This is a genomic window from Streptomyces lanatus (assembly GCF_014655715.1).
GTDB lineage: Bacteria > Actinomycetota > Actinomycetes > Streptomycetales > Streptomycetaceae > Streptomyces > Streptomyces lanatus.
The window spans coordinates 114,623-170,635 of sequence record NZ_BNBM01000022.1 but is presented as its reverse complement, the minus strand read 5'-3'; the positions used below and the strand labels follow the sequence as shown (position 1 = coordinate 170,635).

The window sequence follows — 56,013 nt, the reverse complement described above, 5'->3', positions numbered from 1 at the left end:
GCGGGAGATCGCGCAGCTGCTCGGCGGTGAGATCCACGCGCAGAGCGAACCGGGACGCGGCTCGACGTTCACGCTGTATTTGCCGCTGCATCCCAGCGAACTGCCTCCGCACGGCTACCAGCAGCAGTTGCCGGCCCTCGACGCGGGCGACCTGGTGGCCTCCGCGGCCGATCTGGCGGAGCTGACGGAGATGGCCGAGGGCGCGATCGAGACGCCGGCCGAGGTGCGCTCGTACCGGGAGACCCAGAACGGCGCCGCCGCGCTCTTCAGGCGCCGCCGCCGGGCCGCTGGCGAGCTGGAGCAGCGTCCGGCGCAGCCTGAGCAGTGGTCGCCGGCGGCCGAGCCGGCAGCGGCACCGCAGTCACGCCGGGGCATCCGGTTCGGCGGCGAGAAGGTGCTGATCGTCGACGACGACATCCGTAACGTCTTCGCGCTGACCAGTGTCCTGGAGCAGCACGGTCTGTCGGTGCTGTACGCCGAGAACGGCCGTGAGGGCATCGAGGTCCTGGAGCAGCACGACGACGTGGCGGTCGTCCTGATGGACATCATGATGCCGGAGATGGACGGTTACGCGACGACGACGGCGATCCGCAGGATGCCGCAGTTCGCCGGGCTCCCGATCATCGCGCTGACCGCCAAGGCGATGAAGGGCGACCGGGAGAAGGCGATCGAGTCGGGTGCTTCCGATTACGTGACGAAGCCGGTCGATCCCGATCATCTCCTGGCGGTGATGGACCAGTGGATGAGGGAGCAGTGACGGCAGCCGACAGCATGCACACGGAGTCGCTGACTCAGTGTGCTCGAGGCCGTGTAGAACTGCGGGATTCGGGGAACCTTCTGGTCTCCTGCCGCGTTTCTGCTACGTGCACAGTGACATCGCGGTGACAGGGTGTGGCGACAGGCGGGGTGCGGCTACCATGACCGGCACGAGGGCGGGCGGCGTAAGGGAGTCGTCCCCTGGGGCGGAGCCCGGTGCACTGCCGGGGCGAGGAGGGCGGGCCATGGTGCAGGACGACGAGTCCGCCGACGCGGCCGCGGTGGCCACCGCGGCCCATCTCGAACGCAAACTGACGGGGTTGCGGCGCGCCCTGGACGCCCTGGAACCGGGCACCGGGAGCACTTCATCGGTGCCGTCGCAGAACTGACCTCGCGAAGGCTCCGGTTGACGGGCGGCGGCGCCGGATCGTCCTGCGCGTGACGGGTCCATGAACCGGCGTCAGTTCGCCGCCTCCACAGGGGCGACACGAACGGGTGAAGCAGTGAGCACGCGTGTCCACTGTCATCTCCACCGGTAACCTCACACCCATGGCCTCACGTTCCTCCGCAGCCAAGAAGCCGCCCGCGAAGAAGGCGGCCGCTTCGGCGAAGGCTCCGGCGAAGAAGGCCGCCGCCAAGAAAGCCCCCGCGAAGAAGGCGCCGGCCAAGAAGGCCGCGGCGAAGAAAGCCGCGCCGCCGAAGCCCGCGCCCAACCCCACCGGGGGCATCTACCGGCTCGTGCGCGCCGTCTGGCTCGGGCTCGCGCACGCGGTCGGCGCGGTGTTCCGCGGGATAGGGCAGGGCGCGAAGAACCTCGACCCCGCCCACCGCAAGGACGGCGTCGCCCTGTTGCTCCTCGGCCTCGCCCTGATCGTCGCCGCCGGCACCTGGTCCAATCTGCGCGGCCCGGTCGGCGACCTCGTCGAGATCATCGTCACCGGCGCCTTCGGCCGGCTCGACCTGCTCGTGCCGATACTGCTCGCGGTCATCGCCGTACGGTTCATCCGCCACCCCGAGAAGCCCGAGGCCAACGGCCGTATCGTCATCGGCCTGTCCGCGCTCGTCATCGGTGTGCTCGGCCAGGTACACATCGCCGTGGGCGCGCCCGCCCGCAGCGACGGCATGCAGGCGATAAGGGACGCGGGCGGGCTCATCGGCTGGGGCGCGGCGACTCCGCTGACGTACACCATGGGCGTGGTCCTCGCCGTTCCGCTGCTCGTGCTGCTGACGGTCTTCGGCCTGCTGGTCGTCACGGCCACCCCGGTCAACGCCATCCCGCAGCGGCTGCGGCAGCTGGGCATCAAGCTCGGCATCCTGCCCGACCCCGAAGAGGACGACGAGTACAGCGACGACGACGAGCGCTACGACGACCAGTGGCGCGAGGCGCTGCCCGCGGCGCGTGGCCGGAAGCGTGGTCCGGCGCGTGAGGCGTACGACCCCGACGGCGCCGAGCAGGAGGCCCTCTCGCGGCGTCGTGGCCGCCCCAGGCGCTCCGCGGTGCCGCAGCCCGAGATGGACCGTCCGATGGACGCTGTGGACGTCGCGGCGGCCGCCGCTGCCGCGCTCGACGGCGCCGTGATGCACGGGATGCCGCCGTCGCCGATCGTCGCCGACCTCACTCAGGGCGTCAGCGTCGGAGACCGCGCGGAGACCACTCCGGTGCCGACGCCGGTCCCGGCGGCGCGCCCCAAGCAGGAGAAGCTGCCCAAGTCCGAGCCGGCGGACCCGGCCAAGTCGGGGGTGCCGGACCTCACCAAGGCCGCGCCCGACGAGATGCGCGACCTGCCCCCGCGCGCCGAACAGCTCCAGCTGTCCGGCGACATCACCTACTCGCTGCCGTCGCTCGACCTCCTGGAGCGCGGCGGTCCCGGCAAGTCGCGCAGCGCCGCCAACGACGCCGTCGTGGAGTCGCTCACCACCGTCTTCACCGAGTTCAAGGTCGACGCCCGCGTCACCGGCTTCACGCGCGGGCCGACGGTCACGCGCTACGAGGTGGAGCTCGGGCCCGCCGTGAAGGTCGAGCGGATCACCGCGCTGACGAAGAACATCGCGTACGCCGTCGCCAGCCCGGACGTGCGGATCATCAGCCCGATCCCCGGCAAGTCGGCGGTCGGCATCGAGATCCCGAACACCGACCGCGAGATGGTCAACCTCGGTGACGTGCTGCGCCTGGCGGCCGCGGCCGAGGACGACCATCCGATGCTGGTCGCGCTCGGCAAGGACGTCGAGGGCGGCTATGTGATGGCCAACATCGCGAAGATGCCGCATGTGCTGGTTGCCGGTGCGACCGGTTCCGGTAAGTCGTCGTGCATTAACTGCTTGATCACTTCGGTGATGATGCGCGCGACCCCCGAGGACGTCCGCATGGTCCTCGTCGACCCCAAGCGCGTCGAGCTGACCGCCTACGAGGGCATCCCGCACCTGATCACGCCGATCATCACCAACCCGAAGCGGGCCGCCGAGGCGCTCCAGTGGGTCGTACGGGAGATGGACCTCCGCTACGACGACCTGGCGGCGTACGGCTACCGGCACATCGACGACTTCAACGAAGCCGTGCGCAACGGCAAGGTGAAGGCGCCGGAGGGCAGTGAGCGCGAGCTTCAGCCGTATCCGTATCTGCTGGTGATCGTCGACGAGCTCGCCGACCTGATGATGGTCGCGCCGCGTGACGTCGAGGACGCGATCGTGCGCATCACGCAGCTCGCGCGTGCGGCCGGCATCCACCTGGTGCTCGCCACGCAGCGGCCCTCCGTGGACGTCGTCACCGGTCTGATCAAGGCGAACGTGCCCTCGCGGCTCGCCTTCGCCACGTCCTCGCTCGCGGACTCGCGCGTCATCCTCGACCAGCCCGGTGCCGAGAAGCTGATCGGCAAGGGCGACGGGCTGTTCCTGCCGATGGGTGCCAACAAGCCGACGCGTATGCAGGGCGCCTTCGTCACCGAGGACGAGGTCGCGGCGGTCGTGCAGCACTGCAAGGACCAGATGGCGCCCGTCTTCCGGGACGACGTCACCGTGGGCACCAAGCAGAAGAAGGAGATCGACGAGGAGATCGGCGACGACCTCGACCTGCTGTGCCAGGCGGCCGAGCTCGTGGTCTCCACCCAGTTCGGATCGACGTCCATGCTCCAGCGCAAGCTGCGGGTCGGGTTCGCCAAGGCGGGGCGGCTGATGGACCTCATGGAGTCCCGCGGGGTCGTGGGGCCGAGCGAGGGGTCCAAGGCTCGTGACGTTCTTGTGAAACCTGATGAGCTGGACGGAGTGCTCGCCGTGATCCGCGGGGAGGCTTAACACGAGTCCGGAAGGGGAAACCGGACGCAGTGGTCGCTTCGCGGGCGGTTGCGGGACGAGCCGATGTCTGATCGTGACTTACCTGTAGGCGATCATTGAGCAACCGTTTCCCTTCGACGTACGTCAAGTTGAGCGAAGCGACAAGCACATACCCCACCATCAGCGTGTCCGGCCATTCTGATGGCGTATAAAGTCCCACCGCCCGGTTGCCCCACCCTTTCGTTACCCCCCTAGACTGAACCTCCAGCACAGGTGGCTTAAACGCTCGAAAGGCGCCCCCGTGTCCATCGGCAACTCCCCTGAAGACGAGCGTCCGTTCGAAGACGTGTCCGAGGAAGCCCGTCCCTCGATCGGCCGTGCCCTGAAGCAGGCGCGGATCGATGCCGGGCTGACCGTCGACGACGTCACCAATGCCACCCGGGTCCGCATCGCCATCGTGCATGCCATCGAGGCCGACAACTTCGCCCCCTGCGGCGGCGACGTCTACGCCCGTGGCCACATCCGGACCCTGGCAAAGGCTGTCCACCTCGATCCGGCCCCGCTGCTCGCGCAGTACGACGCCTCGCACGGCGGTCGACCGGCGCCGACCCCGGCGGCCCCTCTGTTCGAGGCGGAGCGCATCCGTCCCGAGCGACGCGGGCCGAACTGGACCGCGGCCATGGTCGCCGCGATCGTCGCGGTGGTCGGGTTCGTCGGGTTCACCGCGTTCAAGGGCGACGACGGGGGCGGGAAGTCCGCCGTCGCCGAGGGCGGCTCGACGCCGACGGCCGACAAGACCACGCCCACCCCGAAGACCGACAAGCCCAAGGATCCCGAGCCGGAGCCCTCGGACAGCGCCATCGCCGCCGTCCCGCAGGACAAGGTGACCGTCCAGGTCAGCGCCGTCGACGGCAGGAGCTGGGTCGGGGTCAAGGACCACAACGGCCGGATGCTCTTCGACGACCTGCTCAAGCAGGGTGACTCCAAGACCTTCCAGGACAGCGAGAAGATCAACCTCGTCCTCGGTGACGCGGGTGCGATCGACCTCTATGTCAACGGCAAGAAGATCGACGACGACTGGCAGCCGGGCGCCGTGGAGCGTCTCACATACACCAAGGGCGACCCGCAGGCCGGATAAGTCCGGCTGAAGGGTCGAGCATGGACGGGGTTGGCCAAGATCGGCCAACCCCGTCGACGTGGGCTGTCAGTGAGACAAAGTAGTCTTGAGCCCATGCCTGAACGCCGTACCGTCGCACTAGTCACTCTCGGCTGCGCCCGTAATGAGGTGGACTCAGAGGAGCTCGCAGGCCGCTTGGAGGCGGACGGCTGGGACCTCGTGGAGGACGCCGCGGACGCGGATGTCGCCGTCGTCAACACCTGTGGGTTCGTCGACGCCGCCAAGAAGGACTCCGTCGACGCGCTCCTGGAGGCGAACGACCTCAAGGACCATGGGAGAACCCAGGCCGTCGTGGCGGTGGGCTGCATGGCCGAGCGGTACGGCAAGGAGCTCGCCGAGGCCCTTCCCGAGGCCGACGGAGTGCTGGGTTTCGACGACTACGCCGATATCTCCGACCGCCTCCAGACCATCCTGAACGGCGGCATCCACGCAGCGCACACCCCGCGCGACCGGCGCAAGCTGCTGCCGATCAGCCCTGCCGAGCGGCAGGAGTCCGCGGCCGACGTCGCGCTTCCCGGGCACGCCCCCGTCGACCTTCCGGACGGGCTCGCTCCGGCCTCCGGCCCGCGTGCGCCCCTGCGCCGCCGCCTCGACGGCGCCCCGGTCGCCTCGGTGAAGCTCGCCTCCGGCTGCGACCGGCGCTGCTCTTTCTGCGCCATCCCGTCCTTCCGCGGCTCCTTCATCTCGCGCCGGCCCAGCGATGTGCTGAACGAGACGCGGTGGCTGGCCGAACAGGGCGTGAAGGAGATCATGCTGGTCTCCGAGAACAACACCTCCTACGGCAAGGACCTGGGCGACATCCGCCTGCTGGAGTCCCTCCTGCCCGAGCTCGCCGAGGTCGACGGCATCGAGCGCGTCCGCGTCAGCTACCTCCAGCCGGCCGAGATGCGGCCCGGTCTGATCGACGTGCTGACCTCGACGCCGAAGATCGCCCCCTACTTCGACCTCTCCTTCCAGCACTCCGCGCCCGACGTGCTGCGCGCGATGCGCCGCTTCGGTGACACCGACCGCTTCCTGGAGCTGCTCGACACCATCCGCGGCAAGGCCCCGCAGGCGGGCGTCCGCTCCAACTTCATCGTCGGCTTCCCCGGCGAGACCGAGGCCGACCTGGCCGAGCTGGAGCGCTTCCTGAATCATGCGCGGCTGGACGCGATCGGCGTCTTCGGCTACTCCGACGAGGACGGCACCGAGGCCGCGACGTACGACAACAAGCTCGATGAGGACGTCGTCGCCGAGCGGTTGGCACGCGTCTCCCGGCTGGCCGAGGAACTCGTCTCGCAGCGGGCCGAGGAGCGTGTCGGGGAGACCGTGCACGTGCTGGTCGAGGGCGTCGGCGCCGAGGACGCGGCGGACGGCGCGTACGGCCGCGGCGAGCATCAGGCGCCGGAGACGGACGGCCAGGTGCTGCTCACGAGCGGCGAGGGACTGAGCGTCGGTCGTATGGTCGAGGCGAAGGTGGTCGGCACGGAAGGTGTCGACCTGGTGGCCGAGCCCCTGCCGGGCACGCTCGCATGTAGTGAGGAGGCGGACAGATGACCGGAGTTCCGGCGTCCGCCGCGGGTGGCTCCCAGGCGGGTGCGACGGGCAAGACGAGCGCGATGGGTGCGTCCCGGGCCGGTGCGCCCAAGGCGGGCGGACCGAAGGCCGCCGACGCCGAGAACGGCGTACAGGGCGGTGCGAAGTCCCCGCGCGGCGGGAAGATCACGGCCGCCGCCGTCAACCAGGCCAGCGTCTGGAACATCGCCAACCTGCTGACCATGCTCCGGCTGGTCCTCGTGCCCGCGTTCGTGGCGCTGATGCTGGCCGACGGCGGATACGACCCCGCGTGGCGCTCGTTCGCCTGGGCGGCCTTCGCCATCGCCATGATCACGGACCTGTTCGACGGTCATCTGGCGCGCACATACGATCTCGTCACCGACTTCGGGAAGATCGCCGACCCCATCGCCGACAAGGCGATCATGGGGGCGGCGCTGATCTGTCTGTCCGCACTGGGCGATCTGCCGTGGTGGGTGACGATCGTCATCCTCGGCCGGGAACTCGGGATCACGCTCCTGCGTTTCATCGTCATCAGGTACGGCGTCATCCCCGCGAGCCGCGGTGGCAAGCTCAAGACCCTCACGCAGGGCGTGGCCGTCGGGATGTACATCCTGGCGCTCACGGGGTGGCTGGCGACCCTGAGGTTCTGGGTGATGGCTGCGGCGGTCGTCCTGACCGTGGTGACCGGGCTCGACTATGTGAGACAAGCCATTGTGCTGCGCAGGCAGGGAATCGCCGAGCGCAAGGCCGCCCTGGAGGAGACGGAAGCGTGAGTTCCCCGGCCGCCGACGTGGTGCGACTACTCACAGTGAACGGCGAGACGCTCGCTGTCGCCGAGTCGCTGACCGGTGGGCTGGTTGCGGCGGAAATCACAACCGTCCCAGGCGCATCCAAGGCCTTCCGGGGCTCGGTGACGGCCTACGCCACCGAGCTGAAGCACCGGCTGCTCGGCGTCGACGCCACCCTGCTGGAGCAGCACGGAGCGGTGAATCCGCAGGTCGCGGCCCAGATGGCGGCAGGGGTACGGAAGGCGTTGGGGGCCGACTGGGGCATCGCCACGACCGGTGTCGCGGGGCCCGAGACACAGGACGGACACCCTGTGGGGACCGTTTTCGTGGCGGTGGACCGGCCCGTGGGCCCTGGTTCCGGTTCCGCCGGTGGCGGAAAAGTGGAGGCCCTGCGGTTGAACGGCGGCCGCGAGGAAATTCGTATGGAGAGTGTACGGAGCGTACTCGCACTGCTCCTGAAGGAGCTTGCGGGCGAACACACTGGGAATGAGCGGGCACAGGATACGGAACAGAACGGGGGGTTTTGATGTTTGCAGCCCTGAGTGAACACGACATCGCTCCCCGCACGGCCGCGGCGCAAGGCGGTACGGTGGGGCGTGAAGGATGCGGCTACGCGGTCCGAGGAGGGAGCCACCGATGATTCTGCTCCGTCGCCTGCTGGGTGACGTGCTGCGTCGGCAGCGCCAGCGCCAGGGCCGTACTCTGCGCGAAGTCTCCTCGTCCGCCCGAGTCTCACTCGGCTATCTCTCCGAGGTGGAGCGGGGGCAGAAGGAGGCTTCCTCCGAGCTGCTTTCCGCGATTTGCGACGCGCTGGACGTACGGATGTCCGAGCTCATGCGGGAAGTGAGCGACGAGCTCGCCCTCGCCGAGCTGGCCCAGTCTGCTGCGGCCACACCCAGCGAGCCCGTACCCGCATCGGTCCGTCCGATGCTGGGTTCCGTGTCGGTGACCGGCGTGCCACCGGAACGGGTGACCATCAAGGCGCCTTCCGAGGCGGTGGACGTGGTCGCCGCGTGACGGTGACGCCGCTGCGCATGGGATGACCATGCGCTGAGGAGTTGTGTGAGGCCCCGGCCGGGGCTTCTCCAGGGAGACCTGGGGGAGTGCGGTCGGGGTTTCGTGCTGTACGGGCCCGTGCGGCGTGCGTTTGCCGGTGTCCGGCCCGGCGGTCATCGTGGAGGGTGTGACGGCGCGGTGTGAGGGCGCGTGACGCGTGGTGAAGGCGTCGGCCCGCGCCGCTCCGTATGCCGTCGGTGCGCCCTCCCGGCCGGTGAACGGGCGGCCTAGCCTCGGGCTGGAGGTGAGCGGATGGCACGGCCGATAGCGCGCTGGGGGGTGGCTCTAGGGCTGGGGGCGCTGTGGTGGTGGGCCGTGCTGCGGCTGGCGCTGGTGCCGGACGCGGGGGTGCTGGAGGCGGCCGTCGCCGCCGGGGGGTGGGGGCTGAGCCTGTTGCCGGTGCACTGCGTGCCCAAGGCGCGGGCCGCGGGGGCCGTGGATCCGCGGCGGTGGGCGGAGGCCTGGCGGGTGGGTCGGGCGAGTCGGATGACGGGGCCAGGAGTGCCGACTACCAAGGCATCGCCACACCGCCGTTAGGGCGCAGGATCTGTCCCGTGGTGAAGGACGACGCGTCGGATGCCAGGTGCAGCACCGCGTGCGCGATGTCCTCCGGTTCGCCGACCCGGCCCAGCGGGGACATCCGGGCCATCAGCGACTCGGTGTGGGTCTGTGCCGTGGTGTCGTGGCGGTCGGTCATGGGGGTGCGGATCCAGCCCGGGGCGACCGCGTTGACGCGGATGCCGTGCGGGCCCATCTCCGTGGCCAGCGTCTTCGTCAGCTGCACGACGGCCGCCTTGGCCGCGCCGTAGCAGAGCAGGCCGGGGCCTCCCGTGTCGACGGCGCCCGAGGCCATGGTGACGATGCTGCCCCGGATGCGCTGGGCGAGCATGGCGCGGGCCGCCTCCTGGCAGGCGTACAGCACACCCTTGAAGTTGATGTTCAGGACGCGGTCGAGGTCATCGTCGCGGGTCTCCAGGACCGGGCTGCTGTGCATGATCCCGGCGACCGCGGCCATCGCGTCCAGGCGCTCGCAGGAGGCGACGGCCTGACGGAGCTGTTCGCGGTCGGTGACGTCGAGGTGGTGGGTGCGGGCCGTGCCGCCGTTCGCCTTGATCAAGGTCGCCGTTTCGTGCAGGCCCTGTTCGTCGCGGTCGGCGCAGTGCACGGCCGCGCCTGCCTCGGCGAGCAGCACAGCCGACGCACGGCCGATGCCGCTGGCGGCGCCGGTGACGAATGCGGTGCGTCCGGTGAGGTCGTACGCCTTGACGGCCATGAAGGGACCGTACGAGGGTTTCTGACGGGTCGTCAATTGGTCGTACGGGGTCGAGTTCCGTGGTGTGAGGTGGTGCGGGGACTCGTGCCGGGGGCCGGGCCGGCCTGGCAGGTCGGGCACCAGTAGGTGGGGCGTTCGCGGGAGCCGTCGCCCTGGTCGGCGGCGCGGATCGGGGTGGTGCAGCGCAGGCAGGGGCGGCGGGCGCGGCCATATACGAAGAGGTCCTGGCCGCGGCGGCCCGTCGTGCTGCGGACCGGGCGGTCGCGGTTGGCCTCCAGGAGCTTCTTGGCGAGGACGGGCAGCTGTGCGGTGTGTTCGGTGGGGAGCGCGCCGATGGGGAGCCAGGGGGTGACGCGGAGCAGGAAGCAGAGCTCGCTCTTGTAGACATTGCCGATGCCGGCGAGATTGCGCTGATCCAGCAGGGCCTCGCCGAGGGGGCGGGCGGGGTCCGCGAGGAGGTTGGCGAGGGCGTGATCGGGGTCCCAGTCCGGGCCCAGGAGGTCGGGGCCGAGGTGGCCCACGACGGTTTCCTCCGCCGTGGTGCGCAGGAGGTCGAGAACGGGGAGGCGGTAGCCGACGGCAGTCTGGGCCTCGGCAGTGCCCGAGTCGGGAACGGTGGTGAGGACCACGCGGATCTGGTGGGCGGGGCCGCCTGTCCAGCGCTGTTGGCCGGTGAACACCCTCCAGGAGCCCTCCATCCCCAGATGCGAGTGGATCGTCAGGCCGCCTTCGACGCGGGTGAGGAGGTGTTTGCCGCGAGGGGTGACGTCGAGGACGGTGCGGCCCGTGAGGTCGACCGTGGCGTACTTGGGCACCCGGAAGTCGCTACGGGTCAGCGTTCCGCCGGCGAGGGCGGTGTGGAGCCGCTTCGCGGTCTGCCAGACGGTGTCTCCTTCGGGCATGGGTCAAGGGTGGCATTGGGTGCGGTTCGGGGCGGGGCGGGTGTCTGGCGTCACGCTCGTAGGCGTAGGCCTCTGGGGGTCGCGATGAAGCCCGCTCCCTCCAGGAGAGAGCCTATGGGGGACGTCAGGGCCTGGGTGCCGTTCACGCGTTCCACCGTGACCGTGCCGAGGGAGCCCGCTCGGGCGGCTGCGGCGAGGGACTCCGCCGCCGCGTGCAGGCGTGGGTCGTCGGCGGGTTCCGTGTCCGGGGCCGAGGGCCAGGCGAGCAGGGTCTTGCCGCCGCGCTCCATGTAGAGGGTCAGCTCGCCGTCGACGAGTACCACCAGGGAGCCTGCCTTACGGCCGGGCTTGTGGCCGGCGCCGGTGGGGGGCTCGGGCCAGGCAAGGGCGGCGCCGTAGGCGTTGGCGGGGTCGGCGGCTGCGAGGACTACGGCTCGGGTGTCCGGGGTGCGGCGGGCGGCGGGTCCGCCGTTGGGCCAGGTGCGGCCCTGCGGGGTGCGTCGGCCGGACTCGGGGGCGGCGAGGTCGCGGGGCGAGACCCATTCGCTCGGGCCGAGGTGGGCGTCCAGGAAGTCGTGGTCGAGGTCGGGGATGTCGTAGGCGGGGGTGCCGTCGGGGTTGTCGTACGCCGGTGTGTCGGCAGGGGCGGCGTCAGGGTTCCCCAGGGCGTCGGGGGTGCCCGGGCCGGGCAGGTCGTCGCCCCGGTCGCGGGCGTTGGACACCGCGCGGAGACGGTCCACCGCGCCGTCCATCGCGAACTGGGCGGCGCCGAGGCCCTCGACCACATAGCCGCGTCGTGCCTGGCCGCTGTCCTCGAAGGCGGACAGGATGCGGTACATCGCCGAGAAGCCGCCCTCGACACCCTCCGCGGCGACCGCGCCCCGGGTCACCACGCCGTGGCGGTCGAGGAGGGTGCGGGCGAGGGCGTGGGCGCGGACGGTGGGGTCGGGTTCGTGCGCGGGGAGGAGGGACCAGCGGCCGGCGACGGTCGGGGGGCCGGTGCGGGAGGCCGGGCGGGCGGCGGCGGTGAGGGAGCCGTAGCGTCCTCGGGGGACGGTGCGCTTGGCGCGGTGGGCCGTGGAGCCCGCGGTGCGGCCCGAGCCGAGCAGGGAGCGCATGGGAGCCAGCGTGTCGTTCGTGAGGCGGCCCGACCAGGCCAGCTCCCAGAGGGCGTCGGCGAGTTGGGGGTCGGTGGCGTCGGGGTGGGTGGTGGCGCGGATCTGGTCGGCGATCTGGCGGAAGAACAGGCCGTAGCCGCCGGACAGGGCGTCCAGGACCGACTGGTGCAGTGCCGTCAGCTCCAGGGGGTGGGGTTGCTGCAGGAGCAGGGGGGCTGTGTCCGCCATGTAGAGGGACACCCAGCCGTCCTTGCCGGGGAGCGAGCCCGCGCCGGCCCAGACGACCTCGCCGGCCGAGGTGAGCTCGTCGAGCATCGCGGGGGTGTAGTTGGCGACGCGGGAGGGCAGGACGAGTTTTTCGAGGGCGGAGGCGGGCACGGACGCGCCTTGCAACTGCTCGATGGCGCGGACCAGTCCGTCGATGCCGCGCAGGCCGTGGCCCTTGCCGATGTGCTGCCATTGCGGCAGGAACTGCGCGAGCGCGGCCGGTGGCACCGGTTCCAGTTCGTGCCGCAGGGCGGCCAGGGACCGGCGGCGCAGACGGCGCAGGACCGTCGCGTCGCACCACTCCTGGCCGATGCCGGCCGGGTGGAACTCGCCCTGGACGACCCGCCCGCTCGCCGCCAGCCGCTGCAGGGCGCCGTCCGTGATCGCCACGCCAAGGCCGAAGCGGGCCGCCGCCGTCGCCGAGGTGAAGGGGCCGTGGGTGCGGGCGTAGCGGGCGAGGAGGTCGCCGAGCGGCTCCTTGACCGGCTCGGTGAAGGCCTCGGGCACGCCGACGGGCAGCGCTGTGCCGAGTGCGTCGCGCAGCCGGCCAGCGTCCTCGATCGCCGCCCAGTGGTCGGTGCCCGCGATGCGCACCTTGATGGCGCGGCGGGCGGCGGCCAGCTCGCGCGCCCACTGCGGTTCGGCGCCGCGCTCGGTCAGGTCGGCATCGGTGAGCGGGCCCAGGAGGCGGAGGAGGTCCGCGACGCCTTCGGCGTCCTTGACGCGGCGGTCCTCGGTGAGCCACTGGAGCTCGCGCTCCAGCTCGGTCAGCACTTCGGCGTCGAGCAGCTCGCGCAGCTCCGCCTGGCCGAGCAGTTCGGCGAGCAGCCGCGAGTCCAGCGACAGGGCGGCGGCGCGGCGCTCGGCGAGCGGGGAGTCACCCTCGTACAGGAACTGGGCGACGTATCCGAAGAGCAGGGAGCGGGCGAAGGGGGACGGCTCTGGAGTGGTGACCTCGACCAGGCGGACCTTGCGGGACTCCAGGTCGCCCATCAGCTCGACGAGTCCGGGCACGTCGAAGACGTCCTGGAGGCACTCGCGAACCGCCTCCAGGACGATCGGGAACGAGCCGAACTCGCTGGCCACCTGGAGCAGCTGGGCGGCGCGCTGGCGCTGCTGCCACAACGGAGTGCGCTTGCCGGGGTTGCGGCGCGGGAGCAGTAGCGCGCGTGCCGCGCACTCGCGGAAGCGGGACGCGAACAGGGCCGAGCCGCCGACCTGGTCGGTGACCATCTGGTCGACGTCGCCCTTGTCGAAGACGACGTCCGCCGCACCTACGGGAGCCTGGTCCGCGTCGTACTCGGTGCCCGCCTTGCGCGGTTCCTGGTCCAGCAGGTCCAGGCCCATCAGGTCGGCGTCGGGCAGGCGCAGCACGATGCCGTCGTCGGCGTGCATGACCTGGGCGTCCATGCCGTACCGCTCGGAGAGCTTGGCGCCCAGGGCGAGCGCCCAGGGGGCGTGGACCTGCGCGCCGAAGGGGGAGTGCACGACGACGCGCCAGTCGCCGAGCTCGTCTCGGAAGCGCTCCACGACGATCGTGCGGTCGTCGGGGACATGGCCGCAGGCCTCGCGCTGCTCGTCCAGGTACGACAGGACGTTGTCGGCCGCCCAGGCGTCCAGGCCGGCGGTGACCAGGCGCAGCCGGGCGTCGTCCTTGGGCATGGAGCCGACCTCGCGCAGGAACCCGCCCACCGCGCGGCCCAGTTCCAGCGGGCGGCCCAGCTGGTCGCCCTTCCAGAACGGGAGCCGGCCCGGTACGCCCGGTGCCGGGGAGACCAGGACTCGGTCACGGGTGATGTCCTCGATGCGCCAGGAGCTGGTGCCGAGTGTGAAGACGTCGCCGACGCGTGACTCGTAGACCATCTCCTCGTCCAGCTCGCCGACCCGGCCGCCGCCCTTCTTGGGGTCGGAACCGGCGAGGAACACCCCGAAGAGGCCGCGGTCGGGGATGGTGCCGCCCGAGGTGACGGCGAGGCGCTGGGCGCCGGGGCGGCCGGTGATCGTGCCGGCGACTCGGTCCCAGACCACGCGCGGGCGCAGCTCCGCGAAGGCGTCGGACGGGTAGCGGCCGGCGAGCATGTCGAGGACCGCGGTGAAGGCGGACTCGGGGAGCGAGGCGAAGGGGGCCGCCCGGCGGACGGTGGTGAGGAGGTCGTCGAACTGCCAGGTGTCCATCGCCGTCATCGCGACGAGCTGCTGAGCGAGGACGTCGAGGGGGTTGGCGGGGACCCTGAGGGACTCGATGGAGCCGGTGCGCATGCGTTCGGTGACGACCGCCGCCTGGACCAGGTCGCCGCGGTACTTAGGGAAGACCACGCCGGTGGAGACCGCGCCGACCTGATGGCCCGCGCGGCCGACGCGTTGCAGCCCGGAGGCCACGGAGGGGGGTGATTCGACCTGGACGACGAGGTCTACGGCGCCCATGTCGATGCCCAGTTCCAGGCTGGAGGTGGCCACGACCGCGGGGAGACGGCCCGCCTTGAGGTCCTCCTCGACCAGGGCGCGTTGCTCCTTGGAGACCGAGCCGTGGTGGGCGCGGGCGATGACCTGGGGCGCGCCCTGGGCCGCTCCCGAGCCGCCCATGAGCTCCGCCGGGGCGTGGTGTTCGTCCAGGGTTTCGCCGGTGGCGCGCTCGTAGGCGATCTCGTTGAGGCGGTTGCAGAGGCGTTCGGCGAGGCGGCGGGAGTTGGCGAAGACGATGGTGGAGCGGTGGGACTGGACGAGGTCGGTGATGCGCTCCTCGACGTGCGGCCAGATCGAGGGGCGTTCCGCGCCCTCGGAGCCGTCGGCCACCGGGGAGCCGCCCAGCTCGCCGAGGTCCTCTACGGGGACGACGACCGAGAGGTCGAACTCCTTGCCCGACTTCGGCTGGACGATCTCCACCTTGCGCTGGGGGGAGAGATAGCGGGCGATCTCGTCCACCGGGCGGACGGTCGCGGAGAGGCCGATACGGCGGGCCGGCTTCGGGAGGAGCTCGTCGAGGCGCTCCAGAGTGAGGGCGAGGTGGGCGCCGCGCTTGGTGCCCGCGACCGCGTGGACCTCGTCGAGGATCACCGTCTCGATCCCGGTCAGTGCGTCGCGGGTGGCCGACGTCAGCATCAGGAAGAGGGATTCCGGGGTGGTGATGAGGATGTCCGGTGGGCGGGTCGACAGGGCTCGGCGTTCCGCGGCGGGGGTGTCGCCCGAGCGGATGCCGACCTTTACTTCAGGTTCCTGGAGGCCGAGGCGTACGGATTCCTGGCGGATGCCGGTGAGGGGGCTGCGGAGGTTGCGCTCCACGTCGACGGCCAGGGCCTTGAGGGGGGAGACGTACAGGACCCGGCAGCGTTTCCTGGGGTCGGCCGGCGGGGGCGTGGAGGCCAGCTGGTCCAGGGCGGCGAGGAAGGCGGCGAGGGTCTTGCCGGAGCCGGTGGGGGCCACGACCAGCACGTCCGAGCCCTCTTGGATGGCTTGCCACGCGCCTGCCTGGGCTGCGGTGGGCGCGGAGAAGGCGCCTGTGAACCAGCCTCGGGTTGCGGGGGAGAAGCCTGCCAGGGCTCGGTGCGGGTTGCTGACCATGCGTCCATCCTGCACCCGGGCACTGACAATGCCTCCGGTGGTTGGGCGGGGGATGCCTGCGGCGGCCTGTTGCTGTTCGGTGGGGGTTCGCGTAGCGCCTTGTGGTTCGTCGTGGGTCGGGGCCGTGCCGCCGTACGCGGGTGCCGCGTCGTCGTGGCGTTGCGCAGAATGGGGGTATGGCAGGTTCGAACGAGCGGGCGCGGCACTGGCGGTATGCCGAGTTGCCCGGTGTTGATCTGCTGCGGGCGCGGTACATACGGAAGACGTTTGTGCGGCATACCCACGAGAACTTTGTGATCGCCGCCATCGCCGATGGGGTGGAGGTGTTTCACCATCGCGGCGGCGATGTGTATGCGGGGGCCGGGGCGCTTGCGCTCGTCAATCCGGATACGGCGCATACGGGGCGGGCGGGGGTGCCCGAGGGGTGGCGGTACGGCGCCGTTTATCCGTCGCCGGAGGTGGTGGCGGAGATCGCTGCCGAGACCACCTCTGTGAAGGGCACGCCTGGATTCGTCCGGCCTGTGCTCGATGACGCCTATGCGGTGGGGCTGGTGCATCAGGTGCTGCGGGCCGCTGATGAGGGCAATGCGCTGGCTGCCGATACGTTGCTTCGGGTCGCCGTGACTCGGCTGCTGCGGTTGAACGGTGGGGCTCTGCCGCAGCGGGAGGTGCGGACGGCGGGGGCGCGGGTGGCCGTACGCGCGCGTGAGGTGCTGGAAGGGCGGTTGGCGGAGCCGCCGAGTCTTGAGGTGTTGGCTTCCGATCTTGGTACGGGGCCGTTCGCCTTGTTGCGGGCCTTTCGGGATGTGTATGGGATGCCGCCGCATGCCTGGCTGACCGATGCGCGGGTGCGGCGGGCTCGGCGGTTGTTGGATGCGGGGGTCTCGCCGGCCGAGGCGGCCGTTGCTGTGGGGTTCACCGATCAGCCGCATCTGAATCGGCACTTCGCCCGGATCGTGGGTGTGCCGCCGGGGGCCTATCAGCGGGAGCGCAAGAACGTACAAGACCTGCGGTAGTGGGTTGCCTAGCCTCGCGGGCGTGGCAGAACAGAAAGCTCTTGTAGATCTCCCCGCGGCGGGAGGCAAGCCTGATTCCGTTGTCGTCCGGGACGCCCTGGGGGTCGGGGTCGCCGTCGGGCTGTCCGGGTTCGCCTTCGGGGTGACGTCGGCGGGCAGTGGGCTCACGCTCCTGCAGACCTGTGTGCTCAGCCTGCTGGTGTTCACGGGGGCGTCGCAGTTCGCGCTTGTCGGGGCGCTCGCGGCCGGTGGCAGTCCGTTCACCGCGGCTGCGGGGGCCTTTTTCCTGGGGGTGCGCAACGCGTTCTACGGGCTGCGGCTGTCCGAGGTGCTGCGCCTCACGCGCGCGGTGCGGCCGTTCGCCGCGCAATGGGTGATCGATGAGACGGCTGCCGTCGCGCTGGCGCAGCCCACCAGGCGCAGTGCGCGGATCGGGTTCGTGGTGACGGGCCTGAGTCTGTATGTGCTGTGGAATCTGACGACCTTGCTCGGTGCGCTGGGGGCCGAGGCCATCGGTGATACCGGTGCGTGGGGGCTCGATGCCGCCGGGCCCGCTGTGTTTCTCGCGCTGCTCGCGCCCATGTTGAAGTCCGCTGCCGAGCGCGCCGTCGCGGGGCTGGCCGTGGTTCTGGGGCTCGGGCTGCTGCCTGTGCTGCCGGCCGGGGTGCCGGTCCTGGTGGCCGCTCTCGCGGCGCCCGTCGTGCTGTGGGCGCAGGGGCGGGGGAGCGGGCGGTGAATACCTGGATCGCCATCGGCCTCACGGTCGTCGGCTGCTACGCCGTCAAGCTCATAGGGCTGCTCGTGCCCGCGGGGGCGCTGGAGAGGCCTCTCGTACGGCGTCTTGCCGCACTGTTGCCCGTCGCCCTTCTCGCCGCCCTCACGGCCCAGCAGACGTTCGGCGACGGGCAGGCGCTGGTGCTGGACGCTCGGGCCGCCGGGGTGACCGCGGCTGCCCTGGCGCTCGTCCTGCGGGCTCCGTTCCTGCTCGTCGTCGCGGCGGCCGTGGTGGTGACGGCGGGAGTGCGAGCCATGGGAGGGTGAGGCGGCTCAGCCGATGTGGCGGCCGTAGGCCCTCAGGGTGCGCAGCGCCTGGATGGTCACCAGGGGGCGGGCCTCCAAGGGAACGCTCGGTGCCCACTGGCGCCGGTGGATGGGCCAGCCGCCGTCCTGCTGCTGTTCGTCGGCCAGGTGGTCCAGGGAGCGGCCCATCTCGTCGTCCGTGAACCACGCGCGCGCGAGGGAGCGCGGTGTCCGTGCGTAGTCGTGCGGGAAGTGGTGCTCGGCGGGGGCGTAGCCGGGGGACACCGGGTAGGCGTCGAGGTCGTCCGGCGCGAGTGCCGCCAGTCGCTGGTCGCGCACCAGGCGGCCCAGACGGTCGGCGGCCGCCTCCGCGCGCGGGCGGTCGGGAACGGAGTCCAGGAAGGCGACGGCGGCCTCGATCTCGTAGGGATGTGACTTCTCCAGCGATTCCACCGCCTGCCAGCAGAAGTCCGTGGCCCGGAACAGCCACGCGTGCCACACCTCGTTGCGGTGCAGCAGGCCGACCACGGGCCCGGTGGCCAGGAGGGAGCTGGGCGGGTCCTCGACGACCGGGATGAAGGGGGCCGTGGGGTAGTCGCGCTGGCCGCGGTGAGTGGCCGGCAGGGCGCCTTCCGGGGTGGACACCGAGGTCAGATAGCGGCATACGCGGTCCACGCGCTGTCCCCCGCAGCGCTCGATGGCATCCAGGACATGGAGCGCGTGACCCGTGTGCAGCGGCTGGCTGACCGGGCCGCGCAGATCCGGCTCCAGCGCGTGGCCGTACCCGCCGTCCTCGTTGCGGTAGGCGTCCAGCGCGGTCTCCACCGGGTCGGCGGCGCCGTTCAGGAAGTGGAACGCGAAGAGGCGCTGCTCCAGCACGCGCGCGGTGAGCCAGACGAAGTGCTCGGCGCGGAAGAGCGGGGAGTGCGCCGGGGACGACGGGTCGAGTGGAGAAGCTCCTGTTTCGGGCATGCGACAGACCGTAGGGCGGAAAGCGGTCTCGGCAAGCGGTCCCGGCACAGGCCCACACTCAGGGGCGGGATACTGGACGCATGCGGTTGACGGTCTTCTGGCAGCGGATGGCGGAACACTTCGGTCCGGGGTACGCCGACACCTTCGCGCGCGACCATGTGATGACGGAGCTCGGCGGGCGCACGGTGCACCAGGCGCTGGAATCCGGCTGGGAGGCCAAGGACGTATGGCGTGTGGTCTGTGCGGTCATGAACGTTCCGGGGGAGAAGCGCTGATCGGGCACGGAGATCGCAGGACCGCAGCCGTTTGTCAGTGGCGTGGGTGAGACTTGCTCCGTGGCACGCACTGACGAGACCGGGCAGCTGCCCCGGCAAGGATCCCCGTTCGGCACGACGCCGCCCATCCCGCCTCCGGGAGAGAGCGACGCCGGGCCGAGCGCACGCATGCCGCGCTGGCTGCCGCGTGCCATGGTGCTCGCGCTGACGCTGGTCGGTGTGTTCCAGCTGGGCAGCTGGGCTTTCCACCAGCTCACCGGGCTGCTGATCAACATCCTCATCGCGTTCTTCCTGGCCCTCGCCATAGAGCCCGCGGTGAGCTGGATGGCCTCGCGCGGGATGCGCCGGGGGCTGGCCACCGCCCTCGTCTTCTTGGGCGTGATCATCGTGTCCGCCGGGTTCGTGACCTTGCTGGGGTCCATGCTCGCGGGCCAGATCATCAAGATCGTCGAGGATTTCCCGAACTACCTCGACTCCGTCATCAACTGGATCAACGCGCACTTCCACACCGAGCTGCGCCGTGTCGACGTCCAGGAGGGACTGCTCAGGTCCGACTGGCTGCGCAACTACGTGCAGAACAGCGCCACCGGTGTCCTGGACGTGTCCGCGCAGGTCCTCGGCGGACTCTTCCAGCTGCTGACGATCACGCTGTTCTCGTTCTACTTCGCCGCCGACGGCCCCCGACTGCGCCGCGCGCTGTGCTCCGTACTGCCGCCCGCCCGGCAGGCCGAGGTGCTGCGCGCCTGGGAGATCGCCGTCAACAAGACCGGCGGCTATCTGTACTCGCGCGGCCTGATGGCGCTCATCTCCGGCATCGCCCACTACATCCTGCTGGAGAGCCTGGACGTGCCGTACGCGCCCGTGCTCGCCGTGTGGGTCGGTCTGGTGTCGCAGTTCATCCCCACCATCGGCACCTATCTCGCGGGCGCCCTGCCCATGCTGATCGCGTTCACGGTCGACCCCTGGTACGCGCTATGGGTGCTGATCTTCGTCGTGGTCTACCAGCAGTTCGAGAACTATGTGCTGCAGCCCAAGCTGACCGCCAAGACCGTCGACATCCACCCCGCGGTCGCCTTCGGGTCGGTCATCGCAGGCACCGCCCTGCTCGGCGCCGTGGGCGCGCTGATCTCCATCCCGGCGGTCGCCACGCTGCAGGCGTTCCTGGGGGCGTATGTGAAGCGGTACGACGTCACGGACGATCCGCGCGTGCACGGGCATCGGGAGCGGGGAACGGGGCGCAACCTGTTCTCACGCGCGCGTGCGCTGTGGATGGGCAGGCCGGGGCAGAAGCCTCCGACGGGGGCGGAGGGCTCCGAGGGTTCTGCGGGCTCCGGCTGACCGGGGTCGGCTGCGATCGGGGCGGCGGCGGATCGTGAGCGGGTGTGGCTGAGCGCGCTGGGCGTGCGTCGGGTCTGTCGGGTCTATACGTCGTCAGTAGCCCCTGAACTTGGATGGGAGTGGCATGAGCAGCAGTGGATCGCAGAGTGAGGCCCGCGGCTCGCAGCCGGAGCCGGAGCTGGTGGATCTCGAACCGGCGACGACGGCGGTTGTCCGCGGTGTCGTGCCGATCGCCGGGTTGCGCGACTTCTTCGACGCCTCCTTCGGCGCGCTGGCCCGCGTCATCGAGGCGCAGCGGATCACCGTACTGAGTCCCGCTTTCGGGCTCTATCGCGGGACGCCGGGGCAGACCCTGGATCTGGAGGTCGGGTTCGTCACGGAGCGGGCGGTGCGGCCGGAGGAAGGTGTCGTGGTCGGCTCCCTCCCCGGAGGCCGGGTCGCGCGGCTGACGCATTTCGGGTCGTTCGACGGTCTCGGAGCGTCCTGGGACCGGCTCGGCTCCTGGATGCGGGAGCGCGGGCTGTCAGCCGCGGAGGACCGGTGGGAGACGTACGTCACCCAGCCCACACCGGACATGGACCCGCGAGACCTGCGCACCGAGCTCAACTGGCCGGTGACGGGCTGACCGGCCTGCTGTGAGGGGGTGGGCGCCGGGGCCAGGCGCCCTTGCCTTGGCGCCCTGCACGCCGCGGGATCGCCCGGAGCGCGTCCTGACCGGGGTCCGGCTCGACGAGTACACGGTCGTCGCTTACTCGATTGTCCGGCCACATCGCCCGGCCCTACGGTCGAAGCGTCAGCCTCCGCCCTCCGAGAGCGAGCCCGATGACCGTCCCGGCACCCGGAAAGCCCCCGGTGATCACGCACTTCGCCGCTCGCGCCGGCGACCACAACGACCGCGCGATGCAGGGCTCAGGGATGATCGCCGCCGAACTGGCGACCCGCCTCGAGGCAACCCCCGTCGTGGTCGGGGCGCCCGAGCCCGCCCTCGACGTCGACTGGGACGCCGAGCTCGCGGCGGCGCAACCCGCGCTTCGGGCGATGGCCCAGCAGTACGAGCGGGTCTTCCATGACGGTGGGGCTCCGGTCACCGCGCTGAGCCGGTGCGCCGTCGCTCTGGCGACCCTGCCGGTCGTCGCCCGGCATCGCCCCGACGCGGTCGTGGTCTGGTTCGACGCGCACGCCGACCTGAACACCCCGCAGAGCACGCCGAGCGGCTATCTGGGCGGCCTGGCGCTCAGCGGGCCCCTGGGGATGTGGGACACAGGCCTCGGCGAAGGGCTCAGGCCCGAGAACGTGATCCTCTGTGGAGCGCGGGACATCGACCCGCCCGAGCAGGCGCTGATCGACCGCGGTGTGATCACGCTCGTCGGAATGGGCCCCGACATCACTACCAGGCTGCGGGCCGCCATCGCCGGTCGCCCGGTGTACGTGCACATCGACTGCGACGTCCTCGAACCAGGCATCGTGCCGACCGACTACCAGGTGCCGGACGGCCTCACCCTCGACGACCTGCGTTCCCTGGCCGAGACGATGGCCCGGCACGAGGTCGTCGGTGTCGAGCTCGGCGAGTTCGAGGCCGGGGAGAGCCCGGCGGGCGGTCTCGTCGGCCCGGGGCCCCTGCTCGACGCCCTCCAGCCGCTGCTCGATCGGGTCGGCGCCGCTGCCGCGGCGAAGGCATAGACGGTAGACGACCACGCGCTCGACGTCCCGGCATCCGCGCTCGACGTCCCGGCGTCCACGCTCAACGCCCCGACATCCGGGCCCAACACACCGGCGTCCGGACCCACATAGGCAGGACCACCAGCGTGCCGTGCGCGGAACCCGCTGGTGGCGAGTGGTGCGCTTGACACGAAAATCGAACATCCATTCTTATGGGGGTGCCGGCGAGGCGCTCGGCAGGCATTTCGCCACGGTTTCGACGGAGAAGTGCCCGAGTTATCCACAGGCCGGACGGGCGTCGGGGCGCATTGTCAGTGGCAGGCGTTAGCGTCTTTGACGTGAAGCGATCGACTCAAGCAAACCGGGTGGAACCCATGGCAGGAACCGACCGCGAGAAGGCCCTGGACGCCGCTCTCGCACAGATTGAACGGCAATTCGGCAAGGGCGCGGTCATGCGCATGGGCGAGCGGCCGAACGAGCCCATCGAGGTCATCCCCACCGGGTCGACCGCGCTCGACGTCGCCCTCGGTGTCGGCGGCCTGCCGCGCGGCCGTGTGGTGGAGGTGTACGGACCGGAGTCCTCCGGTAAGACCACGCTGACCCTGCACGCGGTGGCCAACGCCCAGAAGGCCGGCGGCCAGGTCGCCTTCGTGGACGCGGAGCACGCCCTCGACCCCGAGTACGCCAAGAAGCTCGGCGTCGACATCGACAACCTGATCCTCTCCCAGCCGGACAACGGCGAGCAGGCTCTGGAGATCGTGGACATGCTGGTCCGCTCCGGCGCCCTCGACCTCATCGTCATCGACTCCGTCGCCGCGCTCGTCCCGCGCGCGGAGATCGAGGGCGAGATGGGCGACAGCCACGTCGGTCTGCAGGCCCGTCTGATGAGCCAGGCGCTGCGGAAGATCACCAGCGCGCTCAACCAGTCCAAGACCACAGCGATCTTCATCAACCAGCTCCGCGAGAAGATCGGCGTGATGTTCGGCTCCCCGGAGACCACGACCGGTGGCCGGGCGCTGAAGTTCTACGCCTCGGTGCGTATCGACATCCGGCGCATCGAGACCCTGAAGGACGGCACGGACGCGGTCGGCAACCGCACCCGCTGCAAGGTCGTCAAGAACAAGGTCGCGCCGCCCTTCAAGCAGGCCGAGTTCGACATCCTCTACGGCCACGGCATCAGCCGCGAGGGCGGCCTGATCGACATGGGCGTGGAGCACGGCTTCGTCCGCAAGGCCGGTGCCTGGTACACGTACGAGGGTGACCAGCTCGGCCAGGGCAAGGAGAACGCGCGCAACTTCCTGAAGGACAACCCCGACCTGGCCAACGAGATCGAGAAGAAGATCAAGGAGAAGCTGGGCGTCGGCGTACGGCCGGAGGAGCCGACCACCGAACCGGGCGCGGACGCCGCGGTCTCCGCCACGTCGGACGACGCCGCGAAGGCTGCGCCCGCACCGGCCGCGGCCAAGGCGGCCAAGACCAAGGCCGCGACTGCCAAGAGCTGATCCATGACACGGCGAACGGACTGGGCCGAGTACGCCACCCACCCGGACACTCCGCAGGAGTGGGGGAGAGGCGGCGACGAGGGTTCCTCCAGGACGGGCGGACTTGCCCATGGAAGGGACTCGGCCCAAGACGGGGACGGGGGGAACGCCGCCGAGGCATGGCCGGAGGACAGCTCGGCATACGGCACCGCTGCCCCCGGCGGCGGCTCGCGTCGCGGCCGTGCCGGGGCTCGGGGCTCGGACGGTTCACGGGGGCGCCGTCGGCGCGGCCGTACGGAGCCGTCCGGTGAGGACGGAGGCTCCTCTTCCTCGTCGAGGGCCGAGGAGAGGACGCCCCCGGGGGACCCGGTGGAGCAGGCGCGGGCGATCTGTCTGCGCCTGCTCACCGGGACCCCTCGCACCCGCAAGCAACTCGCGGACGCGCTGCGTAAACGAGAGATCCCGGACGACGCCGCCGAGGAGGTGCTGTCGAGGTTCGAGGAGGTCGGACTCATCAACGACAGTGCGTTCGCGGATGCCTGGGTGGAGTCCCGGCACCACGGCCGAGGGCTGGCCCGGCGCGCGCTCGCCCAGGAACTGCGCACCAAGGGCGTCGACTCCACGCTGATCGACGCGGCCGTCTCCCAGCTCGACTCCGAGCAGGAAGAGGCGACCGCTCGCGAACTCGTCGACCGCAAACTGCGTTCCACTCGCGGCCTCGACCGTGACAAACGCCTGCGTCGACTGGCGGGGATGCTCGCGCGTAAGGGTTATCCCGAGGGGATGGCTCTGCGGGTGGTCCGACAGGCCTTGGAGGAAGAGGGGGAGGACACGGAGTTTCTGGGGGATGAGGGGTTCTGACGCCGCGCTGCGGCCATGGTCCGGGTGCGGCAGCTCGGACGGACGGTCGTCGGATGACTGCGGGGTTCCGGCCTCGGACACGGTGGACGCGCGGGGGCGCTCATCGCGTTCGAGGCCGGGATCGCCGTAGGAGCCGTAGGCGCTGTCAGGACATTGGGTGGAACGCGGCTCCACCGCCACCCTGCGTGCGCACTCGGACAGCCGTTAGACCTCCTCCGCCCTCGAGGTCACCGGCAATCCCTCCGCCCGCCAAGCCTGGAACCCGCCGATCAGATCGGTGGCCCGGTGCAGCCCCAGCCGTCGTAGCGACTCGGCCGCCAGGCTCGACGCGTATCCCTCGTTGCAGATCACCACGACCCGCAGGCCGTGCCCCGTAGCCTCCGGCGCGCGATGGCTGCCCTGTGGGTCGAGGCGCCACTCCAGTTCGTTGCGCTCGACGACGAGGGCACCGGGGATCAGGCCGTCGCGGTCGCGCAGGGCTGCGTACCGGATGTCGACCAGCAGAACCGCGCCGCCCTGGGCGGCCTCGTACGCCTCCCGGGGCTCGATGCGCTCGTAGCCCGCGCGCACCCGCTCCAGCAACTCGTCGATGCCGACCGGCACCGGCCGCTCGTCCACGCCGCCGTCACCCACTGCCACGCCACCCCCGTCGAGCGGATCCTTGAGCCCACCGCTCACACCACTACCCACACCCACACCGCCGACCGTCAACTCACGCCCGTACCCCGGCCGTTCGCCCGCACCGCGCACCGCAGCTTCGCTCCCCGCCCCGCTCACTGCCAGTTCTCCGGACGCTCCACCTGCTCCAGTCGCAGGATCGGTCCGCTGCGGCTGAAGCGGCGGATCTGTGGGAGGGGCGGGTAGTAGGCGTGAACGGAGATCGCGTGCCGGTCGGCGGCTTCGTTGAGGACCTCGTGCACATGGTGACGGCCGAAGGAGCGGCCCTTGCCGGCGGACAGTCGGCGTGAGCGGTCCACGTCGTCCGTCAGTTCCAGCGTCCGCCAGCCGTCGGCGGGCAGTCGGACGGCGAGCGAGTGCTCCTGGAGCTCACCGGACGCGGTCACGAAAGCCCCCACGGACTCGGCGTGATCGTGCCAGCCGGTGCCCGTCCCTGGCGGCCAGCCGATCAGCCAGGCCTCGCTGCCGCCGGGGCCTTCCAGCCGTACCCAGGTGCGGCCCTCGGGGTCGAGCGGGAGCGAGGCGATCAAGTCGGCGTCGGCGGCCGTACGCCGTACGAAATCGAGAAGGTCCGCCTGCGTGGGAGTGGCGTTCTGTGCGCCGGCCGGCGTGGGAGTCGGCTCGGACGCGGAAACGGCGGCAGGGGAGACAGACACGGGCACCGTCCTGAAGAGAGTTCGCGAAGAGCGCGCGACAGGCCCGGCGAAGGGCGCGGCGCGCGCGGAAGAAGGGGAGATGCGAGTTCAGCAGGACGGGCGACACACGCAGCCCGCATAGCGGACGAGGTCCATATGGACCCTCCGCCACAGGCGCACACAGGTGTCGGTCACGATCCGGAGTACACCATGCCGGTGCGGACCGGTCAACTCACTGTCACTATGCGGACCGCAGAGTGACAGTGAGTGCTGTATTCGGGTGGGATCGGGTTCAAGGGTGAGTGGCTGTCGACCGGGTGCGAGCGACTTCCGACGGCTGGTGGTGTGGACGGGCTCGTGGTGTCAACGCGACCCGGCCGTCGCCCCCGCCTCCTGAGCCGTCGCCTCGACCGGTCCGCCCAGCACCGTCTCGGCCGCCGTGTACAGATCGGCCGGCCGTACCCCGCTCAGCGCCGTCACCAGATGACCGTCGGGCCGTACCAGCAGCACCGAGTGTGCGGCCGCCCCCGGATAGCTCTCGGTGACCAGCAGCTCGGCCGGATACGGCAGCGCCGTCACCGCGGCCGCCAGCCGGGGCATGAGCCCGGCGGTCGCCCAGTGCTTGCGGTCCCACACCCCGGTGCCCGGCGCGATCAGCAGCACCAGCAGCGCGCCGCGCCCGAGCCGGTCCCTGAGCCGGACGAACGAGCCGTCCTCCGCCGTGACCCGCACGTCGATGACCGGCGCACCGCGCGGTGTGTCCACGGGGACCTCGCCGTCAAGGTTCCCGGGCGCGAGCGGCGACTCGGCGTACGACCCCGGCGCACCGATCACTCCCTGCCCCAGGTGGCCGTCCATCAGCAGCGCGTCATGACCCCGGGCGGAGCCGGGGACGTACGCACGCAGCCCTCCGCCCGCGCGCAGCAACGGCAGCGCCTGGTCGGCGGCGCGCAGCCGGGCGGCGACGACCGCGCGCCGCTCGGCCTGGTAGCTGTCGAGCAGCGCCTCGCTCGGCCGGTGGTGCCAGGCCGAGGCCAGCTTCCAGGCGAGGTTGTCGGCGTCCCGCAGCCCCTCGTCGAGCCCATGAGTGCCGAGCGTGCCCAGGCAGTGCGCCGCGTCGCCCGCGAGAAAGACCCGGCCCACGCGCCAGCGGCGCGCCAAACGGTGATGGACCGTGTGAACTCCGGTGTCGAGGAGTTCGTACGGCGGTGTCGGCCCGTCGGACCAGCCGGCGAGCGTGTCGCGGACGTGCCCCACCAGCAGCTCCGGTGTGACCAGGTCCTTGCCCGGCGGCAGCAGCCAGTCGAGGCGCCACACCCCCTCCGGGAGCGGACGTCCGGTGACCTCCCCGCCCGAGGGTCCTGACGTCCGCCACGGCGGCATCCGATGGAGCAACGCGCGACCCTCCCACGGAAGTTCCACGCGCAGCGCGGCCACGGCGTGTCGCTCGACCGCCGTACGGCCAGGGAAGCGGATGTCCATGAGTTTGCGCACGGTGGAGCGTGGGCCGTCGCAGCCGACCACGTAACTTCCTCGCCACCAGGTGCCCTTGGGGCCGCGCGTGTGGACGGTGACGCCCGAGGACTCCTGCTCGATGGCGTCCAGACGGCTGTCCACGGCGACCTTGACGAGCGGTTCGCCGACGAGGGCCGAGCGCAGGGCGCTGGTCAGGACGTGCTGGGCGATGTGCAGGGGGGCCGGATTGGTGAGGTTCTCGGGCGCTTCGTCGGGGTCGTCGAAGGTGACCTCGCGCATCACCTGCTTGCGCCGCATCGACCGCCATCCGGCCCAGTGCCTACCGGCCTCGCCGAGCGGCACACCCGTCAGGCGCGCCACGAGAGCGGTCGTGTCCTCGCGCAGGACGACGGAGCGTGCGAGACGGGGTTCGTCCTTGCCGGGACCCTCGTCGAGGACGACACAGGGCACTTCCTGACGGGCCAGCGCCAGGGCGAGCGTGAGCCCGACGGGCCCCGCTCCGACGATGATCACCGGGTCCACGGCGCGGCGCCCCCTGCCCGCAGCGGTGTCCCCAGGAACGCGAGTGAACAGAAAGTTGGAGCAGGGTGCACGATCACAGAACGTATGCAACCCATTGCCGGTGCTTGCGTCAAGTGACGGAGGGCAGTGGCGATCATGCCACTGCCCTCCGTCAGCTCAAGCGATGTGACTGGTGGTCAGATCGTCCCGCCAGCACCGGTCCCGAAGGAGCCCTGCACGGCCGCCGGGTTCAGCTCCTCCACCTCATCGGCGCTGAGCACCGCACCCGTGCCCTTCTTGCTCCGCCGCAACCTCTGCTCCAGCCAGCTGGCGAAGCTGGTGAGGATGAAGTTGAGGATGATGTAGATGATCGCCACGATGACGAAGCTGGGGATGGGGTTGCCGTAGTTGGCCGCCAGTGTGCCGCGCGCGTTGAGCAGCTCGGTGAACCCGATCATCACGCCGCCCAGCGCGGTGTCCTTCACGATGACCACGAGCTGGCTGACGATGGCCGGCAGCATGGCGGTCACGGCCTGCGGCAGCAGGATGGTCCGCATCGTCTGGTTCTTGCGCAGGCCGATCGCCATCGCGGCCTCGGACTGCCCCTTGGGAAGCGCGAGGATGCCGGCCCGCACGATCTCGGCGAGGACGGACGCGTTGTAGAGCACCAGGCCGGTGACGACCGCGTAGATCGGCCGCTGCTCAGTGGTGACGTTCGTCCAGCGGTCGTAGAACTCGTTGGCGAACAGCATCAGCAGCAGGACCGGAATCGCCCGGAAGAATTCCACGACCCAGGCGGCCGGAAGCCGCACCGAGAGGTGGTCCGAAAGGCGTGAGATGCCGAAGACCGCGCCAAGCGGAAGGGCGATCACCATGGCCAGCGCCGCGGCCTTGAGCGTATTGGCGAGTCCCGGCAGCAGATACGTCGACCAGGCGTTGGACTCCGTGAACGGTTTCCACAGGGCCCACTCAAGCTGGCCCTTGCCATCCATGGCGTCCCAGACGAACCACACGAGCAGGGCGAGCAGGGCGACGAAGACCACCGAGAGGACCACATTGCGCCGTTTGGCGCGAGGGCCCGGGGCGTCGTAGAGAACGGAACTCATCGCTTCACCGCCAGTCGCTTGCTCAGCCAGCCCAGGAAGAGGCCGGTGGGCAGGGTCAGTACCACGAAACCGAAGGCGAAGATCGCGCCGATGAGGAGCGTCTGAGCCTCGTTCTCGATCATTGCCTTCATCAGGTAGGCAGCCTCGGCCACGCCGATCGCCGCCGCAACGGTGGTGTTCTTGGTGAGGGCGATCAGCACGTTGGCCAGCGGGCCGATGACCGAGCGGAAGGCCTGCGGCAGGATGATGAGCCGGAGGGTCTGACTGAAGGTCAGCCCAATGGCACGGGCCGCTTCGGCCTGGCCCATCGGCACGGTGTTGATGCCGGAACGAATCGCCTCGCAGACGAAGGCCGCGGTATAGCCGACGAGACCGAGGATCGCGAGGCGGAAGCCCTGGACCTTGAAGTCGGAGGCGCCCAGCGTCACGCCGAAGACATCGGCGAGACCGAGCGAGGTGAAGATGATGATGACCGTCAGGGGGATGTTCCGGACGATGTTCACATAGGCCGTGCCGAACCCGCGCATGAGCGGGACGGGGCTGACCCGCATCGCGGCCAGAAGGGTGCCCCAGATCAGGGAACCGAGGCCGGAGACGGCGGTCAGTTTCACCGTCATCCAGAAGGCACCCAACAGAGATGGGTCGTTGTAGTCAGAAAGAAAGTCGAACACGATCTCCCGCGCTTCCGGGTGGGTGGCGTATGTGGATAGCGCGACGCGCCGCCGCCCTGATCGCGGTGGACGGCGGCGCGCCGGTCAGGCACTGCGCTACTTGACGATGACGCCGATCTTCGGCGCGGGCTCGTTCTTGTAGTTGGCCGGACCGAAGTTGTCGGCGACCGCCTTGTCCCAGGCCTTCGAGCTGACCATCTTCTCGAGGGCGGCGTTGACCTTGTTCACGGTCTCGGTGTCACCCTTCTTCACACCGATGCCGTAGTTCTCGTTGCTCAGCTTGAGGCCGGCGAGCTTGAACTTGCCCTTGTACTGCGCCTGCGCGGCGTAGCCGGCGAGGATCGAGTCGTCCGTGGTCAGGGCGTCCACGGTGCCGTTCTGCAGCGAGGAGATGCACTCCGAGTAGGTGCTGTTCTCCTTGAGGTTGGCCTTCGGGGCGAAGTCGTCGTGGACGTTCTGCGCCGAGGTGGAGCCGACCACCGAGCACAGGTTCTTGCCGTTCAGGTCGGTCGCCTCGGTGATGTCCGAGTCGGTCTTGACCAGCAGGTCCTGGTGGGCCAGCAGGTACGGGCCGGCGAAGTCGACCTTCTGCTTGCGCTCGTCGGTGATCGAGTACGTCGCCGCGATGAGCTTCACGTCGCCGCGGGCGAGGGCGTTCTCACGGTCGGCGCTCTTCGTCTCGACGAAGTCGATCTGGTCTGCGTCGTAGCCGAGCTCCTTCGCCACATACGTGGCGACGTCGACGTCGAAGCCGGAGAAGGTGCCGTCGGGCTCCTTCAGGCCCAGACCCGGCTGGTCGTACTTGATACCGATCTTGATCTTGTCGCCACCCCCGGAGCCCGACCCGCTGTCACTGTCACCGTCGCCACCACAAGCGGTGGCGGTGATCGAGAGGACGAGGGCGGCGGCCGCCGCGGCGGAGACCTTGCGGAGCTTCATGGTGAACATCCTTTGTGTGGAGAAGAGATGCGTGCCCTCTGGGGGCGGCGGGTGTCGCAGGTCGTCGGATGCGAGACGCAGTCCGTCACGGATGCGGGATCCGTCAGTGGTGCAGGATCTTGGACAGGAAGTCCTTGGCGCGGTCGCTGCGTGGATTGCTGAAGAACTGGTCCGGCACAGCCTCTTCGACGATCTTGCCGTCCGCCATGAAGACCACCCGGTTGGCGGCAGAACGGGCGAAGCCCATCTCATGGGTGACGACGATCATGGTCATGCCGTCGCGGGCGAGCTGCTGCATGACCTCCAGGACCTCGTTGATCATCTCCGGGTCGAGAGCCGATGTCGGCTCGTCGAAGAGCATGACCTTGGGGTCCATGGCCAGCGCCCGGGCGATGGCCACTCGCTGCTGCTGGCCGCCGGAGAGCTGCGCGGGGTACTTGTCCGCCTGGGTACCCACACCCACGCGGTCCAACAGCGCGCGGGCCTTCTCCTCGGCCTGCTTCTTGTCCGCCTTGCGGACCTTGATCTGGCCCAGCATCACGTTCTCGAGCACAGTCTTGTGCGCGAAGAGGTTGAAGGACTGGAAGACCATCCCCACGTCCGCGCGCAGCCGGGCCAGCTCCTTGCCTTCCGCGGGCAGCGGCTTGCCGTCGATGGCGATCGCGCCGGAGTCGATCGTCTCGAGGCGGTTGATGGTGCGGCAAAGGGTGGACTTCCCGGACCCGGAGGGTCCGATGACCACGACGACCTCACCGCGGGCGATCGTCAGGTCGATGTCCTGCAGCACATGCAACGCGCCGAAATGCTTGTTGACGTTCTTCAGGACGACCAGGTCGCCGGTCGCGGCCGCATCTTCCTTGGCCACCGATACTTCGGTCATCGCTCTCAGGCTCCGTCCTCCTCGGTTTCGGAGGACAGTAATAACCGTATCCGACCTGCGTCATCAGTTCTGAGGGGAATCTGAGCATCACGATCCGATAGCAATCGGACACCTGTCGTAGCACTTGTGACCTGCGCGCGTACCGGCTGGGTAACGGAAGCCGCCCGCAACCGGAACCCACTTGACGGCGTCCTCGTCCATCAGCGTGACTTCCATGGTGCACGCGCGTGTGCACACGCAGTGTGTATCTATACGAATCGTACGGCCGGTGAACTGAGGGAGGCCGGGATGAGACTCCTCCTCGTCGAGGACGACAATCATGTCGCAGCCGCGCTGTCCGCGGTGCTGGCGCGGCATGGTTTCGACGTCACGCACGCGCGTAGCGGCGAGGAGGCACTTCAGGCGCTCATCCCCGAGGGGAACGGCTTCGGTGTCGTCCTTCTCGACCTCGGCCTGCCCGACCAGGACGGTTACGAGGTCTGCGGCAAGATCCGCAAGCGCACCAGCACCCCGGTGATCATGGTCACCGCACGCTCGGACGTGCGCTCCCGTATCCATGGCCTCAATCTCGGGGCCGACGACTACGTGGTCAAGCCCTACGACACCGGGGAGCTGCTCGCCCGGATCCACGCCGTCAGCCGGCGCACGGTCTCCGAGGAGCCCGGGGCGGGTGGTGAGGGTGTGCTGCGGCTGGGGGCCGTTCATATCGAGCTGCCCACGCGTCAGGTCAGCGTCGACGGTTCCGTCGTCCAGCTGACCCGCAAGGAGTTCGATCTGCTCGCCCTGCTGGCCCAGCGTCCGGGGGTCGTCTTCCGCAGGGAGCAGATCATCAGCGAGGTGTGGCGCACGAGTTGGGAGGGGACCGGGCGCACCCTTGAGGTGCATGTGGCGTCCCTGCGCGCCAAGCTGCGCATGCCGGCGCTGATCGAGACCGTTCGCGGCGTCGGGTACCGGCTCGTCGCCCCGGGCTCGTAGCGGGCAAGGGTGCGCACTCGACTCCTCCCGCTGCTGATCGTCCTGATGGCGGCCGTGCTGCTCGCGCTCGGCGTCCCGCTCGCGATCAGTACCGCCGCCGCCCAGCAGCAGAAGGTCGTCGTCGACCGGATCGACGACACGGCGTACTTCGCGGCCATCGCCCGCCCCGCCGCCGACACCACCACCGGCTCCCGTGACGACCTGCGCATCCTGAGCCGGGAGCTGGAGAGCTACTACGACGTCTACGGCATCCGGGCCGGCGTCTTCCTGCCCAATGACACGCCGCTCGCCAACGGGCCGACGACCTGGTTCCTGCCCGAGACCGGCGAGGTGCGCGACGCCTTCGAGGAGTCGTTGCTGAGCCGGCGCAGCCATGACCCCCGGCAGGTGTGGCCCTGGCAGCGGGGGCGCCTGGTCGTCGCCTCGCCGGTGATCCGGGACGGTGATGTCGTCGCGGTCGTCGTCACCGATTCGCCGACCGGGCAGATGCGCTCGCGGATCCTGCACGGCTGGCTGATCATCGGCGGCGGTCTGACGGCGGCGATGCTGGTGGCTGTCGGTGCCGCCCTGCGGCTGACCGGCTGGGTGCTCAGGCCGGTGCGCGTCCTGGACGTGACGACGCATGAGATCGCCAGCGGCAGGCTCAAGTCGCGCGTCGCGGTTGCCAGCGGTCCGCCGGAACTCCGGCGGCTGGCCCGGTCGTTCAACGAGATGGCGGACAACGTCGAGGATGTGCTGGAGCAGCAGCGCGCCTTCGTCGCCGACGCCTCGCACCAGCTGCGCAACCCCCTCGCGGCGCTGCTGCTGCGGATCGAACTGCTCGCTTTCGAACTTCCGGAGGGCAATGCGGAGATCGCGTCGGTCCAGGCCGAGGGCAAGCGCCTCGCCCAGGTCCTGGACGACCTGCTCGACCTGGCCCTGGCCGAGCACACCGAGGCCGACCTGAGGCTCACCGACGTCGGCGCGCTGGCCGCCGAGCGCGTCGCGGCCTGGTCGCCGACCGCCGAGGCCAAGGGCGTGCGGCTGATCGGGAACTGTCCGGCCACCACCGGCTGGGCCGACCCCGTCGCGCTGTCCAGCGCCCTGGACGCGGTGATCGACAACGCGGTCAAGTTCACGCCGAAGGACGAGAGAGTCATGGTCACCGTCACCTCCAACGGCTCCATGTCGACCATCGAGGTGACCGACCACGGCCCCGGCCTCAGCGACGAGGAGCTCACCCGCATCGGCGACCGCTTCTGGCGCAGCGGCCGCCACCAGAACATCAAGGGCTCCGGCCTGGGCCTGTCGATCTCAAGGGCCCTGCTCGCGGCGGGCGGGGGCTCGATCACCTACGGCAATCACGAGCCGCACGGGTTGCGGGTGACGGTGACGGTGCCGAGGTCGGCCCCTGCGGAGTAGCGCGGGTGCGGCGGGTTACGGGTTCCGAGTCACGGGTTCCCACGGGAGGTCGTCCGGGGAAGCCTGCCCGACTGGTTTCTACGGCTAGGGCTACGGCTACGGCTTGACCGAGCGGTAGTACCGCTGCGCCCCGTCGTGCAGCGTCAGCGGGTCGGTGTAGATCGCCGTACGCAGATCGACGAGCTGGGCGGAGTGGACGTGCGCGCCGATGCCGTCGCGGCTCTTGATCACCGTACGGGTGAGCCACTCGGTGAGCCGGGGGTCCATGTCCTTGCGGGTGATCAGCAGGTTGGAGACGGCGATCGTCGGCACCGTGTCGCCGTTCTGCACGGTCGGATACGCCGACTCCGGCATGTTGGTCGCACGGTAGAAGTGCGCCGTGTCGCCCTGGGCGTGCACCTTGGCGACGAGGTCGGAGTCGATCGGCACGAACCGGAACGCCGAGGCCTCGGCGATCTTCGCCAGCCCGTCCGTCGGCAGGCCGCCCGACCAGAAGAACGCGTCGAGCTCATGGCCGAGCCGCTTGGGCCCGGTGTCGATGCCGTCCGCCCTGGGCGTGATGTCCTTCTCGGGGTCGATGCCGGCGGCCCGCAGTACACGCGTGGCGATGAGCCGTACGCCCGAGTTGGGCAGCCCTATGGCCACCCGCTTGCCCTTCAGGTCCGCCACGGAGCGGATGTCCGAGTCCGGCGGGACGACCAGCTGAACATAGTCGTCGTACAGGCGGGCGACTCCGCGCAGCCGGTCGGTGACGGACCTGCCACCCATCTGGTGCGTGTCCACCGCGTCGGCGGCGGCGATGGTGAAGTCGGCCTTGCCGGTCGCCACCCGCTCGACGTTCTCCTGCGACCCGGCGCTCGTCAGCAGCCGTACCTTCAGCTGCGGCATGTCCCTGGCGAGCTCGTTGCGCAGAAGCTCGCCGTACTCCTGGTACACCCCCGCGCGCGTGCCGGTGCTGAAGGTGATCGTCCCGCTGGGCGGCTCGTCGCCCAGGGGCAGCAGCCACCACAGCAGCAGCCCGAGGGCCACGAAACCGGCGGCCCCGCCCCTGAGGGCGTGGCGCCTGCTGATGCGGGTGAGTGCCTTGGACATGGCGGCGATCCTGCCAGCCGGGACGTGGTGCTGACCAGGGTCGGGGTCACAGTGCGCGAGGCCGGGGTGTCAGTGCGGGCCGATACAGTCGCCGCATGAGTTCCTCGCCCGCCGACCTGGTCCGTGAATTCCACCGTGCCTTCGGGCTCGACGCCCGCAGTACGCCGACGGCGATCGCCCCGGAGCTGGCCGCGCACCGTGGAGAGCTGCTGGCGGAGGAGGCCGCGGAGGTCGCCGAGGTCTCCGTGACCGGCCCGCTCGACAGACTCGCGCACGAGCTGGCGGACGTCGTCTATGTCGCGTACGGCACCGCCCTGGTCCACGGCATCGACCTCGACGCGGTCCTCGCCGAGATCCACCGCTCCAACATGACCAAGCTGGGCCCCGACGGCCAGGTCGCCCGCCGCGCCGACGGCAAGGTCCTCAAGGGCGAGCACTACGAGGCGCCGGACGTGTCGGAGGTGCTGCGCCGCCAAGGGTGGGTGAGCCGGTAGAGGTGGGCGTCAGAGCAGGATGACCGTTTTGCCGCGCGAGCCTCCGGCGCGAGCGCGCGCCACGGCGGCCGGGGCGTCGGTCAGGGGGACCTCGGCGTCGATCGTGATGCGCAGCTTCCCCGCGTCGGCCAGGGCGGCGAGGGACTCCAGTTCCTTGCGGCTGGGGTCGTTGACGAGGTTGACGCCGTGGATCTCGCGGGCGGCCAGGGCGTCGGGGTCGGCGGCCCGGTTGGTGCTCACGAAGGTGCCGCCGGGCTTGAGCAGCCCCGCCAGGGCGTCGATGTCGCCGCCGGGCCGGGTGATCAGGTCCAGGACGGAGTCGATGCCGTCGGGATGGGCGGCGAGGACCTGCTCGGCCGTGGGCGCGGTCGTGAAGTCGATGGTCTCGTCGGCGCCGAGATCGCGGAGGCGGCCGGCGATGTCGCCGGTGGCGGTGGCCAGCACCCTGGCCCCCTGGAGGGCCGCGAACTGGATCGCCGACTGGCCTACGCCGCCGGACGCGCCGTTGATCAGGATCACCTGCCCGGTGTCGAGGCGGGCGGCCTCGATGGCCTGGTAGGCGGTGACGCTGGCGGTGGGCAGCGCGGCGGCGACCGGGAAGGGCAGGTCGTCGGGCATACGGGCGAGGGTCCCGTTCTCGGCGGCCAGGACGTACTCGGCGTAGGAGCCGCGGCCGTACGGAAGGTTCATGAACTGGCCGTAGACGGTGTCGCCGGGCCGGAAATGGATCACCCCGGGGCCGATGCGCTCGACCACGCCGGCCCCGTCGGAGCCCATGACCAGTGGGAAGCCATGCTCGACCGCGCCCTTGAGGGCTCCGTCGGCGACCTTCCAGTCGAAGGGGTTGAGCGCGGCGGCGTGCAGCCTGACCAGCAGCTCGCCCGGGCCCGGTTCCGGCACGGGCAGATCGGTGAGGAGCGGCTCGGCGCCGAAGTCGGTGATGGTGACGGCCTTCATGGCGGTGCGGTGCCTTTCTCTCGGGCGTCGTGTGTGTCGGCGTCGCTTGTGCGTGTCCCGGGCATCAGTCCTCGGTGGGCTCGTCCCAGGTGACGCTGAGCTCATTGCGCTGTCCGAAGCGTTCGAGGTGGCTGCCCACGACGTCCCGGATGGCGGTGAGCGAGGAGGTGTCGGGTGCGGTGACGCGGATCAGCAGATGGTCGTCCTGGGGTTCGAGGAGGACGTCGGTGGTCTGGAAGGTGAGGCGTCGGCCGCCGTCCGTCGTCTCCTCGACCGGGATCTTCCGGCCGAAGTGCGAGGCGAGCTGCTTGGCGTAGCGCGGTGCGGCGTCGGTGGCGACGCGGGCGCGGGAGGAAGGCATGGCGTACTCCGGGGGCGTGGGGGTCAGCCGGCCAGAGCCGGCAGGGGCAGCGCGATGGTGTGGTGCGTGTGCTCGGCCTTGGCGTGCAGATAGCGGACGTTGCTCTCGGTGGCGAAGACCCCGGTCGGCCGGACGAAGCGCACCGCCATGCCCAGGTCGCGCAACTGCCCCGCCTTGTCCGGGTTGTTGGTCAGCAGGTCCAGTTCGCCGATGCCGAGCGCGGTGAGCATCTGGGCGGCGGCGGTGTAGTCACGGCCGTCCTCGGGCAGGCCCAGCGCGGTGTTGGCCTCGTAGGTGTCGAGGCCCGCGTCCTGGAGGGCGTACGCGTCGAGCTTGTTGTAGAGGCCGATGCCGCGGCCCTCCTGGCGGAGGTACAGCAGGACGCCGCCGGTGGCCGCGATGCGCTCCACTGCCTCGCGCAGCTGGGGACCGCAGTCGCAGCGGGCCGAGCCGAAGACATCGCCGGTCAGGCACTCGGAGTGCAGTCGCACCAGCGGCGCGGGCGCCGCCGCGGGGTCGCCGAGGACCAGCGCCACATGCTCCTTGCCGTCGGCCAGACCGTGGAAGGTGACCACGTCGGTGGTGACCTCGTAACCGTCGGCGAAGCGGAGCGGGATGGTCACGCGGGTGCGCACCGAGGCGCCGGAGGCGGGTGCGGGACCTGTGGAGGGGGCAGCGTCCATGAGTGGGCTCCTTCGAGACCGGCAGGTTCAAATTTGAACCTCGATGGCTCGACGATAGCGCGAAGTTTCAAATTTTGAACATCCCGATCAGGTGTTGCGCCGGTCACATCGAGAGGTCGTGTGCAGCCCGCGTTCGAATTTGAACCATCGCGCTAACGTGGAGACATGGCCGAACCGCAGTGGCTGAACGAGGACGAGCTGCGTGCCTGGTACGCCTTCGTGGCCGCCGGAGCGCTCATGAACCGTCGCCTGGACCAGCAGCTCAAGGAGGACGTGGGGATCACGCACCTCCAGTACGAGATCCTCGTGCGCCTCGACGCCGCCAAGGACCGCGAGCTGCGCATGAGCGAGCTCGCTGGCGCCCTGCTCAACTCCAAGAGCGGACTGACGTACCAGATCACCCAGCTGGAGAAGGCCGGCCTGGTGGCCCGGCGCTCCTGCGCGAGCGATGTGCGCGCGGTCTACGCCGGGCTCACCGACGCGGGCCGGAGCATGCTGGAGCGGGCGGCGCCCGGCCATGTCGCCCTTGTCCGCGAGCTGCTCATCGACGTCCTCACCCCGGGGCAGCTCGCGACCGTCGCCGATGGGCTGGGCGAGGTCACCCGGCGTATGCAGGAGAGCGAGGCCCCGCGATAGGGCGTGGCCGTCACGCGTTGCGGTCCGCCGCCTCCGCGCGATACGCCGGGGTCGTGGGCAGCCAGGAGCGGTAGCGGCTCAGTGCCCGGCGCTGCGCCAGCTGGTCGGAAACCAGCGCGTGGACCGGGCGGGTGCCGACGGCCGGCTGCCGGCCACGAGCGATACGACGCATCTGGTGGCGGACCAGCGCCATGGCGGCCGCCGAGGCGAGCGCCTTGTCCGACCAGGTCACCGGCCGCGGCCGCCCGTCCGCCTCCCGGCCCGCGCGCCAGCGTTCGGGCAGGTCCGGGGTGGCCGCGAGGGCGGTGCCGAGACCGACCAGGGAGACACCGCCGGCGAGAACCTCCTCGGCGGTCTCCCGCCGGGTGATCCCGCCCGTCAGCATCAGCGGGAGCGGGCTGGTGGTGACCAGATCGGCGGCGAGGTCGAGGAAGTACGCCTCACGGGCCCGGGTGCGCGCGTCCGTCGCGTGGCCCGACATGGCCGGGCTCTCGTAGCTGCCGCCCGACAGCTCGACCAGGTCGACGCCGAGCGGTGCGAGCATCGCGATGACGCGGCGCGCGTCGTCGACGTCGAACCCGCCGCGCTGGAAGTCGGCCGAGTTGAGCTTCACCGCCACCGCGAACGAGGGCGCCACCGCCGCGCGGACCCCACGCACGACGTCCAGCAGCAGCCGGGCCCGGTTCTCCAGCGGGCCACCCCACGCGTCGGTGCGCCTGTTGACCAGCGGAGACAGGAACTGCGACAGCAGATAGCCGTGCGCGGCATGGATCTGCACCCCGTCGAACCCGGTTCGCTCGGCTCGCACCGCTGTCGTACGGAACCGCGCCACCGTGGCCTCGATCTGCTCCGGCGTCATGGCGACCGGCCGCCCGAACCGCTTGCTGTGCCGGCCCAGCTCCACCGCCACGGCCGACGGCCCCCACACCACGCCAGGCATGCCCGCAAGGACCTGCCGGCCGGGGTGGTTGATCTGCATCCACATCGCCGCGCCGCCCGCCTTGCCGGCCTCGGCCCATGCGGCGTACGGCTCCAGCGGAGCGGCGCCGTCCAGCACCAGGCCACCGGGGACGGTCAGGGCCTCGGCGTGCACCATGACATTGCCGGTGATCAGCAGCCCGGCGCCCCCGGCACCCCAGCGCCGGTACAGCGCCAGCACCCGCCGGTCCGGCAGCTGGCCCGCACCGGCCAGTCCGCCCTCCATGGCCGCCTTCGCGATGCGGTTGCCGAGAACCTGACCGGACCGTAGCCGGAACGGGGAGAACAGCTCGCTGGACATCCGCCGCTTCCTCTCGGCCACCTGCCGTGGTGAACGGCGCTCACGTTAAGCGGGCGATGTCGGCACTGTAAACATTCCGTCGTACGACAGTGTCGATCACGTCGATCACGTGGTCGACAGCGCCTGGGTCGGAGGCAGCCGGGCCGCGCGCACCGCCGGCCAGAAGCCCGCCAGCGCGCCGATGACCAGGGTCGAGCCGACGCCTCCGGTCCTGGCCCAGACCGGGACGACCGACGGCGAGCCCTGGTACGAGGCGTAGCCGATGGTCACCGCGATCCCCAGCAGCACCCCGCCGACGCCGCCGAGCGCGGACAGCAACTGCGACTCGCAGAGGAACTGACCACGGATCTGGCCCCGCGTGGCCCCAGCGACCGGCGCAGACCGATCTCGGACCGGCGCTCCCGCACGGAGATGACCATCGTGTTGGCCACCCCGACACCACCGACGAGCAGCGCCACCGCGCCCAGTCCGAGGAGCAGCACGCTCAGGGTGGCGTCCGTGGCCTCCTTCGCGGCGAGCGCGTCGGAGGGCCGGGAGACCGCCACCTCGTCGGGTTTCGCGGGGTTGGCGGTGGCCCCGAGGATGCCCTGGACCTCGGGGACGCGCTCCTCCACGGCCCGTACATGGATCACCGTCGGGTAGCCGTCGAAGCCGAGGTTCTCCTGCGCGTAGGGCCGGCCGACCAGCGCCTGGGTGTCCAGCGCCGGCGTCGGCTCGTTCGGCGCGTGCAGTCCGATCACCGTGAACCAGCGGTCGCCGAGCCACACCTGGACGTCGCTTCCGGCGCGGTGCACCCCGCGCTGTTCGGCGGCGCGGGCCGAGCACGACGGACGGGTAGCGTTCGTTGGCGGCGTTCAGCCAGCGGCCGTCGGCCAGTTTCGCGCCGGTCGTCGCGGGCACGTCGGTCCTCGCCGCGTAGACGGCGATACCGCTGGTCTGCGCCTCGGGCATGTAGTCGTTGCGGTAGACCTTGGCGTCGACCTTGCCGAGCGCCGTCACCGACTCCACGTCCGGGATGTTGCCCACCGTCCGAACCGACTCGCTCGGCAGCTGGGACGCGTCACCGCTGAGCGACGGCCCGGGCGGACGGACAGCAGATTGGTGCCCAGCGCGCTCAGCCGCCGGTCGCTGTACCAGCCCTTCCAGCGACTGGGCCACCGCTCAGCGCGCAACGATGGCCACGGTCTCGGACTGTCGATAGTCGCGGCGATCGCCGACGCCCACCGGGCCAGGATCACCACCGAGAAGGGGCCGGAGGGCGGCCTCGACATCACCGTCGCGGTCCCGGGAGCGGGCCCCGTGGGACATGGCGGCAGGGCCGCTCCGGGGAATGCCTACCCTTGATGCATGACCATCAGCAGTGAGCAGGGCCCGGCAGTGGACAGTGGATCATCCAGAACCTATGAAATTCGCACCTACGGGTGTCAGATGAACGTCCACGATTCCGAGCGATTGTCCGGGCTGCTCGAAGACGCCGGTTACGTTCGCGCGCCCGAGGACGCGAACGGTGACGCGGACGTCGTCGTCTTCAACACCTGCGCGGTCCGCGAGAACGCCGACAACAAGCTGTACGGCAACCTCGGCCACCTCGCCCCGAAGAAGGCCGGACGTCCCGGCATGCAGATCGCGGTCGGCGGCTGCCTGGCGCAGAAGGACCGCGACACCATCGTGAAGCGGGCCCCCTGGGTCGACGTCGTCTTCGGCACGCACAACATCGGCAAGCTGCCGGTCCTGCTGGAGCGCGCCCGGGTGCAGGAGGAGGCGCAGGTCGAGATCGCCGAGTCTCTTGAGGCGTTCCCCTCGACGCTGCCCACCCGGCGCGAGAGCGCCTACGCGGCCTGGGTGTCGATCTCCGTCGGCTGCAACAACACCTGCACCTTCTGCATCGTCCCGGCCCTGCGCGGCAAGGAGAAGGACCGCCGCACCGGCGACATCCTCGCCGAGATCGAGGCACTGGTCGGCGAGGGCGTCTCCGAGATCACCCTGCTCGGCCAGAACGTCAACGCGTACGGCTCCGACATCGGCGACCGCGAGGCGTTCAGCAAGCTGCTACGCGCGTGTGGCGCGATCGACGGCCTGGAGCGCGTCCGTTTCACCTCCCCGCACCCGCGCGACTTCACCGACGACGTGATCGCGGCGATGGCCGAGACGCCGAACGTCATGCCGCAGCTGCACATGCCGCTCCAGTCCGGCTCGGACACGGTCCTCAAGGCGATGCGCCGCTCCTACCGCCAGGAGCGCTACCTGGGGATCATCGAGAAGGTCCGCGCCGCCATCCCGCACGCCGCGATCACCACCGACATCATCGTGGGCTTCCCCGGCGAGACCGAGGAGGACTTCGAGCAGACGATGCACGTGGTGCGCGAGGCGCGGTTCGCGCAGGCCTACACCTTCCAGTACTCCAAGCGTCCCGGCACCCCGGCCGCCACCATGGAGGACCAGATCCCCAAGAAGGTCGTCCAGGCGCGCTACGAGCGCCTCGTCGCCCTCCAGGAGGAGATCTCCTGGGAGGAGAACAAGAAGCAGGTCGGTCGCACCCTGGAGCTGATGGTCGCCGAGGGCGAGGGCCGCAAGGACGACGCCACCCACCGTCTGTCCGGCCGCGCCCCCGACAACCGCCTCGTCCACTTCACCAAGCCGGACCAGGAGGTCCGCCCCGGCGATGTGGTGACCGTCGAGATCACCTACGCCGCCCCGCACCACCTCCTCGCCGAGGGCGCCGTCCTCGACCTCCGCCGCACCCGCGCGGGCGACGCCTGGGAGAAGCGGAACGCCGCCGAGGCCGCGAAGCCCGCCGGCGTGATGCTGGGACTGCCGAAGATCGGCGCTCCGGCACCGCTGCCGGTGGCCACGGGGAGCGGCTGCGGCTGCGACTGACCTCACCGACGTGCTGATCCAGGACTGACACTGGACAGTGGTACGGCGTTACCCTGCCGATCATGCTCGTCGCCGCCGCAGTCTGCCCCTGCCCGCCCCTGCTCGTGCCCGACGTCGCCGCGGGCGCCGCGCCCGAACTGGACCCCGCGCGGGCCGCCTGCACCGACGCGCTCGGCCTGCTCGCGGCGGCCCGCCCCGATCTGCTCGTGGTCGTCGGGCCCGGCGTGGAGCACGAGCACGGGACGTACGCGCAGGGGACGCGGGGCTCCTTCCGCGGCTTCGGCGTGGACATCGACGTACGGCTGGGACGGCCCAAGGACGACGCCGACGCACCGGAACCGTCGGAACGCGGGCTTCCGGCCTCACTCGCCGTGGCCGCCTGGCTGCTGGAGCGGACCGGATGGTCGGACGCCCCGATCGAGGGACTCGGAGTGGGGGAACCTCTGACGCCCGAGCGGTGTATCAACATCGGGAGGGACATCGCCGTCCGGGCCGAGCGGGTGGCGCTGCTGGTGATGGGCGACGCCAGCGCCTGCCGCACGCTCAAGGCACCCGGCTATCTCGACGAGCGAGCGGCACCCTTCGACGCGTCCGTCGCGCATGCCCTGGGCAAGGCGGACCTGGCCGCACTGCGGACGCTGGACACCGAGCTCGCGCATGAACTCAAGGTGTCGGGCCGGGCTCCCTGGCAGGTCCTCGCGGGCGCCGCCGAGGAGGCGGGCCTGTCGGGCGCCCTGCTGTACGAGGACGCTCCGTACGGCGTGGGGTACATGGTCGCGACCTGGTCATAGGCCCAGAAGCAGGCGACGGGGCGGAAACGGCGGACGGCCGGGGAGCCCGTCAAGCTCCGCGGCCGTCCGTCGAAGTGCCGTTTCAGGTGGTCGGCGGGGGTGAGTCCGACGGCGGTGTGCTGCCGCCGGTCGCCGTGTCGTCGCCCTTGTGCGCGAGTCGGTCCATGGCGCCCTTGGCCTTGCCCGTACCCGTGTGGATCTTTTCCTTGTACTTGCCCTTGGTCTTCTCGTCGACGGCCTTGGCGGCCTTTTCGATGCCGTGATGGACCTTTCCCTCGTGCCGCTGGGCGAAGTCAGAGACCTTGTCCTTGGCCGGGGCGAGTTTGGCTTTCAAATTGTCCAGAAGACCCATCGTTCACCTTCCCGCGCGGGGCAGTTATGTGCGGGCGCCCTCACCGGCCTCGCTGTCGGCCGCCTCGTCGGCGGACTGCTGCTTGGGGATCTCGACACCGTCGTCGCCGTCGCCCTCGACGGACTCCGCCGAGACCGGCTGGGCCGTGTCCTCAGCCTGCGCCTCTACCGACCCCTCAGCCTCTGCCGTCTGCTCCGCCGCGGCTTCGGCCGTTGGTGTGTCGGCCTGGACCTCGGCGGTTGACGCCTCCTCCGAGGCCTTCGACCTCCGAAAAATCCGTGCGAAAACGCCCATATCCACTCCATACGTTACTCGTGCGGGCGAAATCCCGCGTCGTCCGGTGCGTCCGTTTGCGCCCCCGGGTCACCGCCTCCACCGAACCGGCGGCGAAAACCTCGCAACAGGCAACGACCCCGGGCGTGTGCCGTCACGTAACTCGTTCGAGGCCACCCCGTGAGGTTTGCGAGACTGGGGCGGTGAGCAGTGCACCTCCCACCCCCAGAGTCATCGCCGTCGTCGGCCCCACCGCAGCCGGAAAGTCCGATCTGGGCGTCTTCCTGGCCCGGCAACTGGGCGGTGAGGTCGTCAACGCCGACTCCATGCAGCTCTACCGAGGGATGGACATCGGCACCGCCAAGCTGACGCCCGAGGAGCGCGCGGGAGTCCCGCACCACCTCCTCGACATCTGGGACGTGACGGTCACGGCGTCCGTCGCCGAGTACCAGCGACTCGCACGCGAGCGGATCGACGCACTGCTCGCCGAGGGCCGCTGGCCGATCCTGGTCGGCGGCTCGGGACTGTACGTCCGCGGAGCCGTCGACAACCTGGAGTTTCCCGGCACCGACCCGGAGGTCAGGGCCCGCCTGGAGGAGGAGCTCGCCCTGCGAGGCTCCGGCGCGCTGCACGCCCGCCTTGCCGCCGCCGACCCCGAGGCAGGGCGGGCGATCCTGCCGAGCAACGGTCGCCGTATCGTCCGGGCCCTCGAAGTGATCGAGATCACCGGCCAGCCCTTCACCGCCAACCTCCCCGGCCATGACTCGGTCTATGACACGGTCCAGATCGGCGTCGACGTGGCCCGCCCGGAGCTGGACGAGCGCATCGCGCGCCGGGTGGACCGGATGTGGGACGCCGGGCTCGTGGAGGAAGTGCGCGCGCTGGAGGCGCAGGGGTTGCGTGAGGGGCGTACGGCCTCGCGTGCGCTCGGCTACCAGCAGGTGCTCGCGGCGCTCGCGGGCGAGTGCACCCTTGAGGAGGCGCGGGCCGAGACCGTCCGTGCCACCAAGCGCTTCGCGCGCCGCCAGGATTCATGGTTCAGACGGGACCCGCGGGTGCACTGGCTCAGTGGGGCTGCGGCAGATCTCACAGAACTTCCGCATCTCGCACTGGCGTTGGTCGAACGACCGGTTACAGCCTGATCACGTGATGGCATCGGGACGCTCCGGCCGTCATCCCGGCCTCCGGCGCCATGCCATCATCGAGCTTCGATCGACCAAGTGGAGTCCGAGTTGGGAGGGCGCGTGGCGATGGAGGCCGGCCCTCGCGACACCGCACAAGGCACCGAGCACGTCACCACTGACACGGGTGAGCGGAAGCCGGAAGGCGACCGTCCGATTCCCGACGCGCTCGACGAGACCGAGGGCGGCGTCACCGACGACGGTCCCGAGCCGGAGGAGATGTACGACTCCGGCCCCGAGGTCGAGGTCGAGCTGCGCCCGCAGCGCCGACTGCGCATCTGGCAGCTCGCGCCCATCGTCGGCCTGGCAGCCGTCGGCTCCCTGATGTTCGCCTTCCCGCTGGCCTTCGACTTCGGCGACAGCGGCGCCGTGATCGCCATGCTGGGGCTCCTCATCTGCTCCTGCGCCGCCGGCTGGGGCATGATGGCCGCCCGCCGAGTCGGTTACACGTGGCCCGGGCTGCCGCAGCGGGGCTCCGAGCGCCGCCTGGACTGGCGGGTCGTGATCGCTTACGTCCTGGTCGTCGCCGCGATCGTCGTCCTGGCCGTGTGGCGAGTGGCCCGTCTGCGCTGAAGGCGCTCTTTCCGCTCTGTCGTAGCGGCACCGTACGATCGAGGAATGAGCACGCGGATCGCCTTCCTCAAGGGTCACGGCACTGAGAACGACTTCGTGATCGTCCCGGACCCGGAGAACGCCATCGACCTGCCCCCGGCCACCGTCGCCGCCCTGTGCGACCGCCGCGCGGGCATCGGCGGTGACGGCCTGCTGCACGTCGTACGGTCCGCGGCGCACCCCGAGGCCCAGGACATGGCGGCCGACGCCGAGTGGTTCATGGACTACCGCAACGGCGACGGCTCCATCGCCGAGATGTGCGGCAACGGCGTACGGGTCTTCGCGCGCTACCTCCAGCACGCCGGGCATGTCACCGAGGGTGATCTGGCCGTCGCCACGCGCGGCGGAGTGAAGACCGTCCACATCGACAAGGACGGTGACGTCACCGTCGGCATGGGCAGGGCCCGCCTCCCCGAGGGCGACGTCACGGTCAGCGTCGGTGAGCGCAGCTGGCCCGCGCGGAACGTGAACATGGGCAACCCGCACGCGGTCGCCTTCGTGGACGACCTCGCGCACGCCGGCAATCTGTACTCCCCGCCACCGTTCAGCCCGGCCTCCGTCTACCCGGACGGGGTCAATGTCGAGTTCGTGGTCGACCGCGGGCCCCGTCATGTCGCCCTGCGCGTGCACGAGCGCGGGGCGGGCGAGACCCGGTCGTGCGGGACCGGCGCGTGCGCCGTCGCCGTGGCCGCCGCGCGCCGCGACGGTGCCGACCCGGCGCTCACCGGTGCCCCCGCGACGTACACCGTCGATGTGCCCGGCGGCACACTCGTGATCACCGAGCGGCCCGACGGTGAGATCGAGATGACCGGTCCCGCGGTGATCGTGGCCGAGGGCGAGATCGACGCGGACTGGCTGGAAACGATCGCCCGCTGAGCGGACCGTGGCCGGGATGCGGGGTCATGAGGCGCCTGAGCTTGGGGAGTAGGGGTTCTGACGCCCCGTCGGCGTTGGAAAGTGCGAACAGCCGCTGGTCGCATGGCGCAAAACCGTAAACCTGCAAACCCTCGCTCGAATGGGTGATCCGTTTCACGCTCGGCCGGAGGCGGTCAGCCACACGTGATGGGCTCGGTAGCATCAAGCACCGGCCCGGACGGGGGACAAGCCGCCATCCCCTGAGCCGTGTCCGCCATGGGGTACCCCGTCCGCCGGTTACGCAGCCGGAGGTGCCCATGAGTGCGGAGGCCACGAATTCCGCGACGCCAGGCCCGGTAGCGGGCCCCGTGCCGGCTGCCGTGCCGCGCAGGAAGGCCCGCGCACGCATCGACCTGCGCCGCCTCGGCCGGGCGGCGCTGCTCGGCCCCGCCCCACGCCGAGGGCTGCCCGACGCGATCGGCCATGTCGTCGACGCCCACCGGGCCCACCACCCCGACGCCGACCTCGAACCGCTGCGCCGCGCCTATGTCCTGGCCGAGTCCTCGCACCGCGGCCAGATGCGCAAGAGCGGCGAGCCGTACATCACCCACCCCCTCGCGGTGACCCTCATCCTCGCCGAACTCGGCGCCGAGACCACGACCTTGACGGCCTCTCTGCTCCACGACACCGTCGAGGACACCGATGTGACGCTCGATCAGGTCAGGGAGCAGTTCGGCGAGGAAGTGCGCTTCCTCGTGGACGGCGTCACCAAACTGGAGAAGGTCGACTACGGCGCCGCCGCCGAGCCCGAGACCTTCCGCAAGATGCTCGTCGCCACCGGCAACGACGTGCGTGTGATGTCGATCAAACTCGCCGACCGGCTCCACAACATGCGCACGCTCGGCGTGATGCGGCCCGAGAAACAGGCCCGGATCGCCAAGGTGACCCGTGACGTCCTCATCCCGCTCGCCGAACGGCTCGGCGTCCAGGCCCTCAAGTCCGAGCTGGAGGACCTGGTCTTCGCGATCCTCCACCCCGAGGAGTACGAGCACACACGGGAGTTGATCGTCGAGAACGCCTCCCGCGCGGACGACCCGCTCGCGGAGATCGCCGACGAGGTCCGCGGCGTACTGCGCGAGGCGGACATCCAGGCCGAAGTCCTCATCCGGCCAAGGCACTTCGTCTCGGTCCACCGGGTGTCCCGCAAGCGCGGACGGCTGCGGGGCTCCGACTTCGGACGGCTCCTGGTGCTCGTCAACGAGGACGCCGACTGTTACGGCGTACTGGGCGAGCTGCACACCTGTATGACGCCCGTCGTCTCGGAGTTCAAGGACTTCATCGCCGTCCCCAAGTTCAACCTGTACCAGTCGCTGCACACCGCGGTCGCCCGCGCGGACGGACAGGTCGCCGAAGTCCTCATCCGTACCCATCAGATGCACCGTGTCGCCGAGGCCGGAGTCGTCGCACTCGGCAACCCCTACGCCTCGTCCCCCGAGGAGCAGACCGTGGACGGCGAGCGCGCCGACCCCACCCGGCCCGGCTGGCTGTCCCGCCTCCTCGACTGGCAGGAGGCGGCGCCGGATCCGGACACCTTCTGGTCCACCCTGCGTGAGGACCTCGCACAGGACCGGGAGATCACCGTGTTCCGGCCCGACGGGGGCACCCTGGGGCTGCCCGAGGGGGCGACCTGTGTGGACGCCGCCTATGCGCAGTACGGGGAGGACGCGCACGCGTGCATCGGAGCCCGCGTCAACGGGCGCCTCGCGACGCTCAGCACCGTGCTGCGGGACGGCGACACCGTCCAGCTGCTGATGGGGCAGGACCCGGCATCCGAGCCCTCCCGGGAGTGGCTGGAGCACGCCCATACGCCCGCCGCGCGCATCGCCATCCAGCGGTGGCTGGCCGCGCATCCCCCACAGGCCGGCGCGGAGGCCAAGGAGCCGGGCGTGGCCTTCCGGGGAGCGGCGGACGGGCCCACGGCGGAGGGTTCGGCCGCGCGGCAGGCCACGGAAGGCGCCGTCGGCCGGTCCACGGCCAACGTCCTCGCCGACCGGCCCGGGGCGAATGTGCGCCTCGCCGGGTGCTGTACCCCCGTACCGCCCGACGAGATCACCGGATTCTCCGTACGTGGGGGAGTGGTGACCGTGCATCGCGTCTCATGCGCCGCGGTGGCGCGCATGAAGAGTGGGGGGCGTGCCGAGGTCGATGTGCGCTGGGGGGACACCACTGAGTGCCGGGTCACCCTGGTCGCCGAATCGTTCGTTCGCCCGCATCTCCTGGCAGACCTCACCGAAGCGATGGCCATGGAAGGCGCGGAAATCGTCTCGGCCACCGTCGAGCCTCCTACGCAGCAGCGCGTGCGGCACACCTACACGGTCCAACTCCCGGATGCGGCGCTGCTTCCCGGGCTCATGCGTGCCATGCGCAATGTGGGCGGCGTGTACGACGTGAGCAGGGCGCAGCCGCAGACACAGGGTGCGTGAGCGCGGAGTTAATGCGGGCTGTCGGCGCACGCTCCGTCAGGGTGTCGCGGGTGCCCACTCGTTCGGGTGGGTCGGGCGCGCGTCGTCGACGTCCTGTGACTGTGTGCTGATAGCCGTGGGGCATGCTCCTCACCCCCCGTAACGAGGTTCGGCGTGCGCCTCGTCCCAGCCGGCGCCTGAGGGTGCCCGCGATGGTCTCCGCCGCCGTCTCCCTCTGCCTCCTCGCCGCCAGTGCGCCCGCCACGCCGCTGGGCATCGGCGACCGCCTCTACCCGCATCTGGGCAACCCGGGCTACGACGTGGCGTCGTACGATCTGTCCTTCACCTATCCCGGCAAGAACGACAAGCCCCTCCAGGCCGTCACCACCATTGACGCCTGGACCACCGAGGACCTGGACCGCGTCAACCTGGACTTCGCGCACGGCAAGGTCGAGTCCGTCGTGGTCGACGGGGAGCCCGCCGCGTTCAGCAGTGCCGGTGAGGACCTAGTGGTCACGCCCTCGGAGGCGCTGCCCGAAGGCACCTGGACGCGGATTACCGTGCGGCACACCAGCGACCCCGTCTACGGCGAGAAGCGGGAAGGCGGCTGGGTACGGACCACGGACGGGCTGGCCATGGCCAACCAGGCCGACGCCGCGCATGTCGTGTTCCCGTGCAACGACCACCCCTCCGACAAGGCGCTGTTCACCATCCGGGTCACCGCGCCCAACGGCTACACCGCCGTCGCCAACGGACTCCCGACGGGCGTGGACCGCGCGGGCCGCTCGACGACATGGACGTACCGGACCCGGCATCCCATGGCCACCGAGCTCGCCCAGGTGTCCATCGGCCGCTCCGAGGTGGTGCACCGCAAGGGCCCGCACGGGCTGCCGGTGCGGGACGTCGTGGCCCGCGAGGACCGCGAGCGGCTCGAACCGTGGCTGAAGAAGACGCCCGGTCACCTCGCCTGGATGGAGAAGAAGGTCGGGCGGTACCCCTTCGAGACGTACGGGCTGCTCATGGCGCACGCCTCGACCGGCTTCGAACTCGAGACGCAGACCCTGTCGCTGTTCGAGAGGGAGCTTTTCACCCAGACCGCCTTCCCGAAGTGGTACGTCGAGTCGATCATGGTGCACGAACTGGCGCACCAGTGGTTCGGCGACAGCGTCAGCCCGCGCACCTGGTCCGACCTGTGGCTCAGCGAGGGACATGCCACCTGGTACGAGGCCCTGTACGCGGCGGAGACCGCCGACCGGCCGATGGAGGCGCGGATGAAGGCCGCGTACTCCGCCTCCGATCGCTGGCGCGCGGCAGGCGGGCCGCCCGCGGCACCCAAGGCGCCGGCCGCCGGCAAGAAGAACGGGATCTTCCGGCCGAACGTCTACGACGGTGCCGCCCTGATCCTGTACGCCCTGCGGCAGGAGATCGGACGCCAGGCCTTCGAGCGTCTGGAGCGCCTCTGGGTGAGCCGCCACCAAGACGGCGTCGCCTCCACCGCGGACTTCGTCGCGCTGGCGGAGGAGGTCTCGGGACGCGACCTCGACGGGTTCCTGCACGCCTGGCTGTACGGCAAGAAGACCCCGCCGATGCCGGGCCACCCGGAGTGGAAGTCGTTGGATCCCACGAAGGCCGTCAAGAAGCCGGCCACGAAGCCGGTCAAGAAGCCGGCCGGCAAGACCACCGGCAAGACGGCCGGCAAGACGGCTGGTAGGACGGCCGCGAAATAAGGCGGTGACGAGACGGGCCGTGCCGTGCGACCATTTTCGGGTCGGCGCGGCACGGCCCGCGGGAATCTCCCGGGGCGCTCGCGCGTTGTGATGAGTGACGCATCAGATTCCCGATCGACGTAAGGACCCAATGACCTCCTCTTCATCCTTTTCCCAGGACAACCAGCGTTTCGCGCACACCCACGCCGAAGGTCGTCGGGCCGATGCCCTGATGGAAGAGGACGTCGCCTGGAGCCACGAGATCGACGGAGACCGGGACGGCGACCAGTTCGACCGCTCCGACCGCGCGGCCCTGCGCCGTGTCGTGGGTCTCTCCACCGAGCTCGAGGACGTCACCGAGGTCGAGTACCGCCAGCTCCGCCTGGAGCGCGTCGTGCTCGTCGGTGTCTGGACCTCGGGGACCGCGCAGGACTCGGAGAACTCCCTCGCGGAGCTGGCCGCCCTCGCGGAGACCGCGGGCGCGCTCGTGCTCGACGGCGTGATCCAGCGCCGCGACAAGCCCGACGCGGCCACCTACATCGGCTCCGGCAAGGCCAGTGAGCTACGCGACATCGTCCTCGAGACGGGCGCGGACACCGTCATCTGCGACGGTGAGCTCAGCCCGGGCCAGCTCATCCACCTCGAGGACGTCGTCAAGGTCAAGGTCATCGACCGTACGGCCCTGATCCTCGACATCTTCGCCCAGCACGCCAAGTCCCGAGAGGGCAAGGCGCAGGTCGCGCTCGCGCAGATGCAGTACATGCTGCCGAGGCTGCGAGGCTGGGGTCAGTCGCTGTCCCGGCAGATGGGCGGCGGCAAGGGCGGCGGCCTCGCCACCCGTGGCCCCGGTGAGACCAAGATCGAGACGGACCGGCGACGGATCCGCGAGAAGATGGCGAAGATGCGCCGGGAGATCGCGGAGATGAAGACCGGCCGCGACATCCAGCGCCAGGTCCGCCGGCGCAACAAGGTGCCCTCGGTCGCCATCGCGGGCTACACCAACGCCGGCAAGTCCTCCCTGCTCAACCGCCTCACGGGCGCGGGCGTACTCGTCGAGAACGCCCTGTTCGCGACCCTCGACCCGACCGTGCGCCGGGCCGAGACCCCGAGCGGACGGCTGTACACGCTGGCCGACACGGTCGGCTTCGTACGGCATCTGCCGCACCACCTGGTCGAGGCGTTCCGCTCCACCATGGAGGAAGTCGGCGAGTCCGATCTGATCCTGCACGTGGTGGACGGGTCGCATCCCGCCCCGGAGGAGCAGCTGGCCGCCGTGCGCGAGGTGATCAGGGACGTCGGCGCGATCGACGTACCCGAGATCGTCGTGATCAACAAGGCGGACGCGGCCGACCCGCTGACCCTTCAGCGGCTCATGCGGATCGAGAAGCGCTCCATCGCCGTCTCGGCCCGCACCGGCCAGGGCATCCAGGAACTGCTCGCCCTCATCGACAACGAGCTGCCCAGGCCGTCCGTCGAGATCGAGGCCCTGGTGCCGTACACACACGGCAAGCTGGTCGCCCGCGCCCACACCGAGGGCGAGGTGATCTCCGAGGAGCACACCCCGGAGGGCACGCTGCTCAAGGTGCGGGTGCATGAGGAGCTGGCGGCGGATCTCGCGCCGTACGTTCCGACGCCGACCGCCTGAGTCGTCGTAGCAACGCCGAAGGCCCGTCTCCTGTCGTAGGAGGCGGGCCTTCGTGTGTGCCGGCAGGTCAGGCGGCGGCTGTCAGGGGCCGGCGGTCACCGGCCGCCGTACGTCTTGCTCATGTTCTGGTACAGCGACTCCGCCCCGGTGCCCAGCTGCGGGCCCGCGAGCCAAGTGTGGTCCTCCGGGCCGATCGAGGTGTTCGAGACCAGCGTGGTCCTGCCGTTCACGACGCGGAACCAGCCGCCGCCCGAGGAACCGCCGGTCATCGTGCAGCCGATGCGGTACATCGTCGGCAGGGCCGGGCTGAGCGAGAGACGGCCCGGACGGTCGAGGCACTTGTACATCTGCAGGCCGTTGAACGGCGGTGCCGCCGGGTAGCCCCAGGCACCCATCGTGTCGACCTCGGTCGCGGACGGGGCGGTGAAGTCGACGTCCAGGGCGCCGGTCGTCTCCTCAAGGGACTTCGCGCCTGACTCCGGCTTCACATGCAGGACGGCGTAGTCGTACGCGGCGCCGTCGCCGCCCGTCTCCGAGCCGCCCTGGATCCACTCGTTGGAGGTCGAGACCCAGTCGGCCCACCAGTTGCCGTAGGGGGCGATCTCCGCGTTCGTCGCACTGCCCAGCTCCGCCTCGGACTTGCCGAGGTCGTTGTACGCCGGGACGAAGGCGATGTTCCGGTACCAGCCACCGCCCTGACCGGCGTGCACACAGTGACCGGCCGTCCAGACGAGGTTGGACTTGCCGGGGTGGTTGACGTCCTTGACGACCGTGCCGGAGCAGACGGCCGGGCCGTCGGGGGTGTCGAAGAAGACCTTGCCGACCGGGGCCGCGTTCTGGTGGTACGGCGTCTTCTCGGCCGTCGCCTGGACGAGGGCCGGTTCCGGATCGCTCACGCCCTGGTCCGCGGCGGCGTCCTGGGTGGTGATCGTCTTGTTGGCCTCCTTCGCGGACTGCATCCGGTCAGGCTTCCACAGGCCCTCGATGACCGGGTTGACGAAGTCCTTGGCCTCGCTGAGCCACTTGTCCTTGTCCCAGTCCTTCCAGGCGCCGTCCTTCCACTCGTCGATGTCGATGCCGTGCTCTTTGAGCTTGTCCGCGAGCTCGGCGGGAATCTCGATCTTGCCGTCACCCGCGGCGTCGGCGGCCTGCGACGCGGCGGCGTCGGCCCGGTCGCTCGCCTCCTCGGCCGAGCAGGCGGTCGCGGTCAGCGCCAGTGCGGCGAGCAGTCCGGTGGCGGCGAGGGCGGAATGCCGTCGGCGGCGTGGAGTTTCGGGCGTGGATGTGGAACGCATGGTGCGGTAACCCCCGTTGAAGCGTGATGCTGCCGTGCGCGTGTCTTTCTCGAGTCGCGGCGGGGCCTGCCAAGTGCGGGCACCTGCGCGGCCCTTGAACGCGACACCCCACTATGCCCGTGGAGTTGAGAGCGAACGGCGGTGAGGCGGTGAAGGTTTCTCCCCACCGTCCCACCGCCGCGCGGCGCCGTCACCCTTGGGCTTCGGCGATCGTCACTGACCGGCGAACTTCTCGCTCACCCCGTCGAAGATCGTCTTGGCCTCCTTGCCGAGCCGCGGCCCGGCCAGCCAGCCGGCGTCCACCGGCCCGATCGAGGTGTTGGACACAAGCGCGGGCTTGCCGTCCGAACCCGCCGCGATCCAGCCGCCACCGGACGAACCGCCGGTCATAGTGCAACCGATGCGGTACATGGTCGGATCGGAGGTCTTGAGCGACAGACGGCCCGGCTGGTCCTGGCACTGGTACAGCTTCTGGCCGTCGAACGGCGCGGCGGCCGGGTAGCCGATCGCCTTGATGCTGTCCACGTCGGGAACGGCCGGGGCGTTGAAGTCCACGGGAAGGGCCGAACCGACCGTCTCCTCCAGCGACTTGCCGTTGCCGCCCGCCTCCGGCTTCACATGCAGCACCGCGAAGTCGTACGACGCGCCGTCCCCGCCCGTCGGGCCGCCCTGTGCGATCCACTGGTCGGAGGTCTGCGCCCACTCCGCCCACCAGACGCCGTACGGGGCGGCCTGCTCCTTGGTGGCGCCCTTCATCGCGTCCGCGCTCATGGCCTTGTCGTTGTACGACGGCACGAACGCGATGTTGCGGTACCAGCCGCCGCTCTTGCCGGCGTGCACACTGTGACCTGCCGTCCACACCATGTTGGACTTACCGGGGTGGGCCGGGTCCTTCACGACCGTCGCCGAGCACACCATCGTGCCCTCGGGGGAGTCGAAGAACACCTTGCCCGCCTCGGGGGCGTTGGCGTGGTACGCGGGCGACACGGCCTGCGCGTCCACCGGTTGCGGCGTCGGATCGGTCACTCCCTGGTCACCGGCGAGGTCGCTGTCGTCGACGCCCCGGTCCGGGTCCTCGGCGTCACGCATGCGATCCGGGTCCCACAGGCCCTCGATGATCGGGTTGATGTAGTCCTTGGCCTCGCGCAGCCAGTCGTCCCGGTCCCAGTTCTTCCAGGCGCCGTCCTTCCACTTGTCGATGTCGATCCCGTGCTCCTTGAGCTGGTCCTTGATGTCGTCCGGGATCGTGATCTTTCCTTCACCCCCCGCCGCGGCGGAGGCGCCGGCGTCGGCACCTGCTTCGGCGTCGCCCGATTCACAGGCGGTGACGGTGAGGGCCAGCGCCGCGGTGAGCGCGACCAGGGGCACCGGGGAGAATCTGCGGCGCGCGCTCCTCCCTCGGCGGGCGGTGAACGACGGCCGTATCGATCGCATGATCTGACTCCCCCTGGAGTGACGGTACTTGGCGCTGCGGCGGCCATGACTTTCCGCTGATGACTCTTCTTGATCACCTGCTGGTCATGCGGGCTGTCAGGGTGCGTCGGCGCAGCGAGTTGGACGGCACCACACACTATGCGCTCGCTGTGGGGGAGCACCGACAGAACGGCAACGGTTTCGCTACGGGCTGCCTGAGCTGGCAACTTGTCCGGAACACCGCCGATCTCACCTCTCCGACGGCATCTCTTCTGCCCAGCCCGCGCGCCGCTGTTGTGCCGTGCGATGGCGGAAGACGTGACGGTATGTCTGCGGCGACACCCCGGTGAGCCGACCGAAGTGGTACCGAAGGTTGGTGGCGCCACCGAACCCGGTGCGCTGCGCCACGCTCTCGACGGCGTCGTCCGTCGTCTCCAGCAACTCCTGAGCGAGCCGGACGCGTTCCTGCAGGATCCACTGCAGCGGCGTCGTACCGAACGTCTCGCGGAACCGGCGGGCGAACGTGCGCTCGCTCAACCCCGCCTCCCGCGCCAATTGAGGCACCGTCAACTGCTCGTGCAGATGGCGGCGGGCCCATTCCAGAACCGGCGCCAGGGTGTCGCTCGCCTTGCGCACCCGGACCGGCGGCCGCGCGTACTGGGCCTGTCCGCCCTCACGGTGAGGTGGGACGACCATACGCCGGGCCACCTCGTTGGCCACCGCCGAGCCGTGGTCCTGCCGGACCAGATGGAGACAGAGATCGATGGCGGATCCCGTGCCGGCCGAGGTGAGGATCGTGCCGTCCTGGATATAGAGGGAGGCCGGGTCGAAGTCGACGTCGGGGAACCGATGCGTGAAGTCCATCGCGCTCATCCAGTGCGCCGTGGCCCGCCGCCCGTCCAGCAGCCCCGCCGCGGCCAGCACATACGCGCCGGAGCAGATGGAGACGATGCGACGACCCAGCTCATGAGCCCGGCGCACGGCTTCCAGCAGGTCGGCGGAGGGATCGAGCTGTACGGCCCGGGAACACGCGGCCACGACCACGGTGTCGGCCTCGCCCAGTCGGTCCAGCCCGTCCGAGGTGGGCACGATGAGCCCCGCCGCCGTACGCAGCGGCCCCGGCTGTGCGGCACACAACCGCAACTCGTACCAGGGGTCGACCAGATCACTGCGATCGATACCGAACACCTCGCAGGGAACCGCCAGTTCGAGCGTCGGGGCACCATCCGCCACAGCCACGGCCACCACATGTCGCTTCACGGCGGAAACTTAGCGCACCTCCCTATTTCTGCCGACTGGGTGCGCTGACCGTGGTCGGGAACTCGAGCTTTCTGGGTCGGTCCGGGATCTGGGACACGTCGACGTGCCGACCGTCGGGGCGGCCTCACCGAGGCGCAGGGACGTGGCCGTAGTGCCGTGTACGTGGGCCTGCCCTCCTCGGGCGTCCAGGTATTGGCTGCCGCCAGG

Annotated in this window: 54 protein-coding genes and 1 pseudogene (1 of these 55 running past the window's edge); 31 read left to right on the top strand and 24 right to left on the bottom strand. The window is 70.4% G+C overall.

Annotated elements, in window-relative coordinates; all coding sequences use genetic code 11:
• The 9 genes and pseudogenes from IE325_RS40230 to IE325_RS40190 form a co-directional block, all read left to right on the top strand.
• Positions 1-757 carry the end of a HAMP domain-containing protein gene (locus IE325_RS40230; RefSeq protein ID WP_190075140.1) on the top strand. The gene continues 4,730 nt to the left of window position 1, outside the view, so only the last 757 of its 5,487 coding nucleotides appear in the window; its start codon lies off the left edge, out of view; the stop codon is at positions 755-757.
• 253 nt (positions 758-1,010) lie between these two features.
• A pseudogene (locus IE325_RS40225) lies at positions 1,011-1,145 on the top strand (response regulator); the annotation flags it as partial.
• Between the two features lie 160 nt (positions 1,146-1,305).
• Complete coding sequence (locus tag IE325_RS40220) at positions 1,306-4,044, top strand: DNA translocase FtsK (protein ID WP_229912386.1); 2,739 nt, start codon at positions 1,306-1,308, stop codon at positions 4,042-4,044.
• A 280-nt stretch (positions 4,045-4,324) separates the two neighbouring features.
• Entirely contained in the window at positions 4,325-5,161 is an 837-nt protein-coding gene (locus tag IE325_RS40215; RefSeq protein WP_190075138.1) for a helix-turn-helix domain-containing protein, read from the top strand.
• Between the two features lie 93 nt (positions 5,162-5,254).
• Positions 5,255-6,736: a 30S ribosomal protein S12 methylthiotransferase RimO gene (gene rimO, locus IE325_RS40210; protein ID WP_190075137.1), complete on the top strand. Its 1,482-nt coding sequence runs from the start codon at positions 5,255-5,257 to the stop codon at positions 6,734-6,736.
• Positions 6,733-7,509, top strand: coding sequence for a CDP-diacylglycerol--glycerol-3-phosphate 3-phosphatidyltransferase (gene pgsA, locus IE325_RS40205; RefSeq protein ID WP_190075136.1), 777 nt, complete (start codon positions 6,733-6,735; stop codon positions 7,507-7,509). Before rimO ends, pgsA begins: the two co-directional genes overlap by 4 nt.
• Positions 7,506-8,051 carry a CinA family protein gene (locus tag IE325_RS40200; protein WP_190075135.1) on the top strand — a complete coding sequence of 182 codons (546 nt, stop codon included), beginning with the start codon at positions 7,506-7,508 and terminating at the stop codon, positions 8,049-8,051. The genes pgsA and IE325_RS40200 overlap by 4 nt, the downstream gene beginning before the upstream one ends.
• A 109-nt stretch (positions 8,052-8,160) precedes the next feature.
• Positions 8,161-8,541 carry a helix-turn-helix domain-containing protein gene (locus tag IE325_RS40195; protein ID WP_030960654.1) on the top strand — a complete coding sequence of 127 codons (381 nt, stop codon included), beginning with the start codon at positions 8,161-8,163 and terminating at the stop codon, positions 8,539-8,541.
• Between the two features lie 291 nt (positions 8,542-8,832).
• On the top strand, positions 8,833-9,117 hold the full coding sequence (locus IE325_RS40190) for a hypothetical protein (protein WP_190075134.1): 285 nt from the start codon (positions 8,833-8,835) through the stop codon (positions 9,115-9,117).
• On the opposite strand, the gene IE325_RS40185 is transcribed toward IE325_RS40190, so the two are convergent.
• Genes IE325_RS40185 through IE325_RS40175 form a run of 3 tightly spaced genes read right to left on the bottom strand, consistent with a single transcriptional unit; the run spans position 9,089 to position 15,698 of the window.
• Positions 9,089-9,853: an SDR family NAD(P)-dependent oxidoreductase gene (locus tag IE325_RS40185; protein WP_190075133.1), complete on the bottom strand. Its 765-nt coding sequence runs from the start codon at positions 9,851-9,853 to the stop codon at positions 9,089-9,091. The genes IE325_RS40190 and IE325_RS40185 overlap by 29 nt on opposite strands.
• Before the next feature lie 32 nt (positions 9,854-9,885).
• Positions 9,886-10,755: an Fpg/Nei family DNA glycosylase gene (locus tag IE325_RS40180; RefSeq protein ID WP_190075132.1), complete on the bottom strand. Its 870-nt coding sequence runs from the start codon at positions 10,753-10,755 to the stop codon at positions 9,886-9,888.
• 50 nt (positions 10,756-10,805) lie between these two features.
• Positions 10,806-15,698 (bottom strand): ATP-dependent helicase, encoded by a 4,893-nt coding sequence (locus IE325_RS40175; RefSeq protein ID WP_190075131.1) that lies wholly within the window; start codon positions 15,696-15,698, stop codon positions 10,806-10,808.
• A gap of 176 nt (positions 15,699-15,874) precedes the next feature.
• Here IE325_RS40175 and IE325_RS40170 point away from each other — a divergent pair, with 176 nt between their 5' ends.
• From IE325_RS40170 to IE325_RS40160, 3 genes are read left to right on the top strand one after another with little or no spacing between them, the layout of a single operon-like run.
• Positions 15,875-16,714, top strand: a complete 840-nt coding sequence (locus tag IE325_RS40170) for an AraC family transcriptional regulator (protein ID WP_190075130.1) — start codon at positions 15,875-15,877, stop codon at positions 16,712-16,714.
• Between the two features lie 22 nt (positions 16,715-16,736).
• A complete protein-coding gene (locus IE325_RS40165; RefSeq protein ID WP_190075129.1) occupies positions 16,737-17,450 on the top strand; it encodes an AzlC family ABC transporter permease in 714 nt (237 codons plus the stop codon).
• A complete protein-coding gene (locus IE325_RS40160) occupies positions 17,447-17,755 on the top strand; it encodes an AzlD domain-containing protein (RefSeq protein ID WP_190075128.1) in 309 nt (102 codons plus the stop codon). Before IE325_RS40165 ends, IE325_RS40160 begins: the two co-directional genes overlap by 4 nt.
• A 6-nt stretch (positions 17,756-17,761) precedes the next feature.
• On the opposite strand, the gene IE325_RS40155 is transcribed toward IE325_RS40160, so the two are convergent.
• Positions 17,762-18,706 carry a hypothetical protein gene (locus IE325_RS40155; RefSeq protein WP_190075127.1) on the bottom strand — a complete coding sequence of 315 codons (945 nt, stop codon included), beginning with the start codon at positions 18,704-18,706 and terminating at the stop codon, positions 17,762-17,764.
• An 80-nt stretch (positions 18,707-18,786) separates the two neighbouring features.
• Between IE325_RS40155 and IE325_RS40150 the strand changes: the two genes are divergently transcribed.
• From IE325_RS40150 to recX, 6 genes are all read left to right on the top strand, one after another.
• Complete coding sequence (locus IE325_RS40150) at positions 18,787-18,981, top strand: DUF3046 domain-containing protein (RefSeq protein ID WP_190075126.1); 195 nt, start codon at positions 18,787-18,789, stop codon at positions 18,979-18,981.
• 60 nt (positions 18,982-19,041) lie between these two features.
• On the top strand, positions 19,042-20,319 hold the full coding sequence (locus tag IE325_RS40145; protein WP_190075125.1) for an AI-2E family transporter: 1,278 nt from the start codon (positions 19,042-19,044) through the stop codon (positions 20,317-20,319).
• Positions 20,320-20,443: 124 nt separating this feature from the next.
• A complete protein-coding gene (locus IE325_RS40140) occupies positions 20,444-20,944 on the top strand; it encodes a GyrI-like domain-containing protein (RefSeq protein WP_229912384.1) in 501 nt (166 codons plus the stop codon).
• 197 nt (positions 20,945-21,141) lie between these two features.
• Positions 21,142-21,999, top strand: coding sequence for an arginase family protein (locus tag IE325_RS40135; protein ID WP_190075124.1), 858 nt, complete (start codon positions 21,142-21,144; stop codon positions 21,997-21,999).
• Positions 22,000-22,352: 353 nt separating this feature from the next.
• Positions 22,353-23,480, top strand: coding sequence for a recombinase RecA (gene recA / locus IE325_RS40130; protein WP_190075123.1), 1,128 nt, complete (start codon positions 22,353-22,355; stop codon positions 23,478-23,480).
• A gap of 3 nt (positions 23,481-23,483) precedes the next feature.
• Positions 23,484-24,320: a recombination regulator RecX gene (gene recX / locus IE325_RS40125; RefSeq protein ID WP_190075122.1), complete on the top strand. Its 837-nt coding sequence runs from the start codon at positions 23,484-23,486 to the stop codon at positions 24,318-24,320.
• Positions 24,321-24,524: 204 nt separating this feature from the next.
• Here recX and IE325_RS40120 read toward each other — a convergent pair whose 3' ends face one another.
• The 8 genes from IE325_RS40120 to IE325_RS40090 all read right to left on the bottom strand — a co-directional run bounded on the left by IE325_RS40120 (position 24,525) and on the right by IE325_RS40090 (position 31,206).
• Positions 24,525-24,959 carry a rhodanese-like domain-containing protein gene (locus tag IE325_RS40120; protein WP_229912382.1) on the bottom strand — a complete coding sequence of 145 codons (435 nt, stop codon included), beginning with the start codon at positions 24,957-24,959 and terminating at the stop codon, positions 24,525-24,527.
• Positions 24,960-25,093: 134 nt separating this feature from the next.
• Positions 25,094-25,654 (bottom strand): cupin domain-containing protein, encoded by a 561-nt coding sequence (locus IE325_RS40115; protein ID WP_190075121.1) that lies wholly within the window; start codon positions 25,652-25,654, stop codon positions 25,094-25,096.
• 87 nt (positions 25,655-25,741) lie between these two features.
• A complete protein-coding gene (locus IE325_RS47160) occupies positions 25,742-25,813 on the bottom strand; it encodes a putative leader peptide (RefSeq protein WP_309544753.1) in 72 nt (23 codons plus the stop codon).
• A gap of 183 nt (positions 25,814-25,996) precedes the next feature.
• The gene (locus IE325_RS40110; RefSeq protein ID WP_190075120.1) at positions 25,997-27,631 is read right to left on the bottom strand and encodes an FAD-dependent monooxygenase; all 1,635 of its coding nucleotides are present in this window, start codon (positions 27,629-27,631) and stop codon (positions 25,997-25,999) included.
• Between the two features lie 176 nt (positions 27,632-27,807).
• Positions 27,808-28,716, bottom strand: a complete 909-nt coding sequence (locus IE325_RS40105; protein WP_190075119.1) for an amino acid ABC transporter permease — start codon at positions 28,714-28,716, stop codon at positions 27,808-27,810.
• Positions 28,713-29,387: an amino acid ABC transporter permease gene (locus IE325_RS40100; RefSeq protein ID WP_190075118.1), complete on the bottom strand. Its 675-nt coding sequence runs from the start codon at positions 29,385-29,387 to the stop codon at positions 28,713-28,715. The genes IE325_RS40105 and IE325_RS40100 overlap by 4 nt, the downstream gene beginning before the upstream one ends.
• Positions 29,388-29,483: 96 nt before the next feature.
• The gene (locus IE325_RS40095; RefSeq protein ID WP_190075117.1) at positions 29,484-30,326 is read right to left on the bottom strand and encodes a glutamate ABC transporter substrate-binding protein; all 843 of its coding nucleotides are present in this window, start codon (positions 30,324-30,326) and stop codon (positions 29,484-29,486) included.
• A gap of 103 nt (positions 30,327-30,429) precedes the next feature.
• A complete protein-coding gene (locus tag IE325_RS40090) occupies positions 30,430-31,206 on the bottom strand; it encodes an amino acid ABC transporter ATP-binding protein (protein WP_190075116.1) in 777 nt (258 codons plus the stop codon).
• A 288-nt stretch (positions 31,207-31,494) separates the two neighbouring features.
• Here IE325_RS40090 and IE325_RS40085 point away from each other — a divergent pair, with 288 nt between their 5' ends.
• Complete coding sequence (locus tag IE325_RS40085; protein WP_190075115.1) at positions 31,495-32,181, top strand: response regulator transcription factor; 687 nt, start codon at positions 31,495-31,497, stop codon at positions 32,179-32,181.
• Positions 32,182-32,190: 9 nt separating this feature from the next.
• Positions 32,191-33,582 carry a sensor histidine kinase gene (locus IE325_RS40080; RefSeq protein ID WP_190075114.1) on the top strand — a complete coding sequence of 464 codons (1,392 nt, stop codon included), beginning with the start codon at positions 32,191-32,193 and terminating at the stop codon, positions 33,580-33,582.
• 96 nt (positions 33,583-33,678) lie between these two features.
• Here the strand turns inward: IE325_RS40080 and IE325_RS40075 are convergent, their stop codons facing one another.
• Positions 33,679-34,674, bottom strand: coding sequence for a TAXI family TRAP transporter solute-binding subunit (locus IE325_RS40075; RefSeq protein ID WP_190075113.1), 996 nt, complete (start codon positions 34,672-34,674; stop codon positions 33,679-33,681).
• A gap of 95 nt (positions 34,675-34,769) precedes the next feature.
• Between IE325_RS40075 and IE325_RS40070 the strand changes: the two genes are divergently transcribed.
• Positions 34,770-35,168, top strand: a complete 399-nt coding sequence (locus tag IE325_RS40070; protein WP_190075112.1) for a pyrophosphohydrolase domain-containing protein — start codon at positions 34,770-34,772, stop codon at positions 35,166-35,168.
• Between the two features lie 9 nt (positions 35,169-35,177).
• Here the strand turns inward: IE325_RS40070 and IE325_RS40065 are convergent, their stop codons facing one another.
• The 3 genes from IE325_RS40065 to IE325_RS40055 all read right to left on the bottom strand — a co-directional run bounded on the left by IE325_RS40065 (position 35,178) and on the right by IE325_RS40055 (position 37,169).
• Positions 35,178-36,125 carry an NADP-dependent oxidoreductase gene (locus tag IE325_RS40065; protein WP_190075111.1) on the bottom strand — a complete coding sequence of 316 codons (948 nt, stop codon included), beginning with the start codon at positions 36,123-36,125 and terminating at the stop codon, positions 35,178-35,180.
• Positions 36,126-36,189: 64 nt separating this feature from the next.
• Complete coding sequence (locus IE325_RS40060; protein ID WP_190075110.1) at positions 36,190-36,486, bottom strand: DUF2218 domain-containing protein; 297 nt, start codon at positions 36,484-36,486, stop codon at positions 36,190-36,192.
• A 23-nt stretch (positions 36,487-36,509) separates the two neighbouring features.
• Positions 36,510-37,169, bottom strand: a complete 660-nt coding sequence (locus IE325_RS40055; protein ID WP_190075109.1) for a GTP cyclohydrolase II — start codon at positions 37,167-37,169, stop codon at positions 36,510-36,512.
• Positions 37,170-37,334: 165 nt separating this feature from the next.
• Here IE325_RS40055 and IE325_RS40050 point away from each other — a divergent pair, with 165 nt between their 5' ends.
• Complete coding sequence (locus IE325_RS40050; protein WP_190075108.1) at positions 37,335-37,805, top strand: MarR family winged helix-turn-helix transcriptional regulator; 471 nt, start codon at positions 37,335-37,337, stop codon at positions 37,803-37,805.
• Between the two features lie 10 nt (positions 37,806-37,815).
• On the opposite strand, the gene IE325_RS40045 is transcribed toward IE325_RS40050, so the two are convergent.
• The 3 genes from IE325_RS40045 to IE325_RS47295 form a co-directional block, all read right to left on the bottom strand.
• Complete coding sequence (locus IE325_RS40045) at positions 37,816-39,084, bottom strand: NADH:flavin oxidoreductase/NADH oxidase family protein (RefSeq protein WP_190075107.1); 1,269 nt, start codon at positions 39,082-39,084, stop codon at positions 37,816-37,818.
• 105 nt (positions 39,085-39,189) lie between these two features.
• On the bottom strand, positions 39,190-39,402 hold the full coding sequence (locus IE325_RS47300; protein ID WP_506005361.1) for a hypothetical protein: 213 nt from the start codon (positions 39,400-39,402) through the stop codon (positions 39,190-39,192).
• Complete coding sequence (locus IE325_RS47295) at positions 39,351-39,878, bottom strand: FtsX-like permease family protein (protein WP_506005362.1); 528 nt, start codon at positions 39,876-39,878, stop codon at positions 39,351-39,353. The genes IE325_RS47300 and IE325_RS47295 overlap by 52 nt, the downstream gene beginning before the upstream one ends.
• A 307-nt stretch (positions 39,879-40,185) precedes the next feature.
• Here IE325_RS47295 and IE325_RS40035 point away from each other — a divergent pair, with 307 nt between their 5' ends.
• The 3 genes from IE325_RS40035 to IE325_RS40025 all read left to right on the top strand — a co-directional run bounded on the left by IE325_RS40035 (position 40,186) and on the right by IE325_RS40025 (position 42,752).
• Positions 40,186-40,428: an ATP-binding protein gene (locus IE325_RS40035; RefSeq protein ID WP_190075151.1), complete on the top strand. Its 243-nt coding sequence runs from the start codon at positions 40,186-40,188 to the stop codon at positions 40,426-40,428.
• Between the two features lie 3 nt (positions 40,429-40,431).
• Complete coding sequence (miaB, locus tag IE325_RS40030) at positions 40,432-41,961, top strand: tRNA (N6-isopentenyl adenosine(37)-C2)-methylthiotransferase MiaB (protein ID WP_190075106.1); 1,530 nt, start codon at positions 40,432-40,434, stop codon at positions 41,959-41,961.
• Positions 41,962-42,023: 62 nt separating this feature from the next.
• Positions 42,024-42,752: a class III extradiol dioxygenase subunit B-like domain-containing protein gene (locus tag IE325_RS40025; RefSeq protein WP_190075105.1), complete on the top strand. Its 729-nt coding sequence runs from the start codon at positions 42,024-42,026 to the stop codon at positions 42,750-42,752.
• A gap of 82 nt (positions 42,753-42,834) precedes the next feature.
• Here the strand turns inward: IE325_RS40025 and IE325_RS40020 are convergent, their stop codons facing one another.
• Positions 42,835-43,104 carry an antitoxin gene (locus IE325_RS40020; protein ID WP_190075104.1) on the bottom strand — a complete coding sequence of 90 codons (270 nt, stop codon included), beginning with the start codon at positions 43,102-43,104 and terminating at the stop codon, positions 42,835-42,837.
• A gap of 24 nt (positions 43,105-43,128) precedes the next feature.
• A complete protein-coding gene (locus IE325_RS40015) occupies positions 43,129-43,398 on the bottom strand; it encodes a hypothetical protein (RefSeq protein ID WP_190075103.1) in 270 nt (89 codons plus the stop codon).
• A 182-nt stretch (positions 43,399-43,580) separates the two neighbouring features.
• Here IE325_RS40015 and miaA point away from each other — a divergent pair, with 182 nt between their 5' ends.
• From miaA to hflX, 6 genes are all read left to right on the top strand, one after another.
• Positions 43,581-44,519 (top strand): tRNA (adenosine(37)-N6)-dimethylallyltransferase MiaA, encoded by a 939-nt coding sequence (gene miaA, locus IE325_RS40010; RefSeq protein WP_190075102.1) that lies wholly within the window; start codon positions 43,581-43,583, stop codon positions 44,517-44,519.
• A gap of 108 nt (positions 44,520-44,627) precedes the next feature.
• A complete protein-coding gene (locus tag IE325_RS40005) occupies positions 44,628-45,131 on the top strand; it encodes a hypothetical protein (protein ID WP_190075147.1) in 504 nt (167 codons plus the stop codon).
• Positions 45,132-45,176: 45 nt separating this feature from the next.
• On the top strand, positions 45,177-46,046 hold the full coding sequence (dapF, locus tag IE325_RS40000; RefSeq protein ID WP_190075101.1) for a diaminopimelate epimerase: 870 nt from the start codon (positions 45,177-45,179) through the stop codon (positions 46,044-46,046).
• A 296-nt stretch (positions 46,047-46,342) separates the two neighbouring features.
• Complete coding sequence (locus IE325_RS39995; RefSeq protein ID WP_190075100.1) at positions 46,343-48,508, top strand: RelA/SpoT family protein; 2,166 nt, start codon at positions 46,343-46,345, stop codon at positions 48,506-48,508.
• A gap of 122 nt (positions 48,509-48,630) precedes the next feature.
• On the top strand, positions 48,631-50,214 hold the full coding sequence (locus IE325_RS39990; protein ID WP_190075099.1) for a M1 family metallopeptidase: 1,584 nt from the start codon (positions 48,631-48,633) through the stop codon (positions 50,212-50,214).
• A gap of 130 nt (positions 50,215-50,344) precedes the next feature.
• Positions 50,345-51,838 carry a GTPase HflX gene (hflX, locus tag IE325_RS39985; protein ID WP_190075098.1) on the top strand — a complete coding sequence of 498 codons (1,494 nt, stop codon included), beginning with the start codon at positions 50,345-50,347 and terminating at the stop codon, positions 51,836-51,838.
• A 95-nt stretch (positions 51,839-51,933) separates the two neighbouring features.
• Here the strand turns inward: hflX and IE325_RS39980 are convergent, their stop codons facing one another.
• The 3 genes from IE325_RS39980 to IE325_RS39970 all read right to left on the bottom strand — a co-directional run bounded on the left by IE325_RS39980 (position 51,934) and on the right by IE325_RS39970 (position 55,806).
• Complete coding sequence (locus IE325_RS39980) at positions 51,934-53,133, bottom strand: trypsin-like serine peptidase (RefSeq protein WP_190075097.1); 1,200 nt, start codon at positions 53,131-53,133, stop codon at positions 51,934-51,936.
• A 213-nt stretch (positions 53,134-53,346) separates the two neighbouring features.
• The gene (locus tag IE325_RS39975) at positions 53,347-54,567 is read right to left on the bottom strand and encodes a trypsin-like serine peptidase (RefSeq protein ID WP_190075096.1); all 1,221 of its coding nucleotides are present in this window, start codon (positions 54,565-54,567) and stop codon (positions 53,347-53,349) included.
• Positions 54,568-54,795: 228 nt separating this feature from the next.
• Positions 54,796-55,806: a GlxA family transcriptional regulator gene (locus IE325_RS39970; RefSeq protein WP_190075095.1), complete on the bottom strand. Its 1,011-nt coding sequence runs from the start codon at positions 55,804-55,806 to the stop codon at positions 54,796-54,798.
• Between the last annotated feature and the right edge of the window lie 207 nt (positions 55,807-56,013).

What these genes read in the sequence shown, in the direction of transcription:
- IE325_RS40220 (WP_229912386.1), top strand. Translation starts at nt 1,306, where the DNA reads ATGGCCTCACGTTCCTCCGCAGCCAAGAAGCCGCCCGCGAAGAAGGCG.
- rimO (WP_190075137.1), top strand. Translation starts at nt 5,255, where the DNA reads ATGCCTGAACGCCGTACCGTCGCACTAGTCACTCTCGGCTGCGCCCGT.
- pgsA (WP_190075136.1), top strand. Translation starts at nt 6,733, where the DNA reads ATGACCGGAGTTCCGGCGTCCGCCGCGGGTGGCTCCCAGGCGGGTGCG.
- IE325_RS40195 (WP_030960654.1), top strand. Translation starts at nt 8,161, where the DNA reads ATGATTCTGCTCCGTCGCCTGCTGGGTGACGTGCTGCGTCGGCAGCGC.
- IE325_RS40190 (WP_190075134.1), top strand. Translation starts at nt 8,833, where the DNA reads ATGGCACGGCCGATAGCGCGCTGGGGGGTGGCTCTAGGGCTGGGGGCG.
- IE325_RS40185 (WP_190075133.1), bottom strand. Translation starts at nt 9,853, where the DNA reads ATGGCCGTCAAGGCGTACGACCTCACCGGACGCACCGCATTCGTCACC.
- IE325_RS40180 (WP_190075132.1), bottom strand. Translation starts at nt 10,755, where the DNA reads ATGCCCGAAGGAGACACCGTCTGGCAGACCGCGAAGCGGCTCCACACC.
- IE325_RS40175 (WP_190075131.1), bottom strand. Translation starts at nt 15,698, where the DNA reads ATGGTCAGCAACCCGCACCGAGCCCTGGCAGGCTTCTCCCCCGCAACC.
- IE325_RS40170 (WP_190075130.1), top strand. Translation starts at nt 15,875, where the DNA reads ATGGCAGGTTCGAACGAGCGGGCGCGGCACTGGCGGTATGCCGAGTTG.
- IE325_RS40155 (WP_190075127.1), bottom strand. Translation starts at nt 18,706, where the DNA reads ATGCCCGAAACAGGAGCTTCTCCACTCGACCCGTCGTCCCCGGCGCAC.
- IE325_RS40150 (WP_190075126.1), top strand. Translation starts at nt 18,787, where the DNA reads ATGCGGTTGACGGTCTTCTGGCAGCGGATGGCGGAACACTTCGGTCCG.
- IE325_RS40140 (WP_229912384.1), top strand. Translation starts at nt 20,444, where the DNA reads ATGAGCAGCAGTGGATCGCAGAGTGAGGCCCGCGGCTCGCAGCCGGAG.
- IE325_RS40135 (WP_190075124.1), top strand. Translation starts at nt 21,142, where the DNA reads ATGACCGTCCCGGCACCCGGAAAGCCCCCGGTGATCACGCACTTCGCC.
- recA (WP_190075123.1), top strand. Translation starts at nt 22,353, where the DNA reads ATGGCAGGAACCGACCGCGAGAAGGCCCTGGACGCCGCTCTCGCACAG.
- recX (WP_190075122.1), top strand. Translation starts at nt 23,484, where the DNA reads ATGACACGGCGAACGGACTGGGCCGAGTACGCCACCCACCCGGACACT.
- IE325_RS40105 (WP_190075119.1), bottom strand. Translation starts at nt 28,716, where the DNA reads ATGAGTTCCGTTCTCTACGACGCCCCGGGCCCTCGCGCCAAACGGCGC.
- IE325_RS40095 (WP_190075117.1), bottom strand. Translation starts at nt 30,326, where the DNA reads ATGAAGCTCCGCAAGGTCTCCGCCGCGGCGGCCGCCGCCCTCGTCCTC.
- IE325_RS40090 (WP_190075116.1), bottom strand. Translation starts at nt 31,206, where the DNA reads ATGACCGAAGTATCGGTGGCCAAGGAAGATGCGGCCGCGACCGGCGAC.
- IE325_RS40085 (WP_190075115.1), top strand. Translation starts at nt 31,495, where the DNA reads ATGAGACTCCTCCTCGTCGAGGACGACAATCATGTCGCAGCCGCGCTG.
- IE325_RS40075 (WP_190075113.1), bottom strand. Translation starts at nt 34,674, where the DNA reads ATGTCCAAGGCACTCACCCGCATCAGCAGGCGCCACGCCCTCAGGGGC.
- IE325_RS40070 (WP_190075112.1), top strand. Translation starts at nt 34,770, where the DNA reads ATGAGTTCCTCGCCCGCCGACCTGGTCCGTGAATTCCACCGTGCCTTC.
- IE325_RS40065 (WP_190075111.1), bottom strand. Translation starts at nt 36,125, where the DNA reads ATGAAGGCCGTCACCATCACCGACTTCGGCGCCGAGCCGCTCCTCACC.
- IE325_RS40060 (WP_190075110.1), bottom strand. Translation starts at nt 36,486, where the DNA reads ATGCCTTCCTCCCGCGCCCGCGTCGCCACCGACGCCGCACCGCGCTAC.
- IE325_RS40055 (WP_190075109.1), bottom strand. Translation starts at nt 37,169, where the DNA reads ATGGACGCTGCCCCCTCCACAGGTCCCGCACCCGCCTCCGGCGCCTCG.
- IE325_RS40050 (WP_190075108.1), top strand. Translation starts at nt 37,335, where the DNA reads ATGGCCGAACCGCAGTGGCTGAACGAGGACGAGCTGCGTGCCTGGTAC.
- IE325_RS40045 (WP_190075107.1), bottom strand. Translation starts at nt 39,084, where the DNA reads ATGTCCAGCGAGCTGTTCTCCCCGTTCCGGCTACGGTCCGGTCAGGTT.
- miaB (WP_190075106.1), top strand. Translation starts at nt 40,432, where the DNA reads ATGACCATCAGCAGTGAGCAGGGCCCGGCAGTGGACAGTGGATCATCC.
- IE325_RS40025 (WP_190075105.1), top strand. Translation starts at nt 42,024, where the DNA reads ATGCTCGTCGCCGCCGCAGTCTGCCCCTGCCCGCCCCTGCTCGTGCCC.
- IE325_RS40020 (WP_190075104.1), bottom strand. Translation starts at nt 43,104, where the DNA reads ATGGGTCTTCTGGACAATTTGAAAGCCAAACTCGCCCCGGCCAAGGAC.
- IE325_RS40015 (WP_190075103.1), bottom strand. Translation starts at nt 43,398, where the DNA reads ATGGGCGTTTTCGCACGGATTTTTCGGAGGTCGAAGGCCTCGGAGGAG.
- IE325_RS40005 (WP_190075147.1), top strand. Translation starts at nt 44,628, where the DNA reads ATGGAGGCCGGCCCTCGCGACACCGCACAAGGCACCGAGCACGTCACC.
- dapF (WP_190075101.1), top strand. Translation starts at nt 45,177, where the DNA reads ATGAGCACGCGGATCGCCTTCCTCAAGGGTCACGGCACTGAGAACGAC.
- IE325_RS39995 (WP_190075100.1), top strand. Translation starts at nt 46,343, where the DNA reads ATGAGTGCGGAGGCCACGAATTCCGCGACGCCAGGCCCGGTAGCGGGC.
- IE325_RS39990 (WP_190075099.1), top strand. Translation starts at nt 48,631, where the DNA reads ATGCTCCTCACCCCCCGTAACGAGGTTCGGCGTGCGCCTCGTCCCAGC.
- hflX (WP_190075098.1), top strand. Translation starts at nt 50,345, where the DNA reads ATGACCTCCTCTTCATCCTTTTCCCAGGACAACCAGCGTTTCGCGCAC.
- IE325_RS39980 (WP_190075097.1), bottom strand. Translation starts at nt 53,133, where the DNA reads ATGCGTTCCACATCCACGCCCGAAACTCCACGCCGCCGACGGCATTCC.
- IE325_RS39975 (WP_190075096.1), bottom strand. Translation starts at nt 54,567, where the DNA reads ATGCGATCGATACGGCCGTCGTTCACCGCCCGCCGAGGGAGGAGCGCG.